The organism is Sphingomonas sp. OTU376, from assembly GCF_038440415.1.
In the GTDB taxonomy this organism is placed as follows: Bacteria; Pseudomonadota; Alphaproteobacteria; order Sphingomonadales; family Sphingomonadaceae; genus Sphingomonas; species Sphingomonas kyeonggiensis_A.
The window spans coordinates 1-54,047 of record NZ_JASATQ010000015.1; the positions used below are offsets into that span (position 1 = coordinate 1).

The window sequence follows — 54,047 nt, forward strand, 5'->3', positions numbered from 1 at the left end:
GCCCCCCCCCCCCCCCCCCCCCCCCCCCCCCCCCCCCCCACCGGCATCACTTACCCGGTGCCTGCAAGCAAGGCGCGCCAGCCACCGCTGCGCATCCGCGTTCCGAAGGCAAGCATGCGTCTGACCTGCGAACGCAGATAGTCGGACGATCCCGCCCAGTCCGCGCGCACCCGGTCTGCCCCAAACAGGGTCTCCGCCACATCGCGCTGGCTGGCACCGGCCTCTCGGGCGTCGAGGGCCCGCCGACCGACGGCGACCAAACGCTGCAATGTCAGCAGCGGAGCGTCGATCTTGCGCAGTCCGTCGAAGACAAAGCGAAAGCAAACCGGGGCATGCGTAACCGTCCCACCCCGCACATCCAGTCGAAGACGATGCAGACCATCGCTCAGCAGCACATGCTCGACGGGGTCGTCGCCCCGTAGCACGGCGGAGAAGCAGCCCACTCTCGCAAGGTCGAACCCCTCGGGATCGTCGCCGACAATGTCGCACGCCAGCACGGACGGATCGGTCGCGGAATCGAAGAAGAGTCGCGCATCCCATGCCGGCGTCGCAGCTGTCAAGCATATCGGATAATGTCGGTTGGGCGGACGCCGGCATGACCTATCCCTGAATCTGCTCGCTGGATGCAGCGAATAGAACAAACATGGAACATTACTTTTGGTCAAGCGTGTCAGCCACGCGTCGTGCCTTCCCTCAAGCATTTAAAGTTTGAGCGACATTCTCAGCCTGTTCGAAGTTGCGGCTAGGGGCGCTTGCGAACGACCGGTTGTGAATCTTGCGGCTTAAGCAGAGAGATGAACGAAGGTCGGCTTTCCCTGCGCGATTGCTCAATAGGGGACAGGCGGGAAGCGGCCCAAGAGCCGACTAGCTGCTGCTGGCGGAAGCCGCCGGGCAAAAATGCGCCCCAATCTCAGCCGTTCGGCCGGCTTCGGCGTAATCCCGAAACCTGCCGTTCATTCAGCCCGGCGCAGCGATGACCTGACGGCCGAAACTGGGACAAATCCGCCATTCGCGATCATAAGGCGAAGCGGTAGGTTTCGGTTGAAGCGGAAGTTCGTGTTTTTGGGGTAATCGGCTCGGAAATGAGCAACTCTGGAGGTTAGCCGACTAGTCGTCTCAGAGAGGCGGCCGCGGTGAGCTGCCATTCGTTAAGGTAGCCGCTGACGATAAAAACGCGGCAACTAATCGCCCGCATCTAGAGCCGAATACGGCGGAATCGCCGTTCGACATCGGACGGCGACGCCATGTCGTTTTCCAGCACTCCGCCCCCCAACCGAGGCTTTGCGATTTAAAAACCGAGCGCTCCATGAAAAAATCGGGCCGCGCATTGGCAACGGGGGCAGGCTTGCATCATCTTCGGGCAGGATTCCAACTTGAAGAACTTCGGGCTGAGTGACGCCGTCACCACCACCAGCCAGGGGTGCACAAAGAACAACGCCGTCTCTATCGCGATCGCACGCTAGGCGCGGAGCAGGAAGCCGCTTGGAACGCCGCATGGGCCGAGCGGATGACGGGTTGGCGCCGAAAGCGGATCTACGACGGCTTGCACAGGGTGTTCAGGGCGTTCTGGGAGCGGACGGGCCTCAAGAGGTCGAGTGCTTATACCGAGAGCGACATCGACGACTGGTGCCGAACCATCGAGACGATCTCGGAGCTTCGCAACCTGCTTGTCCATGGCGAGAACCTCGTCTCCCAGCGTCTCGGTGATCTGGTGGCGGACCAGCCCTGGCTCGGCATGCAGCACACCGCCGGTCAGATCCTCGAAGTCTCGCTTCTGGACATCATGATCGTCGAGAGGTTCTTCACTGATCTGATCATGCAGATCAACGATAGCCTGATGGAGCTGGCCGCGGGTGGCAAGCCGATCATGAAGATGGGCCTGGACGAAGCGGCCAAGGGTAAGGAGGCCTGAGATGGGCAGGCGTTCACCGCGCGATCACCGCTGGGCCAAGGAGCCCAGAAGGCTGATTGCGCAATTCGACCCCTATGACATCTGGAGCAAGCTGAACTGGGAGGCAGCGCAGTATGCTGCCCTTCGAGCGGCTGAGCCGCGCGCCGATCTCGGGATAGGCCAGACCGTCCACCCGGAGCATCAGGAATATCTCGCGCGTGATGTCCTCCATCGTCGCCACAGCAGCCTCCAACCGCGCCAAGCGGACACGGCCCTTGCGGTTCAGACGCATCGCCCTGCCCTCCTCCTGCTAAAAACACCGCGACCCGGGCCGGAATGGCGGGGTGGGCGGCAGGAGCAGGACCGCCGGTCCCGCCGGGCGAGGCGGGCCGCACCCGCAGGGCCGCAACGCAGTGGAGGAGCCGGGCAACGCCCGGCTTGCGGCGCGCCGCGGCGGGACCACAGGGATGCGACGCCCACCTCGCCAGTCCGCGGACGCGGACAGAAAACGCCATAGCGCTCGCGCGATGTCCGCTACGCGCGACCGCAGGGCACAGCGACATCGCGCCATCGTTCAGCCCTGCGAGAGGGGCGCATGACGGAAGCAAGTTGGGCTAAGCGGCGTGGCCAGGGGAGCTTTCGTCCGCATCCGGATCGCGCCCGTGATGACGGTCGAGCGACCGCATTACCGGCGTGACCGTAAGCCCGTGCAGCAGGATCGAGACCAGGACCACGAGGCTCAACAATGCCCAGAGCCGGCTCTGATCTCCCCCTTCCACATGGTTCAGACCGTAAGCGAGATAGTAGAAGGAGCCGACGCCGCGGATCCCGAAAAAGGCCAGGGTCATCTTCTCGCTGCGTCCGGCCTTGAAGCCTAGAAGGCCTATCGCGCCGGCCACCGGCCGCACCACGAGCAAGATGATACCGGCGGCAAGTATCTCCGGCCAGCCGAGGGGTGCCAGGAGGCCGCTCACCAGGGCGCCACCGAACAGCAGCAGACCCGCCATCATTGCAATCCGCTCGATCTGCTCAGTGAAGTCGTGCATTTCGCGCTGGAATTCATGGCTGCGATGCGCATGCCGAATGGCCATGGCGGCAACAAAGACGCCGAGGAAACCATAGCTCTGCGCCATCTCGCAGAGCCCGTAGGTGATCAGCGTCGCCGCGATCGCGATCACGCCGTCGCCGGTCTGCGCCAGCTTGCTCTCGGCCGGAATGTGGAACGTGATCCATCCGAACAATTGGCCGACCAGCCAGCCGATGCCGGCCCCGGCCCCGATTTCCCAGATCACGCTATGAAGGACCCATTTCGTGGCCCAGGCTTCGCCGGTCATGCTCGCTGCCGCCAGCGCTATCGCGAGATTCACGAACGGAAAGGCCAGTCCATCGTTCAGGCCCGCCTCGGAGGTGAGCCCGAAACGCACCTCGTCGTCCTCGCCCGACTTTGGTGGGCCGACTTGGACATCGGCCGCAAGGACCGGGTCGGTCGGCGCCATGACCCCACCGAGCAGGATGGCGAGCGGGAGCGGCAGGCCAAGCACCCAAACGCCGATCAAGGTAACCCCGCCTATCGTCAGAAGCATCGTGGGCCCCAGGAGGCGCCAGGTGACAGCCCAGCGTTTCCAGCCGAACACCCGATCGATCTTCAACCCGGCCCCCATCAGCGCGATGATGACGACGAGCTCGGTGAAGTGCTCGACGAAGACCGGATGCGCGCTGGGCAAGGGCACCACCGGTGTCGGCGCATAATGGCCCAGGGCAGCACCGATCGCGATGCAGACGATCGGAAGCGACAGTGGCAGCCTTTTCAAGGCAAGCGGCAGCCACGCGACGAGCGCGATCAGCACGCCGATCCCGACCAGCGCCGAGATATAGGGCTCCGGAGGCCAGTAGAATATGTCCGACATCTGGTGCTAACCGATCAATCGCCGCGACGTTCATCACGCCGGAGCACCTCCCGAATTCGCTGCACCGGCGCGCCGCACGGCATATCCAAATCGGCGACCGTGCAAACCTCGTCAGCTGACGGAGGTCAGGTCGGTTGACCCAGGCTGGAGGCGCCGGTGCGGCGCGCCGGCCCGCGTTCGCGGCAATGCGTGGCGTAAGGAGGCCGGCGCGATGGCCGGCCTCCCCATCGATCACATCACGGTCGGCTCGCGGCGATAGGCAGCGCGATGGCTGTCGATCTCGCCGGTGCTATACGGCACCGCGTCCGGATCGAAGCCGGTCCAGCCGGACTGCCTATAGTCCGATCCGCGGGCGCCGGCGCTGACACCGCGATTGCCGTCGAGCACCGCCTCGGTCTCGCCGACGAGGTTGTCCTCGACGCGCGCGCTGACGAGCGTTCCGCCGCGGCGGACGCCCTCGGCATAGACGCCGGCTTCCTCATCGGTGTGGCCCGCATTCTTCAGCGCGCCGACGATGCCACCGGTGGCCGCGCCGCCGGCGCCACCAATCGCCGCACCGACTGCGGTCGATGCCAGCCAGCCGGCAGCCACGATCGGGCCGAGGCCGGGAATCGCGAGAAGCCCAAGGCCGGCGAGCAGGCCGCCCACGCCGCCGATGGCGGCGCCGGCAGAGGCGCCGCGTGTGACGTCGCCATCTTCATTCATACCGTCATTGTCGCCTCGGTCGGCACTGTGCCTGCCGTGCGCGTCGTTGGCGACAATGCTGAGATCGTCATGGGGAACGCCGATGCGCTCGAGCTCGGTCACCGCGGTCTTGGCGTCCGAATAGTCGTCGAACAGGCGTGTGATGGTCCTGGTCATATTCAATACTCCTGAAATGCAATGAATCAGCGCGAAGTGACGTTGCCCTTGAAGTCGAGCATCACCGTCACCGGGCGGCGGTGCTTCATCGCGCGGCCTTGCCAGACACCGTCATTGTTCTTGCGAAGGCCGCTGATTTTCGTGAAGCCGGCCTTGGCGATGCGTCCCCGGGCCTGGCTCTGGGTGAACGAGCTATGCCCGCGCGCCGGACGGGCGACTGCATGGACGCGGCTGTCCTTCACGGCCGGGTTGTGTGGCGAGGACTGGCGGTCCTGGGCGATCGCGCCGGTGCTGGCGATGGTCGCCAGCGCGGCAAGAATATAGAGCTTCATGAATTTTCCTCTCGGTGACGCCGCGCGTCGTGCAGGCGCACGCCATCTGTCGATGCGAGATCGACAGGACGCATTCCCTCGTGCGGCGGATTGTGAAGCTATAACCCGTTGGAATCGAACGCGGGCGCATGCGCTCCGAAATAAATCGCCGCGCGCTCAGGCCTCCCCTAACGCCAGCCTAGCGCCGAAGCGGACGATCTGGCCCTGCCCAGTCCGGAAACCTTCGCCGGGGCTTCGCGCCGCGCGGAACGTTGCCCGTCCCGCATGCGCTTTGCAGAAAAGGAGTATGGCGATGAGCAATTTATTGGGCGCGCTGATCGGCGCCGCGATCGACCGTCAGGATGGCGACAGCGGGATCAAGGGTGCGATCGTCGGGACGGTCGCCGAAAGTGCGATTCGCTTCCTGGCACCGGTCCTCGCCACCTATGCGCTTGGCTGGGCCGTCCAGTACGGCATCGGCAAGGCATGGCAGGCGGTCGCCGGAGAGCCGCCTCTGGACGGGCGCTCCGGCGCGTCACCCCAGGCCGGACGCTGATGCGGAGCGCGGCGCTGGCGGCAATGATCCTGGCATCGCTGGCGCTCGGCGCATGCCAGGGACCCAACGAGCGCGCGGGCCGCGAAAAGGACCAGGCAGAGGCGCTGGCAAACGGGCAAAATGTCTCAGGCGATGGACCGAACCAGCGTCAGGGCCAAGCGCAGGACCAAGTGGAAGCGGCGGATCGCAGGACGCGGAACGCGGATGCTGCGGCGCTCGAGAGCCGGGGCGATCAGATCCGCGGGAATGCCGATAGCGAGGCGGACAAGCTCGACAAGCAGGCACGCGCCGTTCGCGACGGCAAAAAGTGAGCGAGGCCACAATTGTCTGTGGAGCGGCTCGCGCAAGATGTCGACGAAGCACGGATCACCCGCGCGGTCCGCTGATATCCGCCAGTTCCGAAGGCCGCAGCGCATAGTCGAGCTGCTCCATGCGGCATTGCCGGGGCGCCTTATCGGGCCGCCAGCGCACAAGGCCGGTTCCGTGGCGAAAGCGGTCGCCGGTGACCTGGTCGAAGCTCACCTCGACGACCAGCTCGGGCTTGAGCGGCAGCCACTCACTTTCCTTGCCGTCGTTCCACCGGCTCGGCCCGCCCGGTGCCTTGCCGGTGAAGCCAGGCGGCGCGATCAGCGCGTCCAGCCGCTCGGTCAGCGCGGCACGGTCCTGCTTCGCAAGCGCGGAGGTGAAGCCGACATGGTTGAGCAGCCCAGCCTTATCATAGAGCCCGAGCAGCAGCGAAACGACGGATTGGCTGTCCTTGGCACGGCGGAAGCCGCCGACGACGCAGTCCGCGGTGCGGTGCTGCTTGACCTTGAGCATCGCGCGCTCGCCGGGCCGATAGGGCTGGTCGAGCGGCTTGGCGATGACCCCGTCGAGAGCCCCGCCGCTGGCGGCGAGCCAAGCCTGCGCGCCCGCCAGGTCGGAGGCGTGGGGCGATAGCAGCAGCATCGCGCTGCCGTCACGCGCATGGAAGCGCTCAAGTGCCGCGCGGCGTTCGGCGAGCGGCCGGTCGGCCAGTCCGGTGCCGCCCAGCGCGAGACAGTCGAACAGCATTAATTGCGCCGGCGTCTCGTGCGACAAGCGCAGGATCCGGCTTTCGGCCGGATGCAGCCGGGCCTGCAGCGCATCGAAGGACAGGATGCCGCCCATTGGCAGGATCAGCTCGCCGTCCAAGACATAGTCATCGGACCGTGTCGCCAGCAGCGCCGCGACGATCTCGGGAAAATAGCGCGCCAGCGACTTGCCCGATTTGGAGCGCAGCTCGACATGGCCGCCCAGGCGCGAGGCGATCGCGCGAAAGCCGTCCCATTTGGGCTCGAACTGCCACGCACCCTGCACGGGCAACGCCTCGACGAGCTTCGCCTCCATCGGCACCGTGTCGGCGAGCGGATGCGGCTTGGCGGTCACGGGCGCCGCTTGCGCTTGGGCTTGTCGGAAAGCTCGACCCAGACCGGCGCATGATCGCTGGTCTTTTCCCAGCCGCGGACATGCATGTCGACCTGCGCGTCGACGAGTCGGTCAGCCAGCATCGGGCTGAGCAGCAGGTGATCGATCCTGAGGCCGGCATTGCGGCCATAGGCGTTCCGGAAATAGTCCCAGAAGGTATAGATGGTCTCGTCCGGGTGGATCGTCCGCAGCGCATCGGTCCAGCCCTGCCCGGTCAGCCGGAAAAAGGCTTCGCGCACCTCGGGCGCGAACAGCGCATCGTCGAGCCAGCGCTCCGGCTTATAGACATCGCGCTCGGTCGGCATGACGTTGAAGTCGCCGGCGAGCATTACCGGCAGCCCCAATTCCAGCAGCCCCGCGGCATGCTCGATGAGCTTGTCGAACCAGCGGAGTTTATAGTCGAACTTGGGGCCCGGCCGCGGATTGCCGTTCGGGAGATAGAGCCCGCCGATGAGCAGCCCGTTGACCGCCGCCTCGATATAGCGGCTCTGGCTGCCGTCGGGATCGCCCGGAAGGCCGCGGCGCGTCTCGTGGATCTCGCCGACCCGGCTGAGCATCGCGACGCCGTTCCAGCTCTTCTGGCCATGCCAGACCGCATCATAGCCCAGGTCGCGGATTGCCGTTTCGGGGAACTTCTCCTGCGGCGCCTTCAGCTCCTGCAGCACGACGATGTCGGGCTGGCGTTCCTCCAGCCAGCGCAGCAGCACCGGCAGGCGTCCGTTGACGCCATTCACATTGTAGGTCGCGATCTTCACGCGAGACAGACGTTTCGAAGCGGCCCCGCGTTCCGCTCGCCCTTGACCGCGCGCCGATGGACGCGATCGCCGGAACTCCCGACGCCGTCGGCGCGCTTTGAAACCAGGCCGCCTCGACGCGGCGTTTGATGGAGAGCGACAATGGCCGGAGGAAGCGAACTGGAGCCCGGGGACTCGCGAAACGTGACCGGGACGGCCCATACGCCGGACGGACGCTGGAGCGGCGATGCGCCGGCGCCGGGCCATGGCGGCGAACTCGAACCTGCGGATTCGCGCAACGTCACCGGCACCGCATCGACGCCGGACGGCCGCTGGACGAACGACGCGAATGTCGACGGTTCCGGCGCTCCCTCCGCGCCGAAGCCTGGTTCGCCCGTCGAGGACGATCAGGGCATTCCTCAGACCGGCGAGGAGGATCCGCTGGCCGAAGTCAGCGCCGGGCCCGACGATGAGCGCAGCGCAGCCGATTTCTCTCAGTCTGAAGCCGAGAAGGACGCTGCGAACCAGTCGGGCGGCGATGACGACAGCATCGAGCCCTCGCGCATCCCGGGTTCGGCCGAAGACATCAAGGTTGCCGGTGAGACCGGGCCCGGTCCCAGCGGCTGATCGCGCCCTGCCAACTGGTTGAAAATGGGTCGGTTCGCGCGTCGTGCGCAGGAACCCGGACTGCGTCCAACGGTTGGTTCTGGCGAGGAGAACGCAGATGTCGGACCGCAACCCAGCCCATACCGGACCAGCCGATCCCGAGCAGACCGCTCAGGAGAGCGAGCAGGCCGGTATCGCCGACGAGGGGGCCGCCTACACCAACGCGATCTCGCGCGAGGCCGACCAGGGCGGTGGCAAGACCGACGCGGCCACAGCCGCGAGCAACCCGGCGATCGGCGCAGGTACTGCTGGCGACCCGGGCATCGCCGATCGCAAGGCCACCACGATCGACCCGGAGGACGAGACAGCCGCGGAGCGCTGGGCCGACCGCTATTCGGTGACGCGCGCGCAGCTCGAGGAGGCGGTCAGCGCGGTCGGCAGCGACGCGCATGCCGTCCAGACCTATCTGCGCGGCCAGGGCGGCGGCGACTAGATCGCGGCCCGTTGCGCGCCCGGCTCTCCGCAACGCCGGGCGCGGCAATCGTTGGAACGCGGTGGAGGAGCAGGATATGGACATTGCAACGACGGGCGCGGTCGAACGGATCGCGCGGGTGCTGGCCGGACAGCGTCTCAGCGCCAATGCCGACGGCGACGATGCCCATGCGGCAGGCGCGGTCGACAGCCAGTGGCACGAATTCGAAGACGATGCGATCGCGGTGCTCAAGACGCTGCGCGAGCCCGATGCCGAGATGGAGCGCGCGGGCGACATTGCGGTCTGGCAGCGGATGATCGCGGCCGCGCTCGGCGAGCCCGTCGACGACCTGCGCGCGAGCCCGGTAGAAGCGCCCGAGCCCGGCACCGACCCGCTGCACGAAGGCCCCTGACCCTCCCGTCTTGCACGGCTCGCTTGACTCGTTCATCCCATTGGGAACAAACAAGGAACGAATCACCTCGTTCTTGAGTCTAGCCATCCCATGGGTCAGCCCGCCGTCATCGCCCAGCTGCGCTCGCGCATCGCCGCCATCGAAGGTGTCGGCCAGCGCCATGCGTCGGTGCTGTTCGGGATCGACGCGCTGGACGGCTGGCTGCCGGGGAGTGGCCTCGCCACCGGCGCGCTGCATGAAGTGGCCGGCAGCCCCGAGTTATGCGACGATGCCGCCGCGACGATCTTCCTGTCCGGCATCCTCGCGCGGATCGACGGCCCGGTATTCTGGTGCCTGCGCTGGCGCGACCTGTTCGCCCCTGCCCTCGACCTGGCCGGCCTGGCGCCCGACCGGGTGATCCATGTCGAGGCGGGCAGCGACGTCAACGTCCTGCTGGCAATGGAGGAGTGCCTGCGTCATGCCGGCGTGGTCGGCGAGGTCGCCAAACTCTCGACCACCGCCTCGAAGCGGCTCCAGCTCGCCGCCGAGGGCTCTGGTGTCCCGGCCTACGTGTTCCGCAGTGCAGCGCCGATCGAGGGCACGGGCGAAGGCACCGCCGCGATGACGCGCTGGCGCGTGCTCGCGGCGCCGAGCATTCCCTTGGGCATTCCCAGTCTCGGCCGGCCGCGCTGGGACGTGCAGCTCGAACGCGTGCGCGGGGGCGAACCCCGATCCTGGATCATGGAGGCCTGCGATGCGCAGGGTCGTCTCGCTCTACCTGCCCAGCTGGTCGACCGACCGGCTGCGGCGGAAGAGCGGCGCCGGGCAAGCTGAGGCCGGCCTCGCGCCCGATACGCCGCTCGCCACCGCCCTGCCCGATCATGGCCGCAAGGTCGTCGCCGCGATCGACGCGGCGGCGCGTGCCGCCGGCATCCGCCCGGGCATGACCGTCACCAAGGCCCGCAGCCTGGTGCCCGAATTGGCCGTCATCGATGCCGACCCGGCCGCCGATCTCGTAGCGCTCCACCGGCTGGCGCTCTGGGCGGGGCGCTATTCGCCGTTCGTGGCTCCCGACCCGCCCGACGGCGTGTGGATCGACATCGGCGGTTGCGAGGCATTGTTCGGCGGCGAGCGGCCGCTGCTCAAGGACTTGCATCGCCGCATCGCCCGCGCAGGGTTCGCGGTACAGATCGCCGCGGCCGACACGCCCGGCTGCGCGCACGCGGTCGCGCGCCACGTGCCCGCCGGCCGCCCGGTGTCGATCCTTTCCGGCGACCAGCGCAAGGCGATGGCGCTGCTGCCGATCGCAGCACTGCGCCTCGATCCGGGCACGATCGACGGCCTGCGCAAGCTCGGCTTCGAGCGCGTCGAGCAATTGCTCGGCACGCCGCGCGGTCCCCTCGCCCGCCGCTTCGGCCGCACGCTCCACCAGCGCCTTGACCAGGCGCTCGGCCATGCCGGCGAAGCGCTTGAGCCGGTTTACCCGCCCAGGGTGCCGCGCGCGCGCCGCAGCCTGCTCGAGCCGATCGTCACGCCCGAGGCCTTTGCCCAAGTGATCGGAGATCTCGCCGGCGATCTTGCCGACCAGCTCGTGGCGCTCGGCCGCGGCGCCCGCCGGCTCGACTGCTATTTCCACCGCGTCGACGGGCGCACGCAGGCGGTTCGCGTCGGCACCGCCGCGCCCAGCCGCGATCCTGCGCATTTCGCCAAGCTGCTTGTCGCCCGGATCGATCAGGTCGAGCCCGGCCTCGGCATCGAGGCGATGACGCTGGTCGCCCCGCTCGTCGAGCCGCTCGCGGCGGCGCAGGCCGATCTGGCGGCGGGCGCCGAGCGCAAGGCCGATCTCGGCGCGCTGGTCGATGCGCTCGCCAACCGCTTCGGCCAGGCGAGTCTCTACCGCGCCCAGCCTCGGGCCGGAGGCATGCCCGAGCGCTCGGTAGGGCAAGCCGCCGCGATGGAGGCTGCGTCGAGCCGCCGCTGGGCGGACGACCTGCCGCGGCCCGGACGCCTGCTCGACCCGCCCCAGCCGATCCAGGTCACCGCGATGCTGCCCGACCACCCGCCGGCAATGTTCCTCTGGGGACGCAAGCGCTACCGCGTCGTCCAGGCCGACGGTCCCGAGCGGCTGCACGGCGAATCTTGGCGCGGCCAAGGCCATGAGGCGCGCCAGCCCTTTGCCGTGCGCGACTATTTCCAGGTCGAGGTCGAAGGGGGCGGCCGCTACTGGCTGTTCCGCCAGGGCGACGGCGAGCATGGTGCGACGGACCCCATGACCTGGTTCATCCACGGTGCCTTCGCTTGAGTGCGGGATGCCCGGCGCCTAGCCGTACAATGATCCAGGTTCTTGAAGCGAGCGGCACCCGCTTTCTATCTCGCGCGTTCAAGCATCGACCCATGGGAAGACGATGAACCGGGAATCGGATGTGGACTATTTCGCGCGCCGCGCGCGCGAGGAGCGGGAGAAGGCGGAAAACGCGCCCGACCCGCCGCGCTACCGCAAGCATCTCGACTTCGCGCACGCGTATGAGCGCCGCGTCCTCATCCTGCGCCGAGAAGAGCGTGCCGCCAGCGCCTCCGTGGATGCCGAAGCGCGGTAAGCTTCATGGCCCAGACCGGACAGCGCGGAGAACGCGGGCTCGCTTTGGCCGGCGCGGCGAATGCTTTCAGCCGGGTCGGCGCGTCCTCGCATCAGCCCGGCGGCGCGCAGTGCATTCTCGATGACTTGCCCGACGCCGCCGCCAGCAACCCGCTCGGGGTATCTAGCGGCGGTTGCGCACGCACCCGCGGCCGCCGCGGGCGCCGGCGCCGGGATGGGATGGGATGGGATGGGATCCAACCGCGCGTCGATCCACGAACGGCGCGCGAACCGGCGCGGCCAGTCCCCAGAAGCGTGCGATCCGCCGGGTCGAGGAAATCCCCGCCTCCAGCATATGCGGGGCGCTCGCGCCGCAGCTTTCGTCGCCACGGGTCGATAGCGGCGTGCCATGGCCCATGCCGGCGATCCGATACTCCTCGAGCACCGGGCGCCCGCGCGCATCCCGCCACACGCGATGGGGATGGCCATCGGCCATCCCGGTTTCCACCGCATCGTCGGAAACGCCGTGGATTGCCTGCCACTGCACCAGGATGGCATCGGCATTGGCAGGTACGACGGTATGGTCGGCGCTGCCATGCCAGATCGATAAGATCGGCCAGGGTCCGCGGTGCGGCGAGGCGGAACGGACGGCCGCCGCGAGCGCAGCCTGCCCCGGCCCGCCATGGCCGCGCATCCGATCAAAGGCTTCGGGCACGCTGCCGGCCGAACCGAAGGCCAGCCCCGCGATGATCGCGCCACCGGCGAACAGCTCGGGATAGGTCGCCAGCATCACGGAGGTCATCGCGCCGCCGGCGGACGGGCCGTTGATGAAGATCCGGTCGGGATCGGCGCCGTGGCGATCGACCATCGCGCCAATCATCTGGCGGATCGACAGGGGTTCGCCGGCATCGCGCCGGCTGTCCCCTGGCTCGAACCAACTGAAGCACAGGTTCATATTGTTGGCGCGGCGCTGCTCGGGAAAGAGCAGAATGAAGCCCTGTTCCTCGGCGAGCTGCGACCAGCCGGAACCATCATCGTAGCCGGCGGCATTCTCAGTGCAGCCATGCAGCACAACCACCAGCGGCGCGTGCGCGCCCGCGGTATCGGGCACATAGAAATAGGCATCGAGCGCACCGGGGTTGGAGCCGAAGTCGCCAAGCGGCGTCAGCTTGGCGTATGGGCCAAACGGACTAGCCGGCCGATAGTTGCTGCGCTGCAACATAAATCAGCCGCCGGGACGATGCTTCTGAAAAAGACATTGTCCGTCGGTCTTGGGGGGAGCCGGTCAGGACGCGAGCAATTCCAGCAAGGCCTGGATCCGCTCGCTTCGATTCCATTCGTCGGTCGCCTCGGCAAGCACGAGCCTGCCATCCTTTTCGGTCAACCCTGCTCCAATCGCATCGGCGTCGAACTCGGTCCTAGGCGTGAGCGCAATCGCGGCGGGACCGGCGTCGATGCGCTCGATCCGCAGCGCCTGCGCGGCCAAGCGGATGCGGCCACGCGCCATCAGCGCCTCGGCTTCGTGCGGCAACGGCCCGAAGCGATCGAGCAATTCCTCCTCGAAAGCGTCCAACCCCGCATCATCTTCGATCCGCGCCAGCCGCACATAAAGACCGAGCCGCACATCGGGCTCGGGAATCCAGCTTTCGGGAAGAAAGCCGCCCATGCCGAGATGTAATTCGGGCGACCAGCGCTCGACCGTCTCGCCTTGGGCGCTGCGCAGCGCCGCGCTCAGCAGATACTGGTAGAGCTGGGTGCCGATCAGCTTGATGTGCCCGGCCTGGTTGTCGCCGAGCAGGTCACCCGCGCCGCGCATGTCGAGATCCTCGGCGCTGATATCGAAGCCCGCTCCGAGCCGGTCATGGTTAGCAAGCGTACGTAGCCGCTTCAAGGTGCGCTCGCCGATCGCGTCCTCGGCCTGGGTGAGCAGGATCACCTGTCCGCGCCGATTGCCGCGCCCGACCCGGCCGCGCAGCTGGTGGAGCTGGGCGAGACCGAAGCGGTCGGCGCGCCAGACGATCATCGTGTTGGCGCTCGGCACGTCGAGCCCTGCTTCGATGATGTTGGTGGCGAGCAGGATATCGCCCTTGCAGCCGGCGAAGTCGACCATCGCCGCGTCGATCTCGGCGGCCGGCATCTTGCCATGCGCCTCGACCAGCGCGAGGTCGGGCACAATGCGGCGCAGCTTCTCGGCGAGCTTGGCCATGTCCTCGATCCGCGGCACGACGACAAAGCTCTGCCCGCCCCTGCCCTTCTCGCGCAACAGCGCGGTGCGGATGCGCACGTCGTCATATTGGTCGAGGCTGGTGCGGATCGGCTGGCGCCGGGCCGGCGGCGTGGCGATTATCGACACTTGCTGGAGCCCGATCAGCGCCATCTGCAGCGTGCGCGGGATCGGCGTGGCGCTGAGCGACAGCAGATGCGTCTTGCCCGAGCCGCGCAGCCGCGCCTTGTCGGCTGCACCAAAGCGCTGTTCCTCATCGATCACGACGAGACCCAGATTGGCATAGCGCACGTCCTTGGCCATCACCGCGCCCGTGCCGATGACGATCTGGATCGAACCGTCCGCAAGCCCGGTCTTGACCGCCTTCTTCTCCGCAGCGCTCGACAGGCGCGACAGTCCGGCGACCTTGATTCCCGTCGCCTCGAACCGCTTGGCGAAGCCTTCGAGATGCTGGCGTACCAGCACGGTGGTCGGCGCGGCGACGATCACCTGATAGCCGGCGAGCGCGGCGAGCGCGGCGCCGCGCAGCGCCACCTCGGTCTTGCCATAGCCGACATCGCCGACGACCAGCCGGTCCATCGGCTTGCCGCTGGCAAGGTCCGCGCGCACCGCGGCGATCGCCCGCGCCTGGTCTGCGGTCTCGTTGAATGCGAAGCCGCCCGCGAAGCGCTCATAGGCGGACGCGTCAGGTTCGATCACCGGCGCCTCCAGCGTCGCGCGCGCCTCGGCGAGCGCAGCTAGCCCGCGCGCGCTCTCGTTGACGGCTTCGTCGATCGCCGCGCGGCGCTTGTTCCAGGACGAGCCGTCGAGCTTGTCGAAGGTCACGGCATCGGCGTCCGCGCCATAACGCCAGATCCGGTCGGCAGCGTCGATCGTGACGAGGCGGCGTGCACCGCCGGCATATTCGAGCGCGATCATCTCGCCCGGCTCGCCGCCGCCCTCAGGCACGGGCTCAAGCCCCGCGACCAGCGCCACGCCATGATCCTCATGGACGACGACATCGCCGAGGCGGATCTCAGTGCCAGCGGCCGCGAACGGGTCAATGACATGGACGGGCGCATCCTCGAGTTGCGCGCGGCTGCCAAGGATGTCGGCGGCCGCGACGACGACCAACCGGTCGTCGACGAACCCGCCATCGACGGGCATGTCGATGCTGCCTGCAGCGCCGGAAGCGAGTGCCTCGATATCGGCAAAACCGACAAGATCGACCAGGTCGAGCGCGAGGCGCCGCGCGATCTTCGTGCGCAGGAAGCGGATGTCGCGCTTGCTGCCGGCGAGCACCAGTGCGCGCCCTTCCTCCAGCAGCGGCCGGGCGAAGCGGACGAATGCCGCCATGGGCCCGCGCGCCTCGACGAAGCGCGGCATCGGCACGATGGCATCGTCGAAGGCGACGCCTTGCCAGTCCGCGAGCGCCGCGGCCCAGATTTTCTCCTCGATCGCATCGACCTTGCCGCCGGCGCGTCCCGCGGTGTCGGCTGCGAGCTGAAGGAACCGCGCACGCCGCTTGTCCGCCTTGTCCGATCGCGCGAGCAGGCCGGACTTCATATGGGCGAGGATCGGAACCGGCTCGACGAGCGCCGGCTCGGCGGCATGGCCGATCTCGAGCAGGTCGAGCTCGGCGACGGTGCGCTGGGTCAGGGGGTCGAAGGCGCGGATCGCGGCGATGGCGCCATCGGCGATCTCGATCCGCGCCGGGAGACCGGCATCTGCGGGGAAAATGTCGATCACATCGCCACGGATCGCGACTTCGCCAGGTTCGTCGATGCGGTCGTCGGCGAAATAGCCAAGCGCCTCGACCTGCGCCGCAAAGGCTTCCGCGTCGAGCATATCGCCCGGGCGGAGCGTAGGCGGCGCCCCGTCATAGGCCTCTGGCGCCGGATAGCGCCGCGCGGCCGCCTCGCCGCTCAGGATCAGCACCAAATGCGGGCGGTCCTTTTGCTGCTGCGCCTGCCGCAGCGCTCGAAGCGCCGCAACGCGCCTGCCGGTGTTGGACGGCGATGGCGGCGCGACGTCGCCCGGCAGGGCGTCGCTCGAGGGCAGAAAAATCACCTGCTCTTCGGGCACCAGCGAACGCAGGGCGACGGCAAGCGCGTCTGCCTGCTGCTCGTCATCGGCGAGATAGACGAGATCGTCCTGCTTCAGGGCAGCGGCGATCCGGAGCGCGCTGTGGGCGATCCTCATGCCGTCACCGGCTGCGGCACCGCGGCCGCCGGCCAATCGCCGCCGTCCAGCGCAGGCAGCGCCTCGAACGCGGTCGGCGAAAGAGTGAGTGCGAGCTTGTCGCAGCCGAAGTCGACCGCCTCGCGCGGCACGGCGCGCAAGGCCTCGCGAATCCCCGCGACACCACCGGTCGCGACCACGACATAGCTGACCGTGCCCGACCGGCATTCGACCAACGCTTCGACGGCCTTGCCGAGGGGCGCGCCCTCGGCGTCGACCACCGCCATGCCCGCGACCCCGGTGGCGGTGAACAGGCTCGGCACCGACGCCTTGCGGCTCTTTGCCTTGGCTGTCTCGGCGCCGTCCTCATAGGTTGCCTGGCGCCCGAGCCAGCGCCAGATCCCGACCAGGTTGACCAACGTCAGGAAGGCGTTCGAGGCGAGCAGGTTCGCCTGTCCGGAGGACAGGCCGATCGCGACCCAGCACACCGACCCGATCGTGAAGACCACGAAGCCCCAGCCGGTCAGCCGAGCTCCGAGGTTGGCGGCGGTCATCATCGCGGCGATCATGGTCGCGACCGGGGCGACCCATGCGGCAATCTCGTTCAGTGCCTTATCCTCTCAATACCGTCGCACGCTTCGCGCATGGAGGAGCGCAACGCGCCAACCCAATAATTGGGCACGCGCGCGCCGCACATCCGCCGCGCCACCATGGGGCTACGCGGCCTGGGCAAGCGCGTAGCGGCGGCAATGCTCGAGATAGCCCGCCTCGTGGCTGGCGGTGAGGTCGACGATGCTGTCCCACAACCAGGTCGGAGCATCGATGCTCGCGCTTTGGCGCCGCGCGATCGCACGACCCCAGCTGGCGCGGTCGCTCGCATCCATCTGCCGCGCATGCGCGAGGCCCACGACATAGGCGAGATAGCGCGCCGCGCGCGTTGCCTCGGACCGGGAGAATTGCGCGATCTCGAGCTTGAGGTCCTGCGGCATCAGCTCGCGCAGCACGACCGGCTTGCCGAGGACGTGCGTTGCCAGCATCCGTTCCCCGAGATTGGGCGCGAGCGCCGTGGCGCCTGCCACGACGCGCTCCGCATGGTCGCGCGGCATCGCGCGGCCATGGCCGGTCGGCGCGATGGCGGGAACCGCCTCCTTCAAGTCGATCAGCGCATATTCCGCGGGTTTCTTGCGCGTGCCGCCGATCGAGACGAGCGCGGCGAAGCGCAGATTGCCAAGCGAGCTGCAGCCCTTTTTCCAATAGGCGGCGTCGATCAGACGGACCCGGTCGCTTTCGTCGCGCGCGCTCAGCGACAGGATCAGCGCGGTTACGGCCGGATCTTCGAATAATTGGTCGAGCGCCGCTTTCTCGTCGGATGCGAGCGGCCAGAATTTCTTCCCGAGCGGCAGCTTCGGCTCGACATCGTCGAGCCGTTCATCCGCGAGGTGTCGCCAGCGTCGGCCAAGGGCACGCCGCCGCACCGCGCGCACGACGTTGGGCTCTGGCGTTTCCGCCTCTCCCTGCTCGGCCATCGCCAGTGCATAGCCCTCGACCATCTGCTCGATCATCTGCGCGGTGGTCACGCCGGGCAGGTCCGAGCCACGCGCAGCGGTCGCGAGCGAGAGGCCCAGGCGAATGAGGTCGTGGGCGGGATTCCCGATGACGGTCTGGTCGAGGTCGCGAATCTGCACGTCGACCCTGCCCTCGGCATCGGCGATCGGGCCCAAATTGCCGAGGTGGCAGTCGCCGCAGATCCAGATCGCCGGTCCGGCCGGCAGTCGCGCCGCCGAGCGCGAGTCCGCCAGCCACTCGTAGAATTTCGCGGTGTTGCCGCGGACATAGGCATGCGTCGAACGCGCCATCTTGAGCGCGCGGCTCCGTTCCAGGTCGCGGAGCCGGTCGTCGAAATTCTGCTTCATTGCTGCTCCGTTGCTCGATTGTAAGGAAACAACGCTCGGCGCAGCCGAATGCCCGCTAGGGGCACATAATTATCGTGTGCGGCCAGCGTCTCCCGATCCCCGATGCATCGCCGGTAGAGAAAGCGCGGCAGGGCCGGCGCGATTGGAATCGACACGCGGAACAAGAACATATAGGGAACGATGTTTTGCCGAAAGCGAAGCCCGATGTCCGCTTCCCGCTACGTCGAACTCCAGGTCACGACGCATTTCAGCTTCCTGCGCGGGGCTTCTTCACCCGAGGAGCTGTTCGCCGCCGCGGCGATGCTCGAGATGCCTGCGCTCGGGATTGCCGACCGCAACTCGGTCGCCGGAATCGTCCGTGCGTGGGATGCGCAGCGCGCCACGGGCGTGCGCTCGATCGCCGGCTGCCGGCTCGACCTGGCGGACGAGACCGGGCTGCTCGTCTATTCGACCGACCGCATGGCCTATGGCCGGCTGACCCGGCTGCTCTCGGTCGGCAAGCCCTCCTCGGAGGTGAGCAGCGAACCGGTCAACCGGAATCCACCCTCGACCGTGTCGACACTGATGCAGTCGCTGTCGACCGGAGCCGCCTCGCCTTGCGGCAACCGGATGATCTCCATTGCCTCATCATTCCCTTCTTGGCTCGACCCGTTGTTCACAATCTGTTCCCGATCTGCTATGTGCATTGCCATGAACGCGCAGCCGCCCTCTAAGATCATCGCCTGGCCGCGGGTTGAGCGTCGCGGGATGCTTCCGGCATGAGCCGCCGGGGCGGCAGCGCCGACCTGCCCCTCCATGGGGGACGCGTACCGGCCTGGCTCGGCGAGCGCATGACCAAGCTCGGCACGATCCTCGTCGAGGCAATCGTCCTCGAATATGGCCGCGACGAATTGCTGCGCCGCCTCGCCCATCCCTTCTGGTTCCAGTGTTTCGGCGCGGTGATGGGCATGGACTGGCACTCGTCCGGCATCACGACGAGCGTGCTCGGGTCGCTCAAGCGTGGCCTGGCGCCCCGCGCGCACGAACTCGGCATCCATGTCTGCGGCGGACGCGGCAAGCATAGCCGCGCGACGCCCGCCGAACTGCTCACCGTCGGCGCGCGCACCGGGCTCGACGGCACGGCTCTAGGCCATGCCAGCCGCCTCGTCGCCAAGGTCGACAGCGCCGCCGTCCAGGACGGCTTCCAACTGTATCTCCACGGCTTCATCGTCACCGACGAGGGCCGCTGGGTCATCGTCCAGCAGGGCATGAATGGCGATCACCGCCAAGCGCGACGCTATCATTGGCTGAGCGAGGGACTGGAGAGCTTCGTCGACGCGCCGCACGCCGCGATCGACGGGCGCGACCAGGGCGTCATCGTCAATCTCGCCGACCGGCGGGCCGAGGCATCGCGGCAAGGACAGCTCGAATTGCTCGGCTCGATCGGTCCCGACGGCATCGCCCGCGAGCTCGCGCGCTTCGTGGCGCCCGCCCCGCCCGATGCCCAGGCGTTGCTGCCGCATCTCGTGCTGCCCGATCACCACGACGTCCGCCCCGAGAATATCATCGGCCGCCGATTGCACGGCGCGCTTGCCGCAGCCGCCGAGCAAGGGCCAAAGGATTTCGCCGACCTGCTGCTCGTGCCGGGCGTCGGGGCCCGGACGGTGCGCGCGCTGGCGATGGTCGCGGAGGTGGTGCACGGCGCACCCTGCCGGTTCAGCGATCCGGCGCGCTTCTCGCTCGTGCACGGCGGCAAGGACCGGCATCCCTATCCCGTGCCGATCAAGGTCTACGACCATACGATCTCGGTGATGAAGGCAGCGGTCCGCCATGCCCGGCTCGGCCACAGCGAGGAACTCGACGCGATCCGGCGACTCGATGCCCAGGCGCGCCGGTTGGAATCCAGCGCGACCGGTCCGTCGGTAGAAGCATTGATCGCGGAGGAACGCCACAATTCGCACAGCTATGGCGGGCGCAGCGTGTTCGGCGAGGAGCCGCCGCCAAGCGGGGTTGCGATTCCGGCCGAGGGCGCTTGAAGTCGAGGCGATCCGATCATGAGGGATCGCCGAAATTCCTGCCGCTCCAATGTCTTGACCGATTGAAAATCCGATCCGGCCTCCCACATCAAGTTGATCGTTCAACAACGGAAAGGAGGTGGTCAGATGTCTCATTGTCACATGCCGCGCGCGGCAGGATCTTCGAGCATGACCTCCACCGCGGGGGTCCGGCTCGGCTGAGCTGTCCGCGTTCGGATGACAATGGAAGGGCCGTCTCGAAAGGGGCGGCCCTTCACATATGCAGCCTTGTCGTGCTGCAGGCGTTCCGGTCCCATGCTGGTCTTTCTCGACTTCGAAGCCTCGTCGCTCGGCAAGCATAGCTATCCGATAGAGGTCGCCTGGATATTCGCCGACGGGCGTTCCGAGACGCACCTGATCCGTCCGGCGCCCGCCTGGATCGATTGGGACGAAGAAGCCCAGGCAATTCATGGGATAACGCGCGAGACGCTCGCCCTGCATGGCACGCCGCATGATCTCATCGCCCAGCGGATGATCGATCAACTTACGGGGCACGATCTTCTGGCGAGCGCGCCTTCCTGGGACGGCAAATGGCTCAGCGCCCTGCTGCGCGCCGCCGGCTATCCGCGCCACAGCCTGAGGCTGCGCCGCACCGCCGAGGCCCTGCGCGAATGCGCTTGGTCGATTTTGGCGCCGAAGCTGGCCGACGAAGATGTCGTAGCGGCGATCGAAGCGATCCTGACGCGGCACGAAAATGGCGCATCGGGCGAAGCGCCTGCCCATCGCGCGCTGCCCGATGCGCAGGCCGACCGCGCCCGATGGCTGGCAGTCTGCGATGCTGCACGCGAGGTCGCCGCGGCGAAGGTTGGGGATCCTTGAAGACATGCCCCCGGCAGGCAAAAATCCCGTTACGCCCGATGGGCGTTATTTCGTGGTCCGCGGGCGGCTCTGGCGCATGTCAGACCCATCCCTTCCCGCGCACGAGCGGGAAAAACTGGTTCACGAATTGATGACGGCGCGGCGGGCGGTCGGAATGGCTCGCCGCGCTGCCGACGCGGATGCCCAGAACAGTGCGCGTGCTGCAGTCGATCGAGCAAAGCGCGCGCTCGGCGAACGCGGGCCAGTGTGGTGGAGCGATGGCTCCGAGGACTATAATTGCCGCATGGCGCGCAACACCCCCTATGCCGAGTGGTATGCTGGTATTCCTGAACTTTACAGGTCGGGCAGCACTTGATCCGCGCGTCCCCATCCAGACAGCGCCTTGGATGCAGCCCTTTTCACCAACTCCGCAGCATCGCCGATATGGAAATGCGACGGCTTCTCGATCGTCTCCATTTCCTTCCAGGTGATCGGCGCGGCCACCGGCGCCTCGGGACGCGCGCGTACCGCGTAAGGCATCACCGCGGTCGCGCCGCGCTGGTTACGCAGATAGTCGACGAAGATGCGGCCCTTACGCTGCACCTTGGGCAAGGCGGCAGTGAAATTCTCCGGATCGCTCTGCGCCACCGCCTGGGCAAGGCGATGGGCGAAGTCCTTCACCTCGGCCCACTCCGCCTTGGGCACGAGTGGCGCGATGACGTGGATGCCCTTGCCGCCGGTCGCCATCGGGAAGGTCTCGAGTCCGATTGACTTCAGGATGTCGCGGAAATGGAAGGCGGCCTTTCGCACTGCTTCGAAGTCCAGCCCCTCGTCAGGGTCGAGATCGAAGACCAGCCGGTCGGCCTTCTCGACATCCTCGATCCTGGCACCCCAGCCATGGAATTCGATCGTCCCCATCTGCACGCAGGTCAGCAGCCCGTCGGCCGTGTCGACGAACAGATAAGGCTCCTCATGCCCGTCCTTCTCGAGAATGCCGACATGCTTGACCGTGTCGCCGAAGCTGCCGGCATCGTGCTTTTGGAAAAAGCACTTCTTCGCACGGCCCTGCGGACAGCGCACCAGGCTGATCGGCCGGCTCCCACACCACGGAAGCATGATCGGCGCCACCGCGGCATAATAGTCGGCGAGCGCGCCCTTGGTGATGCTCGATTCCGGAAAGATGACGCGGTCGCGGTTGCTGATCTTGACGCTGGACGCTGCCGGCACAGCAGCCGATTCGACGTGCGCCTCGACCTCGAGCACGACCGCTTCGGGCTTCTTGTCCTCGCGCAGCCCCAGATAGCTGGGATGCCGCAGCGTGCCCTCGTTGGTCATCTCGGTATAGGCGATCTCGGCGACCAATTTGGGCTTCAACCAATGTGCGCCGCGTACCTCGGCGCGCGGCGCCTTCACCGTCGGCTCCTTCTGCTCGATCGGCGCCATGATCTCCATCAGACGCAGCAGCTCGGCGGTATTGAACCCCGTTCCGACCTTGCCGGCATAGCGCAGCGCGCCATCCTCATGGATACCCAGGATCAGCGAGCGGAAGGTCCGCGACTTGTCCGAAGGCGTCCAGCCGATGATCACAAATTCCTGGCGCTTGATGCACTTGGTCTTGACCCAGGTGCCGCTGCGCGAGCCGACATATTTTGCGGTGGCGAGCTTGGAGATGACGCCTTCGAGATTGGCGCTGCAAAAATTCGCGAGCAGCTTCTCGCCGTTGCCGCGAATATGTTCGGAGTAGCGCAGGTGCGGGTTATCCTCCGGCAGGATGGCACGCAGCTTTTCCTTGCGCTCGAGCAGCGGCAGTCCGGTAAGATCCTCGCCGTTCAGCTCGAGCAGATCGAAGGCAAAATAGTCGATCGTACCGGGCGCGCCCTTGAGCGCGCCCTGCAACGCCTGGAAGCTCGACTTGCCGTTCGCGTCCAGCACGACAGACTCGCCGTCGATCAAAGCGGAATCGACCTTGAGCCCGGCAACCTCTTTTAGAATGGCCGAGAAACGGTCCGACCAGTCCAGACCGGAGCGCGTATAGGCGCGCGCCTCGCCCCCGCCGACCGCGATCAAAGCCCGGTACCCATCATACTTCATTTCGTGCAGCCAGCGGTCGCCCGAAGGAACGGCATCGACAAGCTGGGCAAGCTGTACCGGCCTAAACGGCGGCGGCACCTTTACCCGATCCGATTTTGGGCGCGCGCGACGTGCGGTAGAAGCGGACCTTTTCATCGTCCCTAGACTCAATTCAAGGCGGGTTCGTTCCGTGTCACGCCAAGCATTGGGAAACTCTTGAGAATCCGGAAGGTTGGAAGATCAGACAAGAGGAGCTTGAGCATGGCAGACGACAAGACGTTACGTGGACCGCAAGACAGCTCGCGCGTCGCGATGGGCGAGGAGTATGAAGTTTCCTACTGGACGGAAAAGTTCGGCGTCAGCCGGGAGCGCTTGCAGGAAGCGGTCGATGCCGTCGGCAATAGCGCCGACGCAGTCCGGGCCTATCTTGCGCGGTAGCGCCGGGCCAATCGGTTGAAGCGATAAGGTGCCAGCCTACCAGGGCAGCTCCTCGATAAAGAGGATCATCTCCTGAAAGGCGGGCGCCTCGAACCCGATTCCTGCTTCGCCTTCCACCAGAGGATGCTGTGCTGCCGCCTCGACGATGGCCTCGGGGTCGGACTGGCGGAGCGGGTCATGGGCCGCCGTCCATTTCGCCAGCGCCGTGACGCGCGCGTGGAGCGCCGCACCTGCGAGCGCGTCATCGGCAAACCCAGCATCGCGCGCATAGGCTTGCAGCACCGCTGCCTGAGACTGCGGATCCTGGCGATGCGCCGCCGGCAGCAGTGCCAGCACTTCGAGCGCCGCCGCGATCTGCCCGCCGATAAGGGGCACCGCGTTCAGGCGCTCGGTGGCGCTGCCGAGAGACGTTGCGGCTGCAACCGGCGATGTTTGCGAGAACATGGGTAAGCCCTTTCAGAAGGCCAGCATGCGCTGGCGATCGGCGAGCCCTTTCGGGCCCACTTCCTCGATATGAAAACTATGTTTCGGCAGCGCGCGCAGCAGCTCGGACTCGGGCTGAGCGAGGTCGAGCCAGGCAATATTCTGCCGCCGCAGCAACACCGCGCCCTGCCGCTCCTGATAGAAAAAGATATCCGGTCCGGCCTCGATCGTGATGATCGCGTAGCTGACGTCGCGCTCACCCGAGGAAGGCCGCCAGATGCCGGCGAGATAGAAGAAGTTGCCGTCGTCGAGCGTGACCCGGAACTTGCGGTCGCCATTGGTTACCTGGAACTCGCTCGCTGGCACGAGACAGCGCTGATGCGGAAAGCTGCGTCCCTCGGAACGGATGAAGCGGAACGGCTTGCCCTCCGGCTCCCACGGCTCGAGACCCCAGCTCGCTTCGATCGCCTGAGGCTTGCCCGTGCGCGGATTGCGCCGGATGATGATCTTGCGGCTGCCAAAGGGTGCATCCGACTCGAAGGGCCTTGCTTGCATGGTGAGAACATAATGCGAACATGCTCGAGGTGCAAATCGGGAGCTCGCCATGTGCAATGACTATCGCCTCGAGGTCGATATCGCCTCGATCATGGAGGATTTCGACGAGCTCGAGATCGCGATCGACACGCCCGAGGGCACGCCGAATGTCGCAGCCCGCGAAGACATCAAGATCACCGATATCGCGCCGATCGTCGCCGGTGTGGCGGGGGCCCGCGCGCGTGGAGCTCTCCTCAATCGCAGATGGAGCTGGCCGGGGCCGACGGGAAAGCCCGTCTACAATTATCGCGCGGAAAGCCGGGAATTCCAGTCCAACCGATGCCTGATCCTGACGGACGGCTTCTACGAATTCACCAAGGCGGAAGACCCCAAACAGAAGCGGCAGAACAAATGGCTGTTCACGCTCGAGGAGCATGACTGGTTCGCTATTGCCGGCATCTGGCGCAAGCATCCGGAGGTCGGCGAAGCCTTTACGATGCTGACTCTCGACGCCGGCTCAGACGTCGCGCCCTATCACCATCGCCAGATAATTCCTCTGGCTCGCGACCAATGGTCGGCTTGGCTGGATCCCGCGATACCGGCAGCCGATATACTCCGCATCCTCCCACCCGGCAGCCTGAAGGTCCGCCAAGTCCATGGCGCTCCGCCCGGGGTCGATTCCTCCCTGCTCCTCTAGCTGGCACCACGCAGAGTCAGTTGACGATAGGGTGGCTCGCCTGCTCTTTTTGAACGGCACCCTGCCGGATATAGGCGCCAAGTGCCTTGTGACGATCGCGATCGAACCGACGCGCCTAGGTCGTCGGCAACGTCCCATTGCGGCGCGGCGCCATGCAAAATTCCCTCCTGCGCGCGACCGGATCATTCTCCCGCCAGCGTCGTTGAAAAGCGCGTCTGTCGATGGAGAGGACCATGCCGCAGGGTGACAAGAGCGCCTATACCGACAAGCAGAAGCGTAAGGCCGAGCATATCGAGGAGGGTTACGAGGATCGAGGCACGCCCAAGAAGGAAGCTGAGCGCCGCGCCTGGGCGACCGTGAACAAGGAGTCAGGCGGCGGCAAGAAGTCCGGCTCGGGACGCGGTAAAAAACAGAATCACGATAGCGCCCGCAAAGGCGGCCAAAAAGGCGGCTCCAGCCAAAGCGCGGAGAAACGCTCCGCCGCCGCGAAGAAGGGTTGGGAGACCCGGCGTCGGCGCGGTAGCGCGTGAGTGGGGCCGAAACGTCCAGCTGGCCAGCGCGCCTCTGGCTGGTCCGCCATGGCCAGAGCGCCGGCAATGTCGCGCGCGACGCAGCTCATGCCGCGGGCCTCGAGCGCATTCCGATCGACATGCGTGACGTTGACGTACCGCTGTCGCAGTTGGGCGAACAGCAGGCCGACGCCCTTGGCCGCTGGTTTGCCGACGGTCAGGGCAACGGTCAGCCGGACGTCATCCTTTCCAGCCCCTATGTCCGCTCGCGCGAGACCGCCCGCCGCTTCCGCGACGCCGGCGGGGCCGCGCCGGACGAACCCGTTTGCGTCGACGAGCGGCTGCGCGAGAAAGAGTTCGGAATTCTCGACGGGCTCACCACCGCCGGCGTCGCGGCGCAGCTACCGCAACAGGCGGAATTTCGCCGTCTGCTCGGCAAATTCTATCACCGTCCGCCCGGTGGCGAGAGCTGGTGCGACGTGATCCTGCGCCTACGCAGCCTGCTCGACACCGTGTCGCTTCACTACGGCGGACGACATGTGATGATCGTCGGCCACCAAGTGGTGGTGCTCTGCCTGCGCTACATCATCGAGAATCTGAGCGAGGAAGAGATACTCTCGATCGACAGGAAGGGCGATGTCGCAAATTGCTCCGTCACGGAATATCGCTTCAACGCTTCGAAGGGGAAAGATGGCGGCCTTGAGCTGGTGCGCTACAATGAAATTGCCTCGATCGAACAGGATCCGGTTGCCGAGGTGACGAGCGAGCCGGACCGGGCCGTGGCGGCGCGCGGATGATCGCGTTACGTGCCGAATGGCTAACCGTCCATCCGCTTCCACGGGTCGACGCGGAGACCGACAAGAATGCGCGCGGCCGCGTGCTGGTGGCGGGCGGCTCGCTCACCGTTCCCGGCGCCCTCGCGCTGACCGGCGAAGCGGCTCTTCGTGCCGGGGCCGGCAAGGTCCAATTGGCCACGGTCGAGCAGGCCGCTCTTCCGCTGGGGATCGCAATGCCCGAGGCTGCGGTGTTCGGTCTGCCGGTAAACGGGACCGGAGAGATCGCCGCGAGCGCAGTCGCCAGACTGCTCGACCTTCTGGAAGCGTGCGACACCTTGGTGTTGGGCCCGGGCATGGGACCCGACTCAGCTGCATCCTCGATCGTGCGCCGGCTGCTGGCCAAACCCCTTGGAGAGCGCAGCATCCTGCTCGACGCAGCAGCGATCGGCGGCGCGAGCGGCTGCGCGGATGCCGTGCGCGGTCATGGTGGCCGTGTCGTACTGACGCCGCATCCCGGCGAGATGATGCAGTTGATGGGATGCGACGAGGACGAGGTGAGAGACAGGCCGGAGGCCCTTGCTCGATCGGCGGCGGAGCGGTTCGGCGCGACTGTCGTCCTCAAGCGCTCCGAGACATGGATCGCCGCGCCCGGCGAGGATGTGCTTTGCTATGAGGGCGGCGGGCCCGGTCTCGCGACCGGCGGCTCCGGCGATGTGCTCGCCGGCATCATGGGCGGTCTTCTTTCGCGCGGGGCGGCGCCCCGCATTGCCGCCGCCTGGGCAGTTTGGCTGCACGGCGAGGCCGGGCGCAACCGTGCGACGGTCTCGGGCAAGATCGGCTTCCTTGCCCGAGAGCTGCCTGGCGAAATTCCGAGATTGATGGCCGCAGGCTAGGCGGCCACCCCTACCCGTTCCGCCTGGAAGACGGTCTTGGGGATATGCGTGATGCGGCAGGCCAGATCCGCCTCGCCCGAAGCTACGACATAATGGTCGCCCGCATCGACGATCCCGGTCGTGAATACCACGTCGCGGACATACATCTTGTCTTCTAGCGGCTTGGTGAGATCGGGGGCTGCTTCGAGCAGCGCGCTGTGCTTGGTCCGGATGACCTTCGCGGGATCGTCCCGGTCTAGGATCGACCAATAGGTCCGGTAGATGCCGACGATCTCCTTGGGTTCGACGCCATGCCACAGGGTCAGCCAACCCTCATCGGTCAGAATCGGGGGCGTGCCGCCGCCCATCCGTGCGGTCGCGACCGTCGCCGCGTGCGGACGGATGCCGGGCTCGCGGTGTGGCTTCCAATGCAGCGCATCCGGCGAGGTCGCCAGATTGATCGACGGACCGCCGCGCCATTCGCTCCCTGGAGGATAGGTGAAATACAAATCTCCGAGCGGCCGGGTCTGTGCCCAGTACTTGCCGTCAACCAGGCCTTCGAAGATCAGCATGTCCTTGTTCTGGTGATCGAGGACGATGTCTTCGAAACGGAAGTCCAGACCGTTGTCCGAGCTGTAGAGTGTGGTCGAATGCCGCTCCGGGCTTACCGAGCAGGTCGTCATCAGCCAGCGGTCGCCGACTTTCGAGACCCGGGCATCCTCGATGCCGTAGCACTGGAAGCTGCCCTGCGGCGCAATTGCCTTGTCGTAATGGATCTCAACGATCTCGAGGCCGTCGGGGGTGAGTTCGACCGGCAGGATCCAGGACAGTGAGGTCAGCGCCATGACCTTCCACCGCCCGCCGCGAAGAAGGAATTTGCGGGGATCTGCGGTGTCAACGAGTTCGAGCGACCAGGCATCGAGGACATACTTGCCCTCCTCCCAGCGGATCGCGTGGATATAGCCATCGAAGACCGGCCGGCGAAGCGCTTCCGCCACCCGCACGAAGATAGCAAGGTTGCCGTTGGGAAGCCTGGTAAGCGCGGGGTTGAAGGCGCCGAGCACATAGGTCTCAGCCTCGAATTGCCCCGCCAGCGGCGAGCGGGTCAGGTCGATGTCGTCCGGGCCAAGGATCAGGCGATCAATCGGAAAGCCGCTCATTCTTCACCTCGTGCACGCGGCGCGATAACAACCTGCTGCACGTTCGCGCGGCGCGCCTGAGTGAGGACAAAGTGCACCGCGACAGCGATATCTTCCGCGCGGAGCATCGTCTCGTTGCGATTCTGCTCTGCCTGCTCTTCTGCAGTAAAACTTTGATACTGGAAATCAGCGCCGGTCTTTGCAGGCTCGACATTGCAGACCTTGATGCCTTTCGGCGCGAGCTCCTTGCGTAGTGCCTCGGCAAAACCGGCAACGCCAGCCTTCATGCCGGCATAAACGCTGGATCCCGCCCCCAAGATATGGGCGGAAACCGATCCGATGAACACGATGTCGCCCTTGTCCTTCATCACTTCCGCCGCCGCATGGGCAGTCGTGAGATAGGCGGTGAAGTCGGTCGCGATCGCGTAGCGCAGCTCGTCAGCGCTCATCTTGGTCACGCCTTGGGCTGGGATGGCTGCGTTGACGATCGCGATATCGAAATCCCCGAAGTAGCCCTTGGCTGCCTGAACGAAGCGGTCGACGCTTTCCGGTTCGGCTAGGTCGATCGCGATACCGTCGCCCTTCCCGACTTCGCGGATGCGCTCGAGCCCGTCCTTGAGATGTTGCGGGTCCCGACCGCAGACGAACACGTCGACGCCCTCCGAGGCAAGCAGAGTGGCGATGGCTCGCCCGATCCCGGTGGTGCCGCCGGTGATGATCGCTTTGCGCCCATCAAGGCTTGGCATTGCAGTATGCGCGTCGGACAGGTTTCGGGCGGGGGGGGCGGCTAAGTCTGACATGGACATCTCCTCGCCGCTCGAACCCCATGTGGCAGGGGGAGTTCCGAACAAAGCGCGCGCAAGAGGATAAATGCAGGAGAACCCCGCGAAGCTTCGTGTCCGTTACCGATCCGAGCCGGTGGTGGCGTTCGGATTTTCAGGCCCTTCATAGCCCTTGTCGCTCTGGCCGCCATCGAAATGGCCTCCGTCGCCGTCCGTATGCGGATTGGGGTAGGCGCCGCCCTTGCTCTCACCATTCGATGCGGGATCTTCGACACCGTCTGGCGCGCGCTTGCTTGCGCCGCCATCCGATTGCATCGGCTGCTTGTCGGCCATGTTCCGTCTCCTAGTGGTTGCCCACACCAACCTCCGGCCGAAGGCGTCGTTCCGACCGTAAGTTGATACCGAGGGAATCTTCATAACCTGGGTCAAGGAACGGAGGTGGTGCCGGAACCGGAGATCGGGACGGCCGGTTTGCGTGCCTGTTCTACCCAGATCAGCGGAGAAGGCATGGCGACAACCGCGCTCAAATCGAAGACATCGAGTGCCACTCCGTTCGTCCTGGCGCTACGCCGGGCGCTTGCGGAAGGCGCGACCAAGAAAATTGCGGATTGCGCGGTCGGCGCGCTGGACGTTGAAATGGTCCGCAGCCGCGATTCCGTCTGGGCGCTGATCCGACGTCAGGAGCAAGGCGGTCTCGCGTTACGTGCCGCCTATCTCCCAGATGAGTTCGAGGTGACCAAGCTGAAACCGGAAGCGGGCGAGTCCGTGCGGCTTCGGGTGACGAGCATACTCGGGGAACATCTCATTGTTGTCCGCGTCGGCGAAGACGCACTCGAGCACCTGCGCCTTACGGTGACGCTCACCCCTTCAGAATCCCTGCTTGTACCGTTCCTGCCGCGCGACCTGTATCCGCTCGACGCTAATGACGATCCCCTAGGTTCGTCCGGCACGGTCGAAGCGGGGCAACGCGGACTCAATTCGGGCTTGCTCTATTTCCGCCTCGATGAGCCTGCGTTCGGCAACGTCCTATACTTCCAGAACCTCACCGCGATGAATCCGTTCTATCGCGCAACCAAGACGAGCCCCGACGGCGCTGTGGGCGGCGTTTGGCCCGAACTCGGCTATCTGCCGCCGACGCCAACACAGAGCGGCACCCCGCCAACCGAGCCGCTGCCTGCCGGAGCCGAAGTCACTCTCTCCGACGCGATCCTGGTCTTCCGGCACCAAACCGATTCCGGGGAACGTGAATCAGCCCGGCAATTCCTTCAGATGCTCGGCGTCGCCTACAGGATGATCGACCACCCGCGTACCGACTTTCGCGACTGGATCGACCGTGCCGAACGTACGCTATGCGATCTGGACGAAGCGCCCGAGGCGACCATCCGGCACTATGGGCACCGCTACATTCATCCCTACACCGCGGCCGAATATCCCGACAGCATGGTTCAGATGTCGATCGTTGCGGCGATCCACGACTGGAGCAAGTGGCAGGGAGAACCCCATCCGCTCGAAGCGGAACTCAAGGCTGGCCTGGGCAAATTCTACGATCCGAAGCTCAAGGCGATGCGGCGCTATTTGCCCAATGTCGGCGACGACAAGGACGCAAATGCCGTGGACAGCTGGTACCTCTATCATCCGATGCTGAACCTGGGACGCCTCGCCTTGGATGGCGACGGTGAGGCGCGCGCACTGTTTCTGAAATCGATCGACTATGGAGTTAAGGCAGCCCAGCACTTCGAGTACAAATGGCCGGTCCAGTATAACGTCACCGACTTCTCGGTGATCACCGAGATCGCTGGGGCGGATGGCCGCGGCCAGACGGATGTCGGCGGAGTCTATGCCTGGGTGATGCTCCAGGCATTCGAGCTCACTGACGAGAAGCGCTTCCTCGACGAGGCGCGTGGGGCGATCGACGCCGCGGTGGGGCTGCGATTCAGCATCAACTATCAGGCGAACCTGACCGCGTGGGGCGCCGCAGCGTGCATGCGATTGTGGCGGATCACCTCGCAAGATGTGTATCTGGAGCAGAGCTACGTCTATCTCGCCAGCTTCTTCCACAATTGCGAAATCTGGGAGAGCGAGCTCGAGCTCGCCGTCCACTACCGTAACTTCCTTGGCGCGACATGCCTGCAAGATGCGCCGTACATGGCGATCTACGAATGCTTCGATGCCTACACGGCCTTCGAGAAGTATCTCGACGATAGCGGCCCCGACCTTGAGCCGGCCGCGCGCATGCTGATCGCTGAATATTGCAAATATGCGCTTGACCGCGCCTGGTACTATTATCCCGACGCACTGCCGCCCGAGGCGATCTCGCCGAAGCAGCGCGAGACCAATGGGCATGTCGATCGCAAGCTCTCCTTCCCGCTCGAGGATCTCTATCCCGACGGGCAGCTTGCCGGCCAGGTCGGCCAGGAGGTCTATGGGGCGGGCGCGGCGATGGTCTTCGCGACGCGTGCCTTTCACCAGGTCGAAGGTGCGCCCTTCCTTGTCCACTGCGATCATTTCGTTCGCGCGCGCGAACGCACGGGCGACAATGCTCTGACTCTGACCTTGGATGGCGGAGAGACCTGCACGGCCGGGTTTAGTCTCGTACGCCGGAAGCGGCGGAAGCTCCCGAGCGTCAGGCTCGTCACGGTGGGCGGAGATGCCTTACGCCCTCACTCCAGCTCCGCCGACCGCATCGACTATCGCGTGCCGGCGAACGGCCGCCTGATTCTGACCTGGAGCTGAAACCAAACGACGTCAGCCTACTCGGGTCGGCGACGTCGCAGGTTCCGGGTTGTGTGTGTCCATTCCGGAGCGTCCGTTGCTCGTGCGTCGGATCCCCTTCATAGGGGAGGAATGCAGGGAACACCCACGATTTTGGAGCGCGTCCGAAGCCTGATCGAGAGGCTGGCGCCGGCCCCGATCTGCGACGAGTGCATCTGCGAGAAGCTGAGCCTTTCTTGGAAATCCCAAGCAAACCAGGCTGCGCGCGAGCTGGTCGGGAGCGACCACTTTGAACGACTCAGCGATGTCTGCACGATTTGCGGGGGTCCCAAAATCACTACCAGGAAGGCGTTGAGATAGGCCTATTGCTGTCGATGGCAGTCTCGCTCTGACGCCTTCGGCAAGTAGCCGATCAAGCGGAGGCTAACGGCTCCTCGTGCCGCGCCCAGCCTTGAGCCGCCCGCCCTGCTCGTCAGACAGCTCACTCGCTATCATCAGCGCAGGATCGTGGCAGCGCCGGCGATCCTGGCAGCCGCGAGCCGTGCAGCACTCTAGTCGCTGTAGAGCCTGGAACGTCGCCGCAAGCTGTCTGCTGGGCGCCGAGGGCGCTCGGCAACGGCGGGCCAGTTGCGGTGCCGTCTCCCTATCGTGGAAATAAGATGAGGAGTCCGCCGGTGCCCGCAGTGACCAGCCATAATAGCGGACCGGGCGGCCACAACCGCAGAAACTCGGCCGATCTCGCTGACAGGTGCAGGAAGCAGCTCATATTCGTGTCAAGGTAGAGCCGGGACGCGAGAAACTTGACGAGAGCAGCGCGCGCCCCAGCGCCCCTTTCGGAACGCGGAGGGAACGATGAGCGCGCCCGGTGGTTCCATCTATGCCGGTGCAAGTCCTCACCCGGACGACACCGGTGAGGGGCCGCCCCGGCCACGGACAGCAATTCGCGTCGGGGCGGCTACAAAGCATAAGCAGCAGATTCTCCGAGGAATATCCGAGCTATCAGTCCGGGAGAACGTCAGATGGCCACGCAAGTCACGGCTGAAGCCCACGCCACCGGAAGCGGCAAGCCGGTTGAAGCCGTTCGACGTATAGCGGCGATTGACGTTGAGATGCTCCACCCCGCGCATAGGCGTCGTTGGTGCGGACCTGACTGACGATCTGGCTTGAGGGCGAGTAGCTCAAGCTCATAGTGACGTCGTTGGACGTGCCGCTTCCTTCAAGGTGCCATGCTCGAGCGACGACCAAGATCCGTGTCGCCATAGTTGGCGAGCATAGTTGACCCGCTTTCCTTTATATCAGTGGCTTCATCTGACATGCGCGCGCGTTTCACATTGGCGCACCCGGCCTACTGGGCTCGATGGTTCGCAGGCCGGATTGATCCCGTCGCGCAGGGACATTAGCCTAGGAGGCGGCTAGCGAATGCCGCTGCGGCCGCGAGGCCATCCTGCGCTACGCTGTGCGCCACGCCTGGGGAAACATGGGCCTCTACCGGGACGCTAGCCTCAGCAAGAGCCGTTGATGCCAGGCTCATCGAGCGGAACGGTACGACGTCATCCTCGGTACCGTGAATGAGAAGCACGGGCGGACGGCTTGCAATGTCCGACGGAAGCCGCTCCGGCGCGACGAGCATGCCCGAGATTCCGATGATCCCCGCCAGCGCCTCCGATCGACGCAACCCTACATGCAAGGCCATCATTGTCCCTTGGCTGAAACCAATGAGGAGGACCCGACCGCTCGGCAGGCCGGCATCTTTCAACTCCTGCGTGATGAAGGCATCGAGCCCCGGCGCGGCCGCGTCGGCCCCCGCAGCGCGTTCCGCCATCGAAAAGGTGTCGATCGGCCACCATTGATAGGCCTCGGCGAGCCCTGGCATCCGCGCTGGCGCGTTGGGCGCCACGAAGGCGGCGTGGGGGAGCGCTGGCTGGATCATCCGAGCCAGGGAGATGAGGTCGTCCCCATTCGACCCATATCCGTGGATCAGAATGACAAGTGCATCCGGTTTTGCACCGGAGAGAGGAGCGAGGCGGGGGCCGTCAAGCGACACGGAAATCCTTTCGCTGGGAAGAGCGGACAATTCAGTGCCCTACCCTCTTGTCGAAGACGACAGCGCGTGTCGTCCCTTGTTACTTGTCGCGCTCTGCCCGCTTGCGATCGGCCTTTCGCGCGCGGCTGATCGCCGCGGCGCGCTCACGCGCCCGCTTTTCAGAAGGCTTCTCATAATGCCGGCGCAGCTTCATCTCACGATAGACGCCTTCCCGCTGCAGCTTCTTCTTCAACGCGCGGAGCGCTTGATCGACATTGTTGTCGCGAACGATGATCTGCATGCTTGGTTGGCTTCCAACTGGTGCGGCGCTTGCCGAATTCCGCCGGCTCTAGCGCCGAACCCACCCGGGGGCAAAGCCATCAAAGCGCTTTCCCGCGGCCGCGGCACTGCCGCAGCCCAATCTACCTTCCTCCCTGACCTCCGGAAGCCCGCGACGAGGCCAGCTGACAGCGCCTCATCATATCATCGGCGCATGCGTTTGACCTCGCCGTCTCGCAGGGCGGCGCTGGCGGAAAGCTTCCCCAACCGGCATGGCGAGGCGGGGGCTGAAGCGAGTCTCTCGCGGATCGATGTGAAAGGGCAGGATGGAAAGCACAGAGTTTCGGGCCGGTCGGGCCGAAGGCGTTCGCGCCGCCTTGGCGGTCGTAGAGGCACTCCTGGAAGCGGAAGAATGCAAGCTCGATTTGCCCGCCCCTTATGTCACGCGCACATCGCGGCGCACGAGGCGGCAAGCCTATCGCAACGCTGCATCCCGGCTTTGGACGCTTCTGAACAAGGTCAGCCGCAACAAAGCCGTGGCCGGAGAGATCGAAGCAAAGCTGAAGAGGATGGGCTTGTAGCACGCGAGCGGGAGATCAACTGATCCGGCATTCCGTGATGCCGTCTCTAAGACCCGGGTCGTAGGTCAGGAATATTCGTCCGCATCAAATGCCCCTTACCTGGATGGTGCGTACCGCCTGCTGCTCAGTGCAGCAGACGGTACGTCAAACCTCACCGAACGCGGCTGCGCTGCACCAGATTGAAGATCCCGAGCAACACGACGGCGCCGATAAATGCGATGATCAGTCCGGTCAGCGAGAATTCCTGCACGCTGCCGCGGACGCCGAAGAGCGGACCGGAAAGCCAATTGCCGATGATCGAGCCCACACAGCCTACGATGATGTTGAGGACGATGCCCATAGAGGCGTTGCGACCCATCACCATGCTGGCCAGCCAGCCGGCAATGCCGCCCACTATCAGTGCGATGATCCAACCCACTTCAATTCTCCCTGTCTGAAGACCTGACAGAGCAATCCATACTGGTCGGCTTTGTTCCGCGGCTGCAACGCTTCCGCCCCACCGATTTCAGCTTCGGCAGCCCTTCCCCATCATGCACCGCGGCCACAATGCCTCCCTTCTTTGCGGTGTTCCTGACGCAGAACAGCCAAAACCGCGCCCGAGTGTCGAACGGCCGCATGCCCGCTGTTGTGCCGGGTAACCGTCCGGGCATCGGTATGCGGCCAACATAGTTAGTGGCGTGGTTTACGCCCGGACTGCCGCGCCGGCCTGCGCTATCCAGAATAGTTGCCGAGCCCGGTCCGTGAGCATGATGCGCGCGATCGGCCCCTGTCGTTCATTCTCGACATCGAAGCTGCCTGCAACGCGCGGCGGGTAACCCGCACTTCCTTCCGCACCACGTGGCGCGCAGCGGAATTGGGGGGATGAGCGCTGTCCGCAGGTCAGGATGCTCATGTGCCTATGGGACTCATTGTGGCCCAAGGTACACCTCAACCACTAGAGCGCCGGAAACTGTTCGAGATCCGGTAAGTTTTGGCAGCATGCCAAGGTATCACCTGCATGTGCACAACGGCTTCGGAACCGCCCTCGATGAAGAAGGCCAGGATTGCGGCAGCCTCGCAGAGGCGGAACGCGTTGCCATCGCGAGCGTCCGGGCCATCCTTGCGGACGAAGTGACGAGCAAGGGTTTGCTCGACTTGCGAGGGCATGTGGATATCGAAGCGGCGGACGGCCTCAAGCTGTCGACTGTGAAATTCTGCGACGCCGTTGATCTGCGTCTCGGCAGAGACGCCTGATCGCAAGGATCACAACCTCCCTCCCCGCCTTGGTGGGCCGCCTAGCGCTTCTCGCGTACGAGGTTACGCTCGCCAGCGCGCCAGCATCTCTTCGTAGCGCAGCTTCTCGGCATCGCGCGCCGATCGGGCTTTTCGCACGAGCTCGCCTGCCGCGCGCTCGGCCGCCTGGCGCTCGTGTGCAAGCCTTCGCTCCCGTTCGCGGAAGTCCCGCTCTAGCTGCTCGGCCGCACGCTGCGCGCCATCCAGGGTTTCCTCGGCATCGTCGAGCGGCTTACGATCGGGCCGGGGGCGAGGCTTTCTCTTTGGCGCAGCCGATGCTTGGGGTTCTCGCCGGCTATCTGCCGCACTCGCCCGTTCGAGGGCAGCGAAATGCTCGGCTTCGCTACCGCGGAGGCGCTTGATGACCTTGCCTGGATGGGCAAGCGGCTCCTTCGACAACTCGGCATCGCTCACCAGCTCGGCGGCACCGCGCGCGAACAAGTTTGCCGCAGCACCCCAGGCCTCAAGCGCCGCCTTTTGGCTGGCGGCGGCAACATAGGCATCGTGAAAGCCGATTGCAGTTCGGAAGACCTTGAGTTTGCGCGGCATCGCAATTGAACGCGCCTCAAGGGCCGCGGCTCCCGCGACCTGCACGCCGCGTCGAGGCACGCCGCGCTTGACCCGGGAATGCGTAGCGCCGCAGCCCGTCGGCTCCGCGTTCGCCTCAGCCTCGATCAGGCCGCGAAATCGGGCTTCTGCAGGACCGCATCGGCGATCGAAGGATCGCTACCATGTTCGGCAATCTCCGTGATGCCGTATACTGATCTGCCGGCGCTTGTGGATTGACTCGAAGGCTCGCCGCGAAGGCGCGATCGTCGCAAGCCACAATGGCAAAGCTTTTTCGCCTGGGGGGCGACGCGTTCACCGTGCATGGCATGGCACCGCGCGCTCAAGTTTCGGCCCCACTGAGATGGAAGCCGGGCGACCGATGCGGTTTCCCTGCTTCAGCGTTGGCATAACGACACACGTCCAAATGCGCATGGGCCGTCTCTTGCGAGACGACCCATGAACACCCCTCGCAAGATCAGAAGCGGAAACGAACCCCGGCGCGGCCGCCATAGCCTTCATAATCGCCACCATCGGCATAGCGGCCCTCGAAGAAGCCGCTGATCGCTCCGCGCTGTGAGCCGATGTTCAGACCCAGCAGCCCTTCGCCATAGTCGCTCAGCCGCTGGTTGCCGAAGCGCACCGTCTGTCCGCCGCTGGTGAAGGTGACCTGGTCCTGGCCCTTGAACTCATGGACATAGTTGCCGCCCCCATAGAGCGTCATCTTGGCGGGACCGATATCGCTGGTGAAGCCGATCCGCGCGCCACCACGGCCGCGCACGCCGTCCTGGTCGTTGAAAGCGAAATTGCCTGACGCATTGCCGAAATTGTCGAAATCGGAATGCGTGTAGGAAACGCTTGCCGCCGGCTCGAACCAGAGCTTGCTGCCGAAGCGGACGCCTACCTCCGCTTTGCCGCCATAGATCGAGCCCTTCAGCTTCTGGGTGTAGCGACCCGAGATGCTGACATTGTCGCCCCAATAATAGTCGTACTTGGCGAGCGCGTTGACGAAGAAGCTGCCGGCGTTGAGGCTGGCATAGACACCGCCATTGACCGCATCGAAGTTGATCCGGTCAGGCGAGTTGGCGAAGTTCAGGTTGGAATTGAGATAGCCGCCGGTCAGGCCGAAGGCGAATCCGCCCTCACCCACCGGAGCGCCCAGATCCACGCCCATCTGGCCGCCAAAATAGTCCTGCTTGTAGCTCAGATCGACCGGGGTAGTGACGCCGTGGAAGGCGAAGCTGCGGTTGCTGCCGCGTTGCTCGACCTGACCAAGCACCTGGGCCCAGACGCGACCGCCGGCACCACCGGGGCCATTGGCGGCGACATTGTCGCGCAACTCGCGCATATGCCCCGACCAGCTGTCGCCCGACTGCAGCCAGAGGTTGCGCACCCCTTCGGCGAACAGCGATGCGCGATAGACCCCGACGCCGGGCGTGGCGACTAGGCTGTAGGCGAAGGTCGTCGGGTTGTAGACGATGCCATACTGGATCAGGCCCTGATCGACGCTGCCGCCGTCGAGCGTGAACGCCGTTGCGGACGAGGCCGCGCCGGCCTGCGCCACCACTGCGCCTACGCTGGTGCTGAGCACCGCCGGCACATTATTGAGCGCGGCGACCGAGACGATCGTTGTGCCCGTCGCCGCGCCGCCGATGCGCAGTTGGTCGGCGGTGAAAGCAATAAGATCGACATCGACGCCGAGCTGCGCCGCGCCGTTGCCGGCATAACTGCCCGGCAGAACCAGCACATCGCCGACATGGCCGTTACGCAGATCGACCAGGCCGCTGTTGTTGAACGTCTCCAGTCCGGTGAGCGTGACCGTTCCGGCGGTCGTCGCCAGGCCGAGTACGCGGAGCGTGGCGCTGTTGTTGAACACGTCCGCGCCCGCGCCGAAGTCGCTGTTGCTGTTCGCATTGAAGGTGCCGGTGTTGTTCACCGTATCGCCATTGGCGGTCAGCAGGATGCGGCCGTTGATCGTGCCGCTATTGTTGACCGTCGCCGCGCCGCCGGTGACCGCGAGGGCATAGTTGCCGCCGCCGAGCGTACCGGCGTTGGTCACCGTAGTGCCCGTGCCCGACGTGATCGTTGCGCCGTTGTTGAGGCCGGTGAGGGTGCCTGAGGTCAGGGCGAGATTGGCGGTGGTCGCCGCCGCGATGCTCACGCCGTCAAGGCTGGCCGAGTTGTTTGTGCCGCTGAGCGAGACGCCAACCGAGCCTGCCGTGCTGTTCGCCACGATCGCATTCGACGTCGCGCCCGTGGTGGTGACGCCGGTCGCCGAAATGGTGACTGCCCCGCCGCCATTGGCGACAATGCCTCGGCTGTTGGCGCCGGTGGTGGCAACCTGTCCGCCGGTGATGGCGATGGTGCCCGGCGTAACGATGTTGATGCCGTCAGACGTGGCGCCGGTGGTGGTGATCGTACCGCTGTTGACGAACGTCACCGGGCCGGTGCCGGTGATGACGACCGCAGTTCCGGTGCCGGTAGTCCCGGCGCCGGCGACAGAAGCGTTGATCGCCCCAGCACCACCGGTGATGCGAAGCGCGTTCGCGCCATTGGCCGCATGCCTGCCGCCGGTGAAGGTCACCGCGCCGGTGCTATTGACGGCCGTGCCGGTCGCGCCCGCCTCGGTCGCGGTTACAGCACCGGTGGTAAGCGTGACGGCGTTGGTGCCGGCGTTGACGGTCAGACCATTGCCGGTCGTCGCCACGGTGCCGACGGTCAGGTTGATCGGCGCGGTCGAGGTGATGATCGCACCCTGCGCGCCGAGACCCGTGGTGGTGACGTTGCCGAGATTGCCCGTGACGCCCGCGCCGGTGACGAGCGCGGCGGTCACGTCGGCGCCATTGGTGCGAAGCGTCGAGCCGTTACCGCGCAGGTTGATCGTGCCGGTTGAGGCAAGATCTAGAGCACTGGCGCTGTTAACGCCGGCCGCGATGCCCGACGTGGTGATGTTGCCGTAGCCGGCATCGATCGCGCCGGTGGCCGCGCGGATGTACAGGCCCGTGCCGCCATTGCCGGTGGTGGTGATCACCCCCGCATTGGTGGTGACCGTGCCGGCGCCGATGGTGTTGGCGGTGACGCCATAGGAGCCGATGCCCGAGGTGGTCGCCGAGGCGATGTTGACCGCCATGTTGCCGCCGACCGATGTCGCGAACACGCCATTGCTGTTGAGGCCGGTCGTAGAGAGCGCGCCGCAATTAACCGTCACCGATCCGGTGCCAGCGGCCTGTGCCGAGACCGCAGTTGCGTTGTCGCCAGTCGTGGTCACGCTCGGGCAGCCACCAATGTCGATCGCCCCGGTCGCGCTGAACGCGTTGGCGATAATGCCAGCACCGTTGACCGTGCTGACCGAGCCCGTGCGGACCGTGACGTTACCGGTGAAGCCCTGCGCCGCGACGCCGTAGCCGCCGGGGGTGGTGGCGCCGTTGGTCGAGGTGGTGACGTTGCCGGCGGTGACCGACACGGTGCCTCCATTGGCGAGGATCGCGCGATCGCCCGTTACGACATTGCCCACGACAACGGTGTTCGCGCCGTTGGTCGCCGAGACCGTGCGGATGCCGCGGCCGGTCGCGGTGATGTTGCCCGCAGTGGTCGAGATGGCGCCGGTCTGGGCGCCGGCGTCGATCGCGGTGCTGTTCGCACCGGTGACGTTGATGTTGCCGGTCCGCAGCGTAAGGTCGCCGCCGGCCGTCGACAGCACGCCAAACGAATTGGCGCCGCTGGTTGCGATGTTGCCGACCGTGAAGGTGGCAGGCTGAGCGAGCGTATTGAGCGTGACGCCATTGGCAGCGACACCGCCGGTGACGTTGATATTCACCGGCGCGCCGGCGCCAGCAGGGGTGAGGCTGAGCGCACCGCCGGTGGAAGTCAGGTTGACCGCGGTCACGCCCGTCGTCGAAATCGGGCCGGTGGCGGTATAGGTCGTCGTTGCCGGGCTGGTCGCATCGACAGTCACCAGGCCGGGGCCTGCAATCGTCGTATTGCCGGCGGTGGTGGTGCCCGTCAGCACGGTGGCCGCGCCATCGACGCAGGTGATCGTGGTGCCGGTCTGCGAGCAGGTGGTCGCCTGCGCGGATGCGCTGGTGGGCAGAAGCAGCATTGCTGCGGCGGTGGATACGCTACCGAGAAGCGCGAGGCGCAACTTGGTTGCAGGGGTGGCGGACGCCATCACGTGCGAAACGAACATCTAAACCGGTCTCCTGGAATCAGGTCCCCCCCGGATTAGTTTTCGCTTAGCCGCAACCTTTCAAGGTAGATACTCGTATGACTACTAGGCCAAATAACTGATCTTCTGAAAAAATTGTTTTAGACAGATAGTTCTGTATCGGGAGGAAATCTTTATTTCGGGAGTTTTGCAACTTTCTCCGGGACGCGAATTCGGGTTTTCTTCGTGCGACTTTGTCCTCGCAGCGATTGATCATTCGTCCATTGGTGTCGCCGTTTGCGACCGCGACTTTACCGCACATTTCCGCAACCCCGCGATTAACCAGCTTCTCGGTGGCGGGGCAGACGCCATCCATGGGCTGGCGATTCTGGGTGTGCTTGGCGTTGATGTGGACGCGGCGATGTCGGAGATCGCATCGCAGGGCCGCTGGACCGGGGTGATCGAAGGCGACACACTCGGCGCCGTCGAGCTGTATGTCACGGTCGAGCCGTTCGATGGCGCAAACAACGCGGCCGGCTGGCTGATCACTGCGCACAGGTACGGCGCGCGCGCCGCACCCGTTTCGCTCACCGACCCCCAGCTTATCGCCCTGTCCGGCAAGCTCACGGCGCGCGAGCGCGAAGTGGTGCTCGCGTTGCAGGAAGGCGCCAGCAACAAGGCGATCGCGTTGCGCCTGGCCATCAGCCCGCGAACGGTCGAATTTCACCGCGCGCGGATCATGCAGCGCTTCGCCGCCACCTCCGTTGTCGAGCTGGTGCGGAAGGTCGCCGGGGACACACTGGCGACGATGTAATCGCGCGCCGGCGCCCTAGCGTCCAAGCACTTCGCGCGCCTTGGCGGCAAGCGTGGCGTAGGTGAATGGCTTGGTGATCAGATCGACGCCAGATTCGAGCCGATCGTCCCGCATGATCGCGTCGCGAGTGTAGCCCGAGGCGAACAGGACCTTCAGGTCTGGATGCATGGAGCGCGCGGTATGCGCGAGCTCCTCGCCCGACATTTGGGGCATCACCACATCGGTAAGCAGCAGATCGATCGAAAAATCGTCGCGCTCGAGCAGGCGCACCGCGGAGTGTCCCATCATGCGCCTCGACCACGCGATAGCCCAGTTCGCGGAGGATGCCGACGGTGTAGGCGCGAACTTCGCCGTCATCCTCGACGACGAGGACCGTCTCCGATCCGCCTTCAGCTTCCATCGAAGACACAAGCCCATATTCGTCGGCGCCCAGCTGCCTGGACTCGCGGCCGAGGAGCAGGCGGACGGTCGTCCCCTCGCCTTCGGCCGATTGGATCTAGACATGCCAGGAATGCCGTGGACAATGCCTCCAGCGGAATAATGCAATAATCCCTTGGCTAAGAGCGATACCGCGTGGCCAGCCTGCTCATGTCTTCCAGATAGTCGGGCACCGCAGCTCCGCCCGCCGCGATGCCCGACCTGGCTCAGGCCGGTTTCACCTTCGGCATGGGGTGCGGCCCACAATACTTCGCCCAGCTGTCCATCAGGGCCTTTCGCTTCTTGAGGAGATCCCCTCGGCGATAGGCGACTTCCGCTTTTCCTGGAATGCTATGCGCGAGCGCCATTTCGCACACCTCATTGGGATAATTTGTCTCCTCAGATGACCAATCCCTGAAGGTAGAACGGAAACCATGCACGGTCGCGTCCACTTTCATCCGCCTCAACAGCATCGGCATTGCCATAATGGTGAGCGGCTTTTCCAATCCCTCGCCCTTGAAGATGAAACCACTTCTTTTGTCCTCGGGGGTCGCAAGCAGAATTTCCAGCGCGGGATCTGACAGGGGAACTCGGTGCACGCGCCCAGCCTTCATGTGCTCGGCAGGTACGATCCAGAGCTTCTGCCTGAGGTCGATCTCGCTCCAGTCTGCCAGCAGCACTTCCTTGGTCCGCGCTGCGGTCAGGATGAGGAACTCAAGCGCTCGAGCCGCATTAGCCGGACGAGTCCGGAGCTTCTTCATGAACGGCCTGATCTTCTGGAAAGCCAGCGCCGCATGATGACCGCGACATCCAGGACGCTTGGGGAGCAACTGGTTAAGGTGCCCTCGCCACCTGGCCGGGTTTTCGCCATCTCTGAAGCCCGCAACCTTAGCTGCGTCTAGGATATTCTCGATCCTCCCGCGAAGCCGGTCCGCCGTTTCCGGAACGCGGGACCAGTGCGGTCGAAGCGTCCGCATCACCTCGTCGGTACCGATGTCCGCAATCGCTAGTCTTCGAAGCGGTGCAGCATATTTTGTAAGCGTCATCTTCCACTGGGCCACGTGCTTCGGATTCCGCCAGGCGGGGGCCATCGTCTCGATATACTGGTCGGCGAACTCCCCGAAGGTAATCGCATCATGGCCCCGGCCCCGAGCGAGCTTCGGGTTTCGCCCTTCCAGAATGAGCTCACGGCACTCCGCTGCCTGCTCACGCGCCTTCGCGAGCGAGAGCGACCGGGCGCTACCCAGGCCGAATTCGCAGCGAGACCCTCGCCAGGAGTAGCGGAAGAGCCAGCGGCGCCTTGATGCGTCCACATGGAGGTACAGACCACCCCCATCCGCGTACTTGCCGGGCTCCTTTAGCGCCGCGACCTTGGTGGCAGTGAGTCGATTGAGCGTGCGGCCGGTCATAGTCTCGAACTCCCGTTCAAGACCCGTACCCGCCATGGGTCAGCTGGTCGTTGGATCGTCCCCGAAAAGGCCGAGCCGCAATTCAGTACCCTACAAGGTACCACCAATTGCGGCGCGCTGCCCCGATCCTGCTTGAGACTAACCGAGACAATGATTTTCACCAAGTATCTGAAATCGCTCATTTTTTGAGACGACTTGGGACAAGCTGAGACGCTATGAGAAGGCGTAAATGGCGGAGAGGGAGGGATTCGAACCCTCGTTACGGTTACCCGTAAACCGCATTTCGAGTGCGGCGCATTCGACCACTCTGCCACCTCTCCGCGAGGCGATTACTGCGCGGAAAACTCCGCGTCGGTCGCTGTGAGGGGCGGCCCCTAGCGCAGCGTTTCGGATACTGCAAGCGCATCCTTGTACCTAAACGAAGAGATATTAGATTAAGTCCATGACTCAAGCCCCCGGCGCCTCCCCTTCCCCCCTTGAGCCCGGAGTTCCGATGCCCGCCGTCGCGACCGCGCGCTTCGCCATCGGCGACGTGGTGCGCCACCGCCAGTTCGAGTTCCGCGGCGTGATCTTCGACGTCGACCCCGTCTTCGCCAACAGCGAGGAATGGTACGAGGCGATTCCCGAGGACGTGCGCCCCCGCAAGGACCAGCCCTTCTACCACCTGCTCGCCGAGAACGACGAATCGAGCTATGTCGCCTATGTCAGCCAGCAGAACCTGGTGGCCGACGACAGCGAGGAGCCGGTCGACCACCCCGCGATCAACGGGCTTTTCGACGGCTATACCGGGGGCCGCTACACTTTGAAGCGCACGCACCGTCACTAAACTGCCCTTTATGGGTAGTTACCGGTTGACTTCGGCGACTCTCTCCCTTAGCTGCGCCCTTCCTCCTGCCGGGGTGCAACCTTGGCGGGCACAAGCATTTGAACCAGAGAAGAGACCCGATGTTCGCTATCGTGCGCACGGGCGGCAAGCAGTATCGCGTTGCCGCAGGAGACAAGATCGTTGTCGAGAAGCTCGACGGCGAGGCCGGTTCGACGGTCACGCTCGGCGACGTTCTGCTCGCCGGCGAAGGTGGTGAGCTGAAGTCGACCGACGGTCTGACCGTTTCGGCCGAGATCATTGCGCAGGCGAAGGGCGAGAAGGTTATCGTCTTCAAGAAGCGCCGGCGCCACAACTATCGTCGCAAGAACGGCCACCGCCAGAACCACACCATCCTGAAGATCACCGCGATCGGTGCCCAGGAAGCCAAGAAGGCCGCGCCGAAGGCGAAGAAGGCCGCCGCTCCCGCCGAGGCTGAAGCCCCGGCCGCGGAAGCGTAAGCGAAGATACGAGGAGTATAGACCATGGCACATAAGAAGGCAGGCGGTTCTTCGCGTAACGGTCGTGATTCGGCCGGTCGTCGTCTTGGCGTGAAGAAGTTCGGCAGCGAAGCAGTCGTCGCCGGCAACATCATCGTGCGCCAGCGCGGCACCAAGATTTATCCGGGCGTGAACGTGGGCATGGGCAAGGACCATACCCTTTTCGCGCTCGTCGACGGCCGCGTGTCGTTCAAGGAAGGCAAGCTTGGCCGCAAGTTCTGCTCGGTAGACATGATTGCGGAAGCTGCCGAATAACATCGGGTGACCGACCGGGTTGCCCACCAGGGTGACCCGGGTTCGACGAACGAACCAGCTGAAAAGGGAGACGGGTCGCCCCGGCTCCCTTTTTTATTTCCTCCCTGACACCACGGCGCAACAACCTCGTCACACAAACGTGGCGTGGGGCGTCGCAGGACCAAGGAGACGGTCATGTTCGTGCGAACGCAGAGACTGACATTGCGCCCCGGCTGGCCCGAGGACGCCACCGCCCTGATGCAGGCGATCGGCCATGAGAATGTCGTGCGCAACCTGTCGCGCGCGCCATGGCCCTACCCCATGGAAGCGGCCGAGACCTTCCTCTCGAGCTTCGAGGATCCCGTCGATCCCAAGTTCCTGGTGTTCGAGCACCGGGACGGCGCCACGCGCCTGATCGGCGGCACCGGCCTGAGCGTGTGGAAGGACGAGCCCAATGAATTCGGCTATTGGTACACGCCGGACGCCTGGGGCCGCGGCATCGCGACCGAGGCCGGGCGCGCGGTGCTGCAGGCAGCGCGGGCTCGCGGCATCCGCCGGGTGACCGCGGGCCATTTCATCGACAACCCCGCATCGGGCAAGGTGCTGCGCAAGCTGGGCTTCCGCCCGACCGGCCAGCTCGTCTCGATCTATTCGCGGGGCCGCGGCTGCGAAGCCCCCACCACCCGCTACGAGATCGACCTGTGCGAGGGCGATTGCAGCGGCGGCGGGGACGAGGACCACCGAATGGCAGCGTGAGCTGCCGCACTGCGATACGAGGTGAGGACACACCCTCATAGCTCCCCTCCCTGCAAGGGAGGGGTCGGGGGTGGGTCCTTGCCCGCGATACGGCGCGGCGAGCAACCCGATCGACAGTATCGCCAAGCCTCCACCCACCCCTAACCCCTCCCTTCCAGGGAGGGGAACGCGGACACCACGAGCGTCGAATTGTATGATCTACCGGCTTTCCCCCTTGGAAATCATGCCGTAAGCGGTGTCTTTGGGGGCTTACCGCTGAACATGACCGTCGCACCACGCAAACGCCTTTCACCCGAAGAATCCCGCGACGCCGCACTCGAGGCCGCGCGCGAACTGCTGCTCGAGGCCGGGCCCGGCGCAGTGACGCTCAAGGCGGTGGCAGCGAAGATCGGGCGGACGCACGCCAATCTGCTCCACCATTTCGGCTCGGCATCGGGGCTGCAAAAGGCGCTGGCCGCCAATATCGCCGATAGCGTGACCGGCAAGATCGGCGCCGCGGTGATGCGCGCGCGTGCCGGGGCGGACCATGACGACCGCGAAGTGGTCAACATGACCTTCGACGCGTTCGACAAGGGCGGAGCCGGCGCGCTGGCGAGCTGGATGATCCTGACCGGCAACCAGGATGCGCTCGACCCGATCCTGGAGGCGATCCACCGGCTGGTCGACGAGCTGGCCGAGGGGCATGACGACAAGACGCATTCGCTGCATGAGGAGACGCTGCAGCTGGTGCTGATGGCCGTGGGCGACGCGCTGCTCGGCGCACCAATGGCCCGGGCACTCGGCCTGCCGCGCGACAAGGCCCGCGAGATCGCCGCCGCGCAGCTTTCGCGGACGATGGGGGAGCATCACGGGCATAGCCATCCCGGCGAGGAGTAACCGCCATGATCCTGTTTTCGATCGCGTTGTTGTCGCTGACCGTGCCGGACAAGGGCTGCAACCTGTCGGCGCAATGGGGCACGAAGCTGCCGAAGAAGAGCGCCAATGCCCATGAGGTGCGCGACAATGGCGGCGAGGCGCTGTGGGGCGTCCTGCGCGCCAGCGACACTTCGCTGGAGGACTTCGCCAGCGGCGCCGCGCGCGAGACGCCGCGCCGGCCGATCCTCCTCCAGGCCGCCGGCACCGATTGCGCGGTGGTGGAACGCTATGCCGCGATCATCGAGGCCGCGGCCAATTGCGCGCCGGACTGGTGCGTGGTGAACTACAAGCCGGTGGTCGCGAAGGCGGACTAGCCTTCTTCCTTCGTCACCCTGAACTTGTTTCAGGGTCCAACTATCGACGAGCGATGGGCAGGAGGCTCAAGCGCCTCCCCTGTTGCACGTTGGATGCTGAAACAAGTTCAGCATGACAGCGCTACTCCGCCGCCGCCCTACCGGCGCGGCGCGATTCATGGGCCATGGCTTCGTTCACCGCCGCTTCGAGCCCGGCGATGGTGAAGGGCTTGCGCAGCACGGTGCGGCCCTTGAAGATGCCGGCATCGGCCTCGCCCGCGAAGCCGGTGACGAACAGCACCGCGACCCCTTCGATCCGATCGCCGAGCGCGGCGATCATCTCCGGGCCGGTCTGGCCGGGCATCAGCACGTCGGACACGATCAGATCGAGCCCGGGCACCAGCGCGAGCGCGCCCGGCGCCGCCTGCGGATCATCGCAGCCGGTGGCGCTGTGGCCGAGCTCCTTGAGCGCGCCGAGCGTCGCCGCCAGCACGCGCGGATCGTCCTCGACCACCAGTATCTCGAGCGGACGGCCGATATGCGCGGGCGCGTCTCCCGATTCGGCGGAAGCCTCAGCCGCTTCGCCCTCGCCGATATGGCGCGGCAGATAGAGCGTCACGCGGGTGCCCCTGCCCGGCGCGGTATCGATGCCGATCTCGCCGCCCGACTGGCGGACGAAGCCGAAGATCTGGCTGAGCCCGAGGCCCGTGCCCTTGCCGACCGGCTTGGTGGTGAAGAAGGGCTCGAACACGCGCGCGAGCACCTCGGGCGCCATCCCCTGACCGGTATCGCCCACTTCGATCGAGACATAATCGCCGGCCAGGCATTCGCCGACCTGGTGATCGGCCAGGCGGATACCGCCGGTGTTGATGCTGAGGGTACCCTGCCCCTCCATCGCATCGCGGGCATTGACCGCGAGATTGAGCAGCGCGTTCTCGAGCTGGTGGCGATCGACCCAGATGCGCCAGTGCCTGCCGGCATCGGCAGTGGTGACCGCGATCCCGTCGCCCAGCGTGCGATCGAGCAGATCCGTCATGCCCTCGATCAGCGTGCCGGCCTCCACCGCTTCGGGCAGCAGGGGCTCGGCGCGCGAGAAGGCGAGCAGGCGGCGGGTGAGCGCGGCGGCACGGTTGGCGCCTTCCATCGCATTCTCGATATGCTTCTGCGCATCGGGGCCGCGATTGTGGAGATGGCGCTTGGCCAGTTCCAATCCGCCCAGCACGACCGCCAGCATATTGTTGAAATCATGCGCGATTCCACCAGTGAGCTGGCCAACCGCCTCCATCTTCTGCGCCTGGCGGAGCTGGTCCTGCGCGGCTTCGCGCTCGCTGGCCTCGGCACGGAGCTGCTCGGTCGCTTCGGCTACCGCTTCCTGCAGTTCCTCCGCCCGTTCGCGCTCGGCATCGGCATTGGCATCGGCGACGGCGCGCTCGCCCTGCGCCTCGATCGCCATCCAGCCGAGCAGCACCGCGCCCAGCACGATCAATATGCCGAAGCCGGTGAGCAGGCGGGATGCAAAGCCCGAATTGGCGACGAGATCGGCAGCGGCCTGGCTGCGCTGGCGCAGCGTCACCCGCTCGGCATCGACCATCTCGGTGAGCACCGATTCGAGCTGGCTGCGCGCCGGGCTGGCACGGACCTGGTAATAGCTGCCCCAGGCATCGCTGTGCCGCTTGTAGGAGGAGTAGAGCGCGGTGGTATCGAGCTCCTTGCCGCGGGCATCGAACGCCTGCTTGAGCCGGACGATGCGGGCCTGCTGGGCGGGATTGTCGGCGAGCAGCTGGCGGAGCCGGTTGAGCTGTTCCGAGGCGCGGCCCCATTGCGCGCTATATTGCTGGCCGAGATTCTTGTCGGCGCTGACGACATAGCGGCCGAGCGCCGCCTCCGCCCCCAGGATCGCGCCCGACAGCTGGCTGACCCGCATGATGACTTCGAACGTATGCTGCTGGCGCGCGATCGCCCGATCGCGCTCGGCATCGGTACGTGCCTGGATCACCGCCACGGCGGCAAGCACGACGATCCCGAGCAGCGCCAGCGCGCCGAGCAATGCCATCCGCCAGTTCGTCGCCCGGACGGCACGCTCCAGAGCGGTGTTACTCTCACTCATTACGGGCTCGGTTTTAATCGACCCTGACGGCGTAGGAAAGCGTCCTTGGGACGGATCGTTGCTCGCGGTGCCCGCTTTGGCCTGGCTATTGCCCGGCGAAAGCCGGAGCCCAGGGCCACAGGCGGCCCGGCAGAGAAACCCCGGGCCCCGGCTTTCGCCGGGGAACCAGGGATCCCGATATCAGGCGATGACGCCCACGGCCTGGCCCGCCGCCTTGAACATGCCCAGCACGCGCTGGATCTGCTCGGCGGTGTGCTCGGCGCAGAGCGAGCAGCGCAGCAGGAAGGTGCCGGCCGGGGTCGCCGGCGGGCGGGCGAGGTTCACATAGAGGCCGCCCTCGAGCAGCGCCTGCCACATCATCGCGCCCTGGACCTGGTCCTCGAGGATCACCGCGATGATCGCCGAATCGGGGTTCTCGGTGCCGAGCTTGAAGCCCATTTCCTTGAGGCCGGCGTGCAGCGTGCGGGCATTCTCCCACAGATGCGCGCGCTTGTTGTGCGCGTGCATCAGCTTGCGGATCGAAGTCGCCGCGGTGGCGACCACGCTCGGCGGCAGCGAGGCGGTGAAGATGTACGGGCGGCAGGCGAGGCGGATCGCCTCGAACTTCGGGTGGTTCGACACGCAGAAGCCGCCGACGGTGCCGACCGACTTGGAGAAGGTGCCGACGACGAAGTCGACCTGGCCTTCCAGGCCCTGGTCCTCATAGACGCCGCGGCCGTTCGGGCCGAAGAACCCCATCGAATGGGCCTCGTCCGAGAGCACCATCGCGCCGTGCTTCTTGGCGACTTCGACCATTTCCTTCAGCGGAGCGATGTCGCCGAGCATCGAGTAGACGCCCTCGAGCACGACCAGCTTGCCGGCCCCCTTGGGCAGGCGGCCGAGGCGCTTGTCGAGATCCTCGACGCTGTTGTGGCGGAAGCGGACGATCTCGGCATTGCCCTGCTTGCAACCGTCATAGATCGAGGCGTGGCTGTCGGCGTCGAGGATGACATACTCGCCCTTGCCGACGAGCGTGGAGATCATGCCGAGATTGGCCATGTAGCCGGTCGAGAAGACGATCGCGCCGGAGACGCCGTAGAATTCGCGCAGCGCCTGTTCCACGTCCATATGGTCGTGGAAGGTGCCGTTGAGCATGCGGCTGCCATTGGTGCCCGAGCCGAACTTGTCGAGCGCGTCCTTGCCGGCCTGGATCACGTCCGGATCGAACGTCATGCCCATGTAATTGTAGGTGCCGAGCAGGATCGTGTCCTTGCCCTTGATCACCGCCTCGGTGGGCGACTTCACCTGCTCCATCACCACCGCATAGGGGTCGGTGACGCCGCTGGCGAGCAGCCGCTCGCGCTCGTTGATCAGCGCATCGAACTTCGACATCAGGTCGGTTTCGGGCGCGACGGCGGCCGGGTTGGCGGGGAGCGCGTCGGCGGTGTTCAGGCTGTCGGTCACGTGGCTCAGCCCTTGAGCTTCTGCACGGCGTCGACCAGCTGGCCGATATTCTCGATCTCGGCCTGCATGTTCATCGTGATGATGATGTCGAACTCGTCCTCGATCGCCGCGACGAAATCCATCACCGTGAGGCTGTCCCACTCCAGGTCGCCGGCGAAGGTGGTGCTGTCGGTCAGCGCGACGCCCTTCTTGTTGAAGGGCTCGATCTGGGCGGTGACGGTCTCGAAGACGGAAGCGCGGTCGGTCATGGGGTCCCTCTAGTGGTATCGTTCCGCAGTGCCAAGCGATTGCGGCACAAACGGGCCAGCGACGGGGCAATGCGCGGCGGCAAAGTGAAGGGAGTCGGGGTAAATCGTTTCACTTTGTTTTGGGGCAATCGGGCGTGGCGCGGCAGCGCTTTTCCGGAAGCGAGGGGCCCGAACCCGATCATGGGAGGAGGAAACCAGACGAAATCCTACATTGCAAGGACGCATTGGCCGCAAGGCCGGGGTGACGAAGGGGGAATTTGGCTGGTGGCGCATTCCCCGCTAGAGGCCCGGGATGCTTCGCCTGTCCGGACTCTATCTGCCGCTCGACCATTCGCCTGAGGCCCTGCCCGAGGCGATCGTCAAACGGCTGGGCATCGCGCCCGCCGAGCTGAAAAGCCACGCAGTCTATCGCCGCGGCAATGACGCGCGCCGGCGCAATGCGATCCAGCTGGTCTATACGGTGGATGTCGAGCTGGCCGACGAAGCCGCGGTGCTGGCGCGCTTCCCGGACGACAAGGACCTGCGCCCCACCCCGGACATGACCTACACCTTCCCGGTAATGGCGCCGAGCGGCTGGAGCGGGCTGCGACCGGTCGTCATCGGCGCGGGGCCGTGCGGGCTGTTCGCCGGGCTGATCCTGGCACAGATGGGCTTCCGTCCGATTATCCTCGATCGCGGCAAGGTGGTGCGCCAGCGGACCAAGGATACCTGGGGCCTGTGGCGCCGGGGCGAGCTCAACCCGGACTCGAACGTCCAGTTCGGCGAAGGCGGCGCCGGCACCTTCTCGGACGGCAAGCTCTATTGCCGGGTGAAGGACCCGCGCTTCCTCGGCCGCAAGGTGCTGGAGGAGTTCGTCAAGGCCGGTGCGCCCGACGATATCCTGTGGGAAGCGCATCCGCATATCGGCACCTTCCGGCTCGTCACCATGGTCGAGAGCATGCGCCGCACGATCGAGGAACTGGGCGGCGAATATCGCTGGGAGACCCGGGTCGACGATATCGAGCTGGAGCGCACGCCCGACGGCAACCAGAAGGTGCGCGGGCTCCACCTGCACGATCCTGCAACGGGTGCGGGCAGCTTCCTCGAGGCCGATCATGTCGTGCTCGCGGTGGGGCACAGCGCCCGCCCGACCTTCGAGATGCTCCACCGACGCGGCGTGCATATCGAGGCCAAGCCCTTTGCGATCGGCGTTCGGATCGAGCATCCGCAGAGCTGGATCGACCGGGCGCGCTTCGGCCAGTGCGCCGGGCATCCGGACCTGGGCGCGGCGGCGTACAGCCTGGTGCATCACGCCTCGAACGGGCGCAGCGTCTACAGCTTCTGCATGTGCCCGGGCGGGCGCGTGGTGGCGGCGACTTCCGAGGAAGGCCGCGTCGTCACCAACGGGATGAGCCAGTATTCGCGGGCCGAGTTCAATGCGAACTCGGGCCTGGTCGTCGCGATCGATCCGGCCAAGGACTTTCCGGGCGGGCCGCTGGCGGGCATCGAGCTGCAACGGCACTGGGAGGACATGGCCTTCATCGCCGGCGGCTCCAACTATCATGCGCCGGGGCAGCTTGTCGGCGACCTGATCGCCGGCCGCGCCTCGACCGCGCTCGGCGAAGTCATCCCCTCGTACAAGCCGGGGGTGAAGATGACCGACCTGTTGGAGTGCCTGCCGGGCTTCGTGATCGAGGCGTTCCGCGAGGCGCTGCCGGTGTTCGGCCGCCAGATCGCGAACTACGACCATCATGATGCGATCATGACCGGCGTCGAGACGCGAACCTCTTCGCCGGTGCGGATCACGCGGGGCAAGGACCACCAGAGCCTGAACGTGGCGCAGCTGTTCCCGGCGGGCGAAGGCGCGGGCTATGCGGGGGGGATCCTGTCCGCCGCTATCGACGGGATCAAGACGGCCGAAGCGGTGGCGCGGAGCATGATGGGGGCCTGACTCCCTCGTCATGCTGAACTCGTTTCAGCATCCAACGCTCCACCAGCGATATCCTCCGGGGCGCGTTGGACCCTGAAACGAGTTCAGGATGACGGTTGGGGAATTGGGCCCACAAACGGCTCTTTCCGCCGATGCGCCGCGACGCAACTCACCACGCTCGCAACCACCAGCACGAACGCCGCAGCCTCCAGCGCAGTCGGCCCGCGATGCTCCCAGGCGAAGGCATAGAGCAAGGCGAACAGCGTCTCGAAGGTGATCATCTGTCCGGAAAGCGTGAGGGGCAGAAGCCGGCTCATCCGGTTCCACAGCGCATTGCCGACGATCGAGGCGAACACCGCCACGCCGGCCGATACCGCGACGAACAGCGCCCAGTCACCCGCGCCATGGCCGCGCACGCCCAGCAGCAGTGCGAGCGGGATCAACGCCAGGCTCTGCACGCCGGTGGCGATGCCGATCAGCAGGCTCCAGTCGTGCGAGGACACGGTCTTCACCCGGGCCAGCATATGGTTGTTGTACACCGCATAGGCGCCCCAGGACGCGAGCGCGCCGATCGCGCAGAGCAGGCCGGCGAGCTGGGCGCTGACCGGGCGGGTCGAGGGCAGGAACAGCGCCTGCCAGCCGATGCAGACCGCGCCGGCGGCGCAAAGCAGCAGCGAAGGGGCGAGCCGGGCGAGCGGCACCGCGTCCTTCGCCCGGCTGCCGACGATGGTCACGACGACGGGAAGGAAGCCGATCACCAGCGCGGTGATCGCCGCACCGCCGAGCTGCACCGAGCTGGCAAGGAGGATATAGTAGAGCGTGTTGCCGGAGAGCGCGAGCCAGGCGAGCGCGCGCCACTCCCCTGCCCCCAGCATGGCGGCGAGGCCGCGCCAGCGCGGGGCGATCAGCGCGGCGGAGATCAGGCCATAGGCAAGGTAGCGGCCGATGGTCAGCTCGAGCGGGCCGAAGGCGCGGGACAGTTCGGGCGCGAGGAACACCAGCCCCCAGAGCGCGCCGGCAGCGGCTCCGCACAGCACGCCCAGTACCAGTGATCCGCGTTCATTCGGCATGCGCATTCCCTTCGGGAACGGGGAATATCATCATCATAGCGGGCTGAGCGCTCTTGATTAGTCGTCCGGATGCAACAAAAACTCGCCATATGGCAGGCGAACAGGACAAATCCCCACGAGCGCTCGACTCGTTCGATCGGGCGATCCTTCGACTCGTGCAGGCGGACAACAAGATGCCGCAGCGCAGGATCGGCGAGGCGGTGAACCTGTCGGCGGCGGCGGTGCAGCGGCGGATCGCGGCGATGGAGGCGTCGGGCGTGATCGCGCGCAACGTGGCGATCGTCGATCCCGATGCGGTGCCGCTCACCATCACCTCGATCGTCGAGGTGCAGCTGATCAACGAGCATGCGCCGACGGTGGAACTGGCGCGGCGG

At 65.7% G+C, this 54,047-nt stretch carries 56 protein-coding genes, 1 tRNA gene and 2 pseudogenes (1 of these 59 running past the window's edge); 30 read left to right on the forward strand and 29 right to left on the reverse strand.

Going from position 1 to position 54,047, the window contains the following annotated elements:
• Nucleotides 1-50 precede the first annotated feature (50 nt).
• Nucleotides 51-560 carry a DUF2285 domain-containing protein gene (locus tag AAHM44_RS08515; protein ID WP_342249695.1) on the reverse strand — a complete coding sequence of 170 codons (510 nt, stop codon included), beginning with the start codon at nucleotides 558-560 and terminating at the stop codon, nucleotides 51-53.
• Between the two features lie 860 nt (nucleotides 561-1,420).
• On the opposite strand from AAHM44_RS08515, the gene AAHM44_RS08520 reads away from it, so the two are divergent.
• Nucleotides 1,421-1,912, forward strand: a complete 492-nt coding sequence (locus AAHM44_RS08520) for a hypothetical protein (protein WP_342249696.1) — start codon at nucleotides 1,421-1,423, stop codon at nucleotides 1,910-1,912.
• A gap of 13 nt (nucleotides 1,913-1,925) precedes the next feature.
• Here AAHM44_RS08520 and AAHM44_RS08525 read toward each other — a convergent pair whose 3' ends face one another.
• The 4 genes from AAHM44_RS08525 to AAHM44_RS08540 all read right to left on the reverse strand — a co-directional run bounded on the left by AAHM44_RS08525 (nucleotide 1,926) and on the right by AAHM44_RS08540 (nucleotide 4,991).
• On the reverse strand, nucleotides 1,926-2,183 hold the full coding sequence (locus AAHM44_RS08525) for a sigma factor-like helix-turn-helix DNA-binding protein (RefSeq protein ID WP_342249697.1): 258 nt from the start codon (nucleotides 2,181-2,183) through the stop codon (nucleotides 1,926-1,928).
• 322 nt (nucleotides 2,184-2,505) lie between these two features.
• Nucleotides 2,506-3,798: a cation:proton antiporter gene (locus AAHM44_RS08530; protein ID WP_342249698.1), complete on the reverse strand. Its 1,293-nt coding sequence runs from the start codon at nucleotides 3,796-3,798 to the stop codon at nucleotides 2,506-2,508.
• A 231-nt stretch (nucleotides 3,799-4,029) separates the two neighbouring features.
• Nucleotides 4,030-4,659: a hypothetical protein gene (locus AAHM44_RS08535; RefSeq protein WP_342249699.1), complete on the reverse strand. Its 630-nt coding sequence runs from the start codon at nucleotides 4,657-4,659 to the stop codon at nucleotides 4,030-4,032.
• A 26-nt stretch (nucleotides 4,660-4,685) separates the two neighbouring features.
• Nucleotides 4,686-4,991 carry a hypothetical protein gene (locus AAHM44_RS08540; protein ID WP_342249700.1) on the reverse strand — a complete coding sequence of 102 codons (306 nt, stop codon included), beginning with the start codon at nucleotides 4,989-4,991 and terminating at the stop codon, nucleotides 4,686-4,688.
• Nucleotides 4,992-5,283: 292 nt separating this feature from the next.
• On the opposite strand from AAHM44_RS08540, the gene AAHM44_RS08545 reads away from it, so the two are divergent.
• A complete protein-coding gene (locus AAHM44_RS08545) occupies nucleotides 5,284-5,526 on the forward strand; it encodes a hypothetical protein (protein ID WP_269575805.1) in 243 nt (80 codons plus the stop codon).
• Nucleotides 5,527-5,549: 23 nt separating this feature from the next.
• Nucleotides 5,550-5,837, forward strand: a complete 288-nt coding sequence (locus AAHM44_RS08550) for a hypothetical protein (protein ID WP_342249701.1) — start codon at nucleotides 5,550-5,552, stop codon at nucleotides 5,835-5,837.
• A gap of 55 nt (nucleotides 5,838-5,892) precedes the next feature.
• Here AAHM44_RS08550 and AAHM44_RS08555 read toward each other — a convergent pair whose 3' ends face one another.
• Complete coding sequence (locus tag AAHM44_RS08555; protein ID WP_342249702.1) at nucleotides 5,893-6,933, reverse strand: ATP-dependent DNA ligase; 1,041 nt, start codon at nucleotides 6,931-6,933, stop codon at nucleotides 5,893-5,895.
• Nucleotides 6,930-7,727, reverse strand: coding sequence for an exodeoxyribonuclease III (xth, locus tag AAHM44_RS08560; protein WP_342249703.1), 798 nt, complete (start codon nucleotides 7,725-7,727; stop codon nucleotides 6,930-6,932). The genes AAHM44_RS08555 and xth overlap by 4 nt, the downstream gene beginning before the upstream one ends.
• 183 nt (nucleotides 7,728-7,910) lie before the next feature.
• Here xth and AAHM44_RS08565 point away from each other — a divergent pair, with 183 nt between their 5' ends.
• From AAHM44_RS08565 to AAHM44_RS08590, 6 genes are all read left to right on the forward strand, one after another.
• Nucleotides 7,911-8,333: a hypothetical protein gene (locus AAHM44_RS08565; protein WP_342249704.1), complete on the forward strand. Its 423-nt coding sequence runs from the start codon at nucleotides 7,911-7,913 to the stop codon at nucleotides 8,331-8,333.
• A gap of 97 nt (nucleotides 8,334-8,430) precedes the next feature.
• On the forward strand, nucleotides 8,431-8,805 hold the full coding sequence (locus AAHM44_RS08570) for a DUF3606 domain-containing protein (RefSeq protein ID WP_342249705.1): 375 nt from the start codon (nucleotides 8,431-8,433) through the stop codon (nucleotides 8,803-8,805).
• Nucleotides 8,806-8,881: 76 nt separating this feature from the next.
• The gene (locus AAHM44_RS08575; protein ID WP_342249706.1) at nucleotides 8,882-9,196 is read left to right on the forward strand and encodes a hypothetical protein; all 315 of its coding nucleotides are present in this window, start codon (nucleotides 8,882-8,884) and stop codon (nucleotides 9,194-9,196) included.
• A gap of 90 nt (nucleotides 9,197-9,286) precedes the next feature.
• Entirely contained in the window at nucleotides 9,287-10,009 is a 723-nt protein-coding gene (locus tag AAHM44_RS08580; RefSeq protein WP_342249707.1) for an ImuA family protein, read from the forward strand.
• A complete protein-coding gene (locus AAHM44_RS08585; RefSeq protein WP_342249708.1) occupies nucleotides 9,930-11,477 on the forward strand; it encodes a Y-family DNA polymerase in 1,548 nt (515 codons plus the stop codon). The genes AAHM44_RS08580 and AAHM44_RS08585 overlap by 80 nt, the downstream gene beginning before the upstream one ends.
• A 103-nt stretch (nucleotides 11,478-11,580) precedes the next feature.
• Nucleotides 11,581-11,772 (forward strand): hypothetical protein, encoded by a 192-nt coding sequence (locus AAHM44_RS08590; protein ID WP_342249709.1) that lies wholly within the window; start codon nucleotides 11,581-11,583, stop codon nucleotides 11,770-11,772.
• Nucleotides 11,773-11,934: 162 nt separating this feature from the next.
• Here AAHM44_RS08590 and AAHM44_RS08595 read toward each other — a convergent pair whose 3' ends face one another.
• The 4 genes from AAHM44_RS08595 to AAHM44_RS08610 all read right to left on the reverse strand — a co-directional run bounded on the left by AAHM44_RS08595 (nucleotide 11,935) and on the right by AAHM44_RS08610 (nucleotide 18,047).
• Entirely contained in the window at nucleotides 11,935-12,972 is a 1,038-nt protein-coding gene (locus tag AAHM44_RS08595) for an extracellular catalytic domain type 1 short-chain-length polyhydroxyalkanoate depolymerase (protein WP_342249710.1), read from the reverse strand.
• A 63-nt stretch (nucleotides 12,973-13,035) separates the two neighbouring features.
• Entirely contained in the window at nucleotides 13,036-16,155 is a 3,120-nt protein-coding gene (locus AAHM44_RS08600) for a DEAD/DEAH box helicase (protein ID WP_342249711.1), read from the reverse strand.
• Entirely contained in the window at nucleotides 16,152-16,688 is a 537-nt protein-coding gene (locus tag AAHM44_RS08605; RefSeq protein ID WP_342249712.1) for a PRC-barrel domain-containing protein, read from the reverse strand. The genes AAHM44_RS08600 and AAHM44_RS08605 overlap by 4 nt, the downstream gene beginning before the upstream one ends.
• A 162-nt stretch (nucleotides 16,689-16,850) precedes the next feature.
• On the reverse strand, nucleotides 16,851-18,047 hold the full coding sequence (locus AAHM44_RS08610) for a DUF2252 family protein (RefSeq protein WP_342249713.1): 1,197 nt from the start codon (nucleotides 18,045-18,047) through the stop codon (nucleotides 16,851-16,853).
• Between the two features lie 204 nt (nucleotides 18,048-18,251).
• On the opposite strand from AAHM44_RS08610, the pseudogene AAHM44_RS08615 reads away from it, so the two are divergent.
• The 3 genes and pseudogenes from AAHM44_RS08615 to AAHM44_RS08625 all read left to right on the forward strand — a co-directional run.
• Nucleotides 18,252-18,548, forward strand: a pseudogene (locus AAHM44_RS08615) (PHP domain-containing protein); the annotation flags it as partial.
• Between the two features lie 257 nt (nucleotides 18,549-18,805).
• Nucleotides 18,806-20,062: a DUF763 domain-containing protein gene (locus AAHM44_RS08620; RefSeq protein ID WP_342249714.1), complete on the forward strand. Its 1,257-nt coding sequence runs from the start codon at nucleotides 18,806-18,808 to the stop codon at nucleotides 20,060-20,062.
• 294 nt (nucleotides 20,063-20,356) lie between these two features.
• Entirely contained in the window at nucleotides 20,357-20,920 is a 564-nt protein-coding gene (locus tag AAHM44_RS08625; protein WP_342249715.1) for a 3'-5' exonuclease, read from the forward strand.
• A 333-nt stretch (nucleotides 20,921-21,253) separates the two neighbouring features.
• On the opposite strand, the pseudogene ligD reads toward AAHM44_RS08625, so the two are convergent.
• Nucleotides 21,254-23,065: pseudogene (gene ligD / locus AAHM44_RS08630) on the reverse strand (DNA ligase D); the annotation flags it as partial.
• Between the two features lie 165 nt (nucleotides 23,066-23,230).
• On the opposite strand from ligD, the gene AAHM44_RS08635 reads away from it, so the two are divergent.
• Complete coding sequence (locus AAHM44_RS08635) at nucleotides 23,231-23,407, forward strand: DUF3606 domain-containing protein (RefSeq protein ID WP_342249717.1); 177 nt, start codon at nucleotides 23,231-23,233, stop codon at nucleotides 23,405-23,407.
• A 36-nt stretch (nucleotides 23,408-23,443) separates the two neighbouring features.
• Here the strand turns inward: AAHM44_RS08635 and AAHM44_RS08640 are convergent, their stop codons facing one another.
• On the reverse strand, nucleotides 23,444-23,851 hold the full coding sequence (locus AAHM44_RS08640; protein WP_342249718.1) for a hypothetical protein: 408 nt from the start codon (nucleotides 23,849-23,851) through the stop codon (nucleotides 23,444-23,446).
• A 12-nt stretch (nucleotides 23,852-23,863) separates the two neighbouring features.
• Nucleotides 23,864-24,385 carry an SOS response-associated peptidase family protein gene (locus AAHM44_RS08645; protein ID WP_342249719.1) on the reverse strand — a complete coding sequence of 174 codons (522 nt, stop codon included), beginning with the start codon at nucleotides 24,383-24,385 and terminating at the stop codon, nucleotides 23,864-23,866.
• A 49-nt stretch (nucleotides 24,386-24,434) separates the two neighbouring features.
• Here AAHM44_RS08645 and AAHM44_RS08650 point away from each other — a divergent pair, with 49 nt between their 5' ends.
• From AAHM44_RS08650 to AAHM44_RS08665, 4 genes are all read left to right on the forward strand, one after another.
• On the forward strand, nucleotides 24,435-25,061 hold the full coding sequence (locus tag AAHM44_RS08650; RefSeq protein ID WP_342249720.1) for an SOS response-associated peptidase: 627 nt from the start codon (nucleotides 24,435-24,437) through the stop codon (nucleotides 25,059-25,061).
• Between the two features lie 233 nt (nucleotides 25,062-25,294).
• A complete protein-coding gene (locus AAHM44_RS08655; RefSeq protein ID WP_269575821.1) occupies nucleotides 25,295-25,591 on the forward strand; it encodes a plasmid stabilization protein in 297 nt (98 codons plus the stop codon).
• On the forward strand, nucleotides 25,588-26,367 hold the full coding sequence (locus AAHM44_RS08660; protein WP_116842209.1) for a histidine phosphatase family protein: 780 nt from the start codon (nucleotides 25,588-25,590) through the stop codon (nucleotides 26,365-26,367). The genes AAHM44_RS08655 and AAHM44_RS08660 overlap by 4 nt, the downstream gene beginning before the upstream one ends.
• On the forward strand, nucleotides 26,364-27,239 hold the full coding sequence (locus AAHM44_RS08665; protein ID WP_269575822.1) for an NAD(P)H-hydrate dehydratase: 876 nt from the start codon (nucleotides 26,364-26,366) through the stop codon (nucleotides 27,237-27,239). The genes AAHM44_RS08660 and AAHM44_RS08665 overlap by 4 nt, the downstream gene beginning before the upstream one ends.
• On the opposite strand, the gene AAHM44_RS08670 is transcribed toward AAHM44_RS08665, so the two are convergent.
• The 3 genes from AAHM44_RS08670 to AAHM44_RS08680 all read right to left on the reverse strand — a co-directional run bounded on the left by AAHM44_RS08670 (nucleotide 27,236) and on the right by AAHM44_RS08680 (nucleotide 29,472).
• Nucleotides 27,236-28,378 carry a glycoside hydrolase family 130 protein gene (locus AAHM44_RS08670; protein WP_342249721.1) on the reverse strand — a complete coding sequence of 381 codons (1,143 nt, stop codon included), beginning with the start codon at nucleotides 28,376-28,378 and terminating at the stop codon, nucleotides 27,236-27,238. The genes AAHM44_RS08665 and AAHM44_RS08670 overlap by 4 nt on opposite strands.
• Nucleotides 28,375-29,157, reverse strand: coding sequence for an SDR family oxidoreductase (locus AAHM44_RS08675; RefSeq protein WP_342249722.1), 783 nt, complete (start codon nucleotides 29,155-29,157; stop codon nucleotides 28,375-28,377). The genes AAHM44_RS08670 and AAHM44_RS08675 overlap by 4 nt, the downstream gene beginning before the upstream one ends.
• A gap of 102 nt (nucleotides 29,158-29,259) precedes the next feature.
• Complete coding sequence (locus AAHM44_RS08680; RefSeq protein ID WP_269575825.1) at nucleotides 29,260-29,472, reverse strand: hypothetical protein; 213 nt, start codon at nucleotides 29,470-29,472, stop codon at nucleotides 29,260-29,262.
• A 108-nt stretch (nucleotides 29,473-29,580) separates the two neighbouring features.
• Here AAHM44_RS08680 and AAHM44_RS08685 point away from each other — a divergent pair, with 108 nt between their 5' ends.
• Nucleotides 29,581-31,872, forward strand: coding sequence for a hypothetical protein (locus tag AAHM44_RS08685; protein WP_342249723.1), 2,292 nt, complete (start codon nucleotides 29,581-29,583; stop codon nucleotides 31,870-31,872).
• 1,375 nt (nucleotides 31,873-33,247) lie between these two features.
• Here AAHM44_RS08685 and AAHM44_RS08690 read toward each other — a convergent pair.
• The gene (locus tag AAHM44_RS08690) at nucleotides 33,248-33,895 is read right to left on the reverse strand and encodes an alpha/beta hydrolase (RefSeq protein ID WP_269575827.1); all 648 of its coding nucleotides are present in this window, start codon (nucleotides 33,893-33,895) and stop codon (nucleotides 33,248-33,250) included.
• 79 nt (nucleotides 33,896-33,974) lie between these two features.
• Nucleotides 33,975-34,175, reverse strand: coding sequence for a 30S ribosomal protein S21 (gene rpsU, locus AAHM44_RS08695; protein ID WP_116842203.1), 201 nt, complete (start codon nucleotides 34,173-34,175; stop codon nucleotides 33,975-33,977).
• Nucleotides 34,176-34,479: 304 nt separating this feature from the next.
• Between rpsU and AAHM44_RS08700 the strand changes: the two genes are divergently transcribed.
• Entirely contained in the window at nucleotides 34,480-34,734 is a 255-nt protein-coding gene (locus AAHM44_RS08700) for a hypothetical protein (protein ID WP_342249724.1), read from the forward strand.
• 151 nt (nucleotides 34,735-34,885) lie between these two features.
• On the opposite strand, the gene AAHM44_RS08705 is transcribed toward AAHM44_RS08700, so the two are convergent.
• A complete protein-coding gene (locus tag AAHM44_RS08705; protein ID WP_116842202.1) occupies nucleotides 34,886-35,152 on the reverse strand; it encodes a GlsB/YeaQ/YmgE family stress response membrane protein in 267 nt (88 codons plus the stop codon).
• A gap of 560 nt (nucleotides 35,153-35,712) precedes the next feature.
• Here AAHM44_RS08705 and AAHM44_RS08710 point away from each other — a divergent pair.
• Entirely contained in the window at nucleotides 35,713-35,967 is a 255-nt protein-coding gene (locus AAHM44_RS08710) for a DUF6894 family protein (RefSeq protein ID WP_446745974.1), read from the forward strand.
• Nucleotides 35,968-36,030: 63 nt separating this feature from the next.
• Here the strand turns inward: AAHM44_RS08710 and AAHM44_RS08715 are convergent, their stop codons facing one another.
• Together AAHM44_RS08715 and AAHM44_RS08720 are read right to left on the reverse strand one after the other, a co-directional pair.
• Nucleotides 36,031-36,555, reverse strand: a complete 525-nt coding sequence (locus AAHM44_RS08715; RefSeq protein ID WP_269575831.1) for a hypothetical protein — start codon at nucleotides 36,553-36,555, stop codon at nucleotides 36,031-36,033.
• A gap of 475 nt (nucleotides 36,556-37,030) precedes the next feature.
• Nucleotides 37,031-40,651, reverse strand: coding sequence for an autotransporter domain-containing protein (locus AAHM44_RS08720; protein WP_342249725.1), 3,621 nt, complete (start codon nucleotides 40,649-40,651; stop codon nucleotides 37,031-37,033).
• A gap of 253 nt (nucleotides 40,652-40,904) precedes the next feature.
• On the opposite strand from AAHM44_RS08720, the gene AAHM44_RS08725 reads away from it, so the two are divergent.
• Nucleotides 40,905-41,510 carry a helix-turn-helix transcriptional regulator gene (locus tag AAHM44_RS08725; RefSeq protein WP_342249726.1) on the forward strand — a complete coding sequence of 202 codons (606 nt, stop codon included), beginning with the start codon at nucleotides 40,905-40,907 and terminating at the stop codon, nucleotides 41,508-41,510.
• Nucleotides 41,511-41,525: 15 nt separating this feature from the next.
• On the opposite strand, the gene AAHM44_RS08730 is transcribed toward AAHM44_RS08725, so the two are convergent.
• Nucleotides 41,526-41,798 (reverse strand): response regulator, encoded by a 273-nt coding sequence (locus AAHM44_RS08730; protein WP_269575834.1) that lies wholly within the window; start codon nucleotides 41,796-41,798, stop codon nucleotides 41,526-41,528.
• On the opposite strand from AAHM44_RS08730, the gene AAHM44_RS08735 reads away from it, so the two are divergent.
• A complete protein-coding gene (locus tag AAHM44_RS08735) occupies nucleotides 41,797-42,051 on the forward strand; it encodes a hypothetical protein (protein WP_342249727.1) in 255 nt (84 codons plus the stop codon). The genes AAHM44_RS08730 and AAHM44_RS08735 overlap by 2 nt on opposite strands.
• Before the next feature lie 103 nt (nucleotides 42,052-42,154).
• Here AAHM44_RS08735 and AAHM44_RS08740 read toward each other — a convergent pair whose 3' ends face one another.
• Nucleotides 42,155-43,336, reverse strand: a complete 1,182-nt coding sequence (locus tag AAHM44_RS08740) for a tyrosine-type recombinase/integrase (protein ID WP_342249728.1) — start codon at nucleotides 43,334-43,336, stop codon at nucleotides 42,155-42,157.
• A 230-nt stretch (nucleotides 43,337-43,566) separates the two neighbouring features.
• Nucleotides 43,567-43,656: transfer RNA gene (locus tag AAHM44_RS08745), tRNA-Ser, on the reverse strand.
• Nucleotides 43,657-43,829: 173 nt separating this feature from the next.
• Here AAHM44_RS08745 and hspQ point away from each other — a divergent pair.
• The 6 genes from hspQ to AAHM44_RS08775 all read left to right on the forward strand — a co-directional run bounded on the left by hspQ (nucleotide 43,830) and on the right by AAHM44_RS08775 (nucleotide 46,917).
• Nucleotides 43,830-44,162 (forward strand): heat shock protein HspQ, encoded by a 333-nt coding sequence (gene hspQ, locus AAHM44_RS08750; protein WP_184171213.1) that lies wholly within the window; start codon nucleotides 43,830-43,832, stop codon nucleotides 44,160-44,162.
• Between the two features lie 119 nt (nucleotides 44,163-44,281).
• A complete protein-coding gene (rplU, locus tag AAHM44_RS08755) occupies nucleotides 44,282-44,659 on the forward strand; it encodes a 50S ribosomal protein L21 (protein WP_184000535.1) in 378 nt (125 codons plus the stop codon).
• A gap of 24 nt (nucleotides 44,660-44,683) precedes the next feature.
• A complete protein-coding gene (gene rpmA, locus AAHM44_RS08760; RefSeq protein WP_180144722.1) occupies nucleotides 44,684-44,953 on the forward strand; it encodes a 50S ribosomal protein L27 in 270 nt (89 codons plus the stop codon).
• Nucleotides 44,954-45,127: 174 nt separating this feature from the next.
• Complete coding sequence (locus tag AAHM44_RS08765) at nucleotides 45,128-45,688, forward strand: GNAT family N-acetyltransferase (protein WP_342249729.1); 561 nt, start codon at nucleotides 45,128-45,130, stop codon at nucleotides 45,686-45,688.
• A 261-nt stretch (nucleotides 45,689-45,949) separates the two neighbouring features.
• Nucleotides 45,950-46,564 carry a TetR/AcrR family transcriptional regulator gene (locus AAHM44_RS08770; RefSeq protein ID WP_184171206.1) on the forward strand — a complete coding sequence of 205 codons (615 nt, stop codon included), beginning with the start codon at nucleotides 45,950-45,952 and terminating at the stop codon, nucleotides 46,562-46,564.
• A gap of 5 nt (nucleotides 46,565-46,569) precedes the next feature.
• Entirely contained in the window at nucleotides 46,570-46,917 is a 348-nt protein-coding gene (locus AAHM44_RS08775; protein WP_269575837.1) for a hypothetical protein, read from the forward strand.
• 121 nt (nucleotides 46,918-47,038) lie between these two features.
• Here AAHM44_RS08775 and AAHM44_RS08780 read toward each other — a convergent pair whose 3' ends face one another.
• The 3 genes from AAHM44_RS08780 to AAHM44_RS08790 form a co-directional block, all read right to left on the reverse strand.
• Nucleotides 47,039-49,003 (reverse strand): ATP-binding protein, encoded by a 1,965-nt coding sequence (locus AAHM44_RS08780; protein WP_342249730.1) that lies wholly within the window; start codon nucleotides 49,001-49,003, stop codon nucleotides 47,039-47,041.
• Nucleotides 49,004-49,183: 180 nt separating this feature from the next.
• Complete coding sequence (gene spt / locus AAHM44_RS08785; RefSeq protein ID WP_446745976.1) at nucleotides 49,184-50,374, reverse strand: serine palmitoyltransferase; 1,191 nt, start codon at nucleotides 50,372-50,374, stop codon at nucleotides 49,184-49,186.
• A 77-nt stretch (nucleotides 50,375-50,451) separates the two neighbouring features.
• On the reverse strand, nucleotides 50,452-50,694 hold the full coding sequence (locus tag AAHM44_RS08790) for an acyl carrier protein (RefSeq protein ID WP_116842527.1): 243 nt from the start codon (nucleotides 50,692-50,694) through the stop codon (nucleotides 50,452-50,454).
• A 292-nt stretch (nucleotides 50,695-50,986) separates the two neighbouring features.
• On the opposite strand from AAHM44_RS08790, the gene AAHM44_RS08795 reads away from it, so the two are divergent.
• The gene (locus AAHM44_RS08795; protein ID WP_342249732.1) at nucleotides 50,987-52,624 is read left to right on the forward strand and encodes an NAD(P)/FAD-dependent oxidoreductase; all 1,638 of its coding nucleotides are present in this window, start codon (nucleotides 50,987-50,989) and stop codon (nucleotides 52,622-52,624) included.
• Nucleotides 52,625-52,707: 83 nt separating this feature from the next.
• On the opposite strand, the gene AAHM44_RS08800 is transcribed toward AAHM44_RS08795, so the two are convergent.
• Complete coding sequence (locus AAHM44_RS08800) at nucleotides 52,708-53,679, reverse strand: DMT family transporter (RefSeq protein WP_446745975.1); 972 nt, start codon at nucleotides 53,677-53,679, stop codon at nucleotides 52,708-52,710.
• 83 nt (nucleotides 53,680-53,762) lie between these two features.
• Between AAHM44_RS08800 and AAHM44_RS08805 the strand changes: the two genes are divergently transcribed.
• Nucleotides 53,763-54,047: the 5' portion of an Lrp/AsnC family transcriptional regulator gene (locus AAHM44_RS08805; RefSeq protein WP_342249734.1), read on the forward strand. 204 nt of this gene lie beyond the right edge of the window; 285 of the gene's 489 nt are visible here — the first part of the coding sequence; the start codon lies at nucleotides 53,763-53,765; the stop codon falls past the right edge of the window.

What these genes read in the sequence shown, in the direction of transcription:
- AAHM44_RS08620 (WP_342249714.1), top strand. Translation starts at nt 18,806, where the DNA reads ATGAGCCGCCGGGGCGGCAGCGCCGACCTGCCCCTCCATGGGGGACGC.
- AAHM44_RS08625 (WP_342249715.1), top strand. Translation starts at nt 20,357, where the DNA reads ATGCTGGTCTTTCTCGACTTCGAAGCCTCGTCGCTCGGCAAGCATAGC.
- AAHM44_RS08580 (WP_342249707.1), top strand. Translation starts at nt 9,287, where the DNA reads ATGGGTCAGCCCGCCGTCATCGCCCAGCTGCGCTCGCGCATCGCCGCC.
- AAHM44_RS08675 (WP_342249722.1), bottom strand. Translation starts at nt 29,157, where the DNA reads ATGTCAGACTTAGCCGCCCCCCCCGCCCGAAACCTGTCCGACGCGCAT.
- AAHM44_RS08545 (WP_269575805.1), top strand. Translation starts at nt 5,284, where the DNA reads ATGAGCAATTTATTGGGCGCGCTGATCGGCGCCGCGATCGACCGTCAG.
- AAHM44_RS08740 (WP_342249728.1), bottom strand. Translation starts at nt 43,336, where the DNA reads ATGACCGGCCGCACGCTCAATCGACTCACTGCCACCAAGGTCGCGGCG.
- AAHM44_RS08570 (WP_342249705.1), top strand. Translation starts at nt 8,431, where the DNA reads ATGTCGGACCGCAACCCAGCCCATACCGGACCAGCCGATCCCGAGCAG.
- AAHM44_RS08645 (WP_342249719.1), bottom strand. Translation starts at nt 24,385, where the DNA reads ATGCAAGCAAGGCCCTTCGAGTCGGATGCACCCTTTGGCAGCCGCAAG.
- AAHM44_RS08680 (WP_269575825.1), bottom strand. Translation starts at nt 29,472, where the DNA reads ATGGCCGACAAGCAGCCGATGCAATCGGATGGCGGCGCAAGCAAGCGC.
- rpmA (WP_180144722.1), top strand. Translation starts at nt 44,684, where the DNA reads ATGGCACATAAGAAGGCAGGCGGTTCTTCGCGTAACGGTCGTGATTCG.
- AAHM44_RS08790 (WP_116842527.1), bottom strand. Translation starts at nt 50,694, where the DNA reads ATGACCGACCGCGCTTCCGTCTTCGAGACCGTCACCGCCCAGATCGAG.
- AAHM44_RS08595 (WP_342249710.1), bottom strand. Translation starts at nt 12,972, where the DNA reads ATGTTGCAGCGCAGCAACTATCGGCCGGCTAGTCCGTTTGGCCCATAC.
- AAHM44_RS08535 (WP_342249699.1), bottom strand. Translation starts at nt 4,659, where the DNA reads ATGACCAGGACCATCACACGCCTGTTCGACGACTATTCGGACGCCAAG.
- AAHM44_RS08600 (WP_342249711.1), bottom strand. Translation starts at nt 16,155, where the DNA reads ATGAGGATCGCCCACAGCGCGCTCCGGATCGCCGCTGCCCTGAAGCAG.
- AAHM44_RS08590 (WP_342249709.1), top strand. Translation starts at nt 11,581, where the DNA reads ATGAACCGGGAATCGGATGTGGACTATTTCGCGCGCCGCGCGCGCGAG.
- AAHM44_RS08795 (WP_342249732.1), top strand. Translation starts at nt 50,987, where the DNA reads ATGCTTCGCCTGTCCGGACTCTATCTGCCGCTCGACCATTCGCCTGAG.
- AAHM44_RS08550 (WP_342249701.1), top strand. Translation starts at nt 5,550, where the DNA reads ATGATCCTGGCATCGCTGGCGCTCGGCGCATGCCAGGGACCCAACGAG.
- hspQ (WP_184171213.1), top strand. Translation starts at nt 43,830, where the DNA reads ATGCCCGCCGTCGCGACCGCGCGCTTCGCCATCGGCGACGTGGTGCGC.
- AAHM44_RS08530 (WP_342249698.1), bottom strand. Translation starts at nt 3,798, where the DNA reads ATGTCGGACATATTCTACTGGCCTCCGGAGCCCTATATCTCGGCGCTG.
- AAHM44_RS08655 (WP_269575821.1), top strand. Translation starts at nt 25,295, where the DNA reads ATGCCGCAGGGTGACAAGAGCGCCTATACCGACAAGCAGAAGCGTAAG.
- AAHM44_RS08765 (WP_342249729.1), top strand. Translation starts at nt 45,128, where the DNA reads ATGTTCGTGCGAACGCAGAGACTGACATTGCGCCCCGGCTGGCCCGAG.
- AAHM44_RS08665 (WP_269575822.1), top strand. Translation starts at nt 26,364, where the DNA reads ATGATCGCGTTACGTGCCGAATGGCTAACCGTCCATCCGCTTCCACGG.
- AAHM44_RS08780 (WP_342249730.1), bottom strand. Translation starts at nt 49,003, where the DNA reads ATGAGTGAGAGTAACACCGCTCTGGAGCGTGCCGTCCGGGCGACGAAC.
- AAHM44_RS08770 (WP_184171206.1), top strand. Translation starts at nt 45,950, where the DNA reads ATGACCGTCGCACCACGCAAACGCCTTTCACCCGAAGAATCCCGCGAC.
- AAHM44_RS08720 (WP_342249725.1), bottom strand. Translation starts at nt 40,651, where the DNA reads ATGCTGCTTCTGCCCACCAGCGCATCCGCGCAGGCGACCACCTGCTCG.
- AAHM44_RS08575 (WP_342249706.1), top strand. Translation starts at nt 8,882, where the DNA reads ATGGACATTGCAACGACGGGCGCGGTCGAACGGATCGCGCGGGTGCTG.
- AAHM44_RS08670 (WP_342249721.1), bottom strand. Translation starts at nt 28,378, where the DNA reads ATGAGCGGCTTTCCGATTGATCGCCTGATCCTTGGCCCGGACGACATC.
- AAHM44_RS08650 (WP_342249720.1), top strand. Translation starts at nt 24,435, where the DNA reads ATGTGCAATGACTATCGCCTCGAGGTCGATATCGCCTCGATCATGGAG.
- AAHM44_RS08635 (WP_342249717.1), top strand. Translation starts at nt 23,231, where the DNA reads ATGGCAGACGACAAGACGTTACGTGGACCGCAAGACAGCTCGCGCGTC.
- AAHM44_RS08730 (WP_269575834.1), bottom strand. Translation starts at nt 41,798, where the DNA reads ATGATGGGACACTCCGCGGTGCGCCTGCTCGAGCGCGACGATTTTTCG.
- AAHM44_RS08710 (WP_446745974.1), top strand. Translation starts at nt 35,713, where the DNA reads ATGCCAAGGTATCACCTGCATGTGCACAACGGCTTCGGAACCGCCCTC.
- AAHM44_RS08610 (WP_342249713.1), bottom strand. Translation starts at nt 18,047, where the DNA reads ATGAAGCAGAATTTCGACGACCGGCTCCGCGACCTGGAACGGAGCCGC.
- AAHM44_RS08585 (WP_342249708.1), top strand. Translation starts at nt 9,930, where the DNA reads ATGCGCAGGGTCGTCTCGCTCTACCTGCCCAGCTGGTCGACCGACCGG.
- AAHM44_RS08605 (WP_342249712.1), bottom strand. Translation starts at nt 16,688, where the DNA reads ATGACCGCCGCCAACCTCGGAGCTCGGCTGACCGGCTGGGGCTTCGTG.
- AAHM44_RS08735 (WP_342249727.1), top strand. Translation starts at nt 41,797, where the DNA reads ATGCGCCTCGACCACGCGATAGCCCAGTTCGCGGAGGATGCCGACGGT.
- AAHM44_RS08525 (WP_342249697.1), bottom strand. Translation starts at nt 2,183, where the DNA reads ATGCGTCTGAACCGCAAGGGCCGTGTCCGCTTGGCGCGGTTGGAGGCT.
- rpsU (WP_116842203.1), bottom strand. Translation starts at nt 34,175, where the DNA reads ATGCAGATCATCGTTCGCGACAACAATGTCGATCAAGCGCTCCGCGCG.
- AAHM44_RS08640 (WP_342249718.1), bottom strand. Translation starts at nt 23,851, where the DNA reads ATGTTCTCGCAAACATCGCCGGTTGCAGCCGCAACGTCTCTCGGCAGC.
- AAHM44_RS08540 (WP_342249700.1), bottom strand. Translation starts at nt 4,991, where the DNA reads ATGAAGCTCTATATTCTTGCCGCGCTGGCGACCATCGCCAGCACCGGC.
- AAHM44_RS08775 (WP_269575837.1), top strand. Translation starts at nt 46,570, where the DNA reads ATGATCCTGTTTTCGATCGCGTTGTTGTCGCTGACCGTGCCGGACAAG.
- AAHM44_RS08715 (WP_269575831.1), bottom strand. Translation starts at nt 36,555, where the DNA reads ATGCCGCGCAAACTCAAGGTCTTCCGAACTGCAATCGGCTTTCACGAT.
- spt (WP_446745976.1), bottom strand. Translation starts at nt 50,374, where the DNA reads ATGTCGAAGTTCGATGCGCTGATCAACGAGCGCGAGCGGCTGCTCGCC.
- rplU (WP_184000535.1), top strand. Translation starts at nt 44,282, where the DNA reads ATGTTCGCTATCGTGCGCACGGGCGGCAAGCAGTATCGCGTTGCCGCA.
- AAHM44_RS08700 (WP_342249724.1), top strand. Translation starts at nt 34,480, where the DNA reads ATGGAAAGCACAGAGTTTCGGGCCGGTCGGGCCGAAGGCGTTCGCGCC.
- AAHM44_RS08800 (WP_446745975.1), bottom strand. Translation starts at nt 53,679, where the DNA reads ATGCGCATGCCGAATGAACGCGGATCACTGGTACTGGGCGTGCTGTGC.